The 57671-nt window shown below is 64.4% G+C and carries 44 protein-coding genes and 1 tRNA gene (2 of these 45 only partly in view); 31 read left to right on the top strand and 14 right to left on the bottom strand.

The features are described from left to right. The 8 genes from AB3X94_RS01590 to AB3X94_RS01625 all read left to right on the top strand — a co-directional run. On the top strand, positions 1-4 hold the final stretch of the coding sequence (locus AB3X94_RS01590) for an SH3 domain-containing protein (RefSeq protein WP_368610652.1). Its footprint begins 893 nt before the window's first position; 4 of the gene's 897 nt are visible here — the last part of the coding sequence; the start codon falls outside the window, past its left edge; its stop codon occupies positions 2-4. A gap of 283 nt (positions 5-287) precedes the next feature. Beyond that, the gene (locus tag AB3X94_RS01595) at positions 288-2603 is read left to right on the top strand and encodes a putative bifunctional diguanylate cyclase/phosphodiesterase (RefSeq protein ID WP_368610653.1); all 2316 of its coding nucleotides are present in this window, start codon (positions 288-290) and stop codon (positions 2601-2603) included. 135 nt (positions 2604-2738) lie between these two features. Beyond that, positions 2739-2927, top strand: a complete 189-nt coding sequence (locus tag AB3X94_RS01600) for a hypothetical protein (protein WP_008922008.1) — start codon at positions 2739-2741, stop codon at positions 2925-2927. Between the two features lie 162 nt (positions 2928-3089). Continuing rightward, positions 3090-4487, top strand: a complete 1398-nt coding sequence (locus tag AB3X94_RS01605) for an FAD-containing oxidoreductase (protein ID WP_368610654.1) — start codon at positions 3090-3092, stop codon at positions 4485-4487. 28 nt (positions 4488-4515) lie between these two features. Continuing rightward, entirely contained in the window at positions 4516-4869 is a 354-nt protein-coding gene (locus AB3X94_RS01610) for a cupin domain-containing protein (protein ID WP_368610655.1), read from the top strand. Between the two features lie 147 nt (positions 4870-5016). Then, entirely contained in the window at positions 5017-5592 is a 576-nt protein-coding gene (locus AB3X94_RS01615; protein ID WP_176108148.1) for a TMEM175 family protein, read from the top strand. A 2-nt stretch (positions 5593-5594) separates the two neighbouring features. After that, the gene (locus AB3X94_RS01620) at positions 5595-6413 is read left to right on the top strand and encodes a hypothetical protein (RefSeq protein WP_368610656.1); all 819 of its coding nucleotides are present in this window, start codon (positions 5595-5597) and stop codon (positions 6411-6413) included. After that, complete coding sequence (locus AB3X94_RS01625; RefSeq protein ID WP_184226637.1) at positions 6410-6898, top strand: metallophosphoesterase family protein; 489 nt, start codon at positions 6410-6412, stop codon at positions 6896-6898. Before AB3X94_RS01620 ends, AB3X94_RS01625 begins: the two co-directional genes overlap by 4 nt. 66 nt (positions 6899-6964) lie before the next feature. On the opposite strand, the gene proP is transcribed toward AB3X94_RS01625, so the two are convergent. The 3 genes from proP to argA form a co-directional block, all read right to left on the bottom strand. Then, on the bottom strand, positions 6965-8434 hold the full coding sequence (gene proP, locus AB3X94_RS01630; RefSeq protein WP_176108151.1) for a glycine betaine/L-proline transporter ProP: 1470 nt from the start codon (positions 8432-8434) through the stop codon (positions 6965-6967). Between the two features lie 738 nt (positions 8435-9172). Further along, on the bottom strand, positions 9173-9445 hold the full coding sequence (locus tag AB3X94_RS01635) for an oxidative damage protection protein (RefSeq protein WP_026228676.1): 273 nt from the start codon (positions 9443-9445) through the stop codon (positions 9173-9175). Between the two features lie 131 nt (positions 9446-9576). Next, entirely contained in the window at positions 9577-10965 is a 1389-nt protein-coding gene (argA, locus tag AB3X94_RS01640) for an amino-acid N-acetyltransferase (RefSeq protein ID WP_176108152.1), read from the bottom strand. A 210-nt stretch (positions 10966-11175) separates the two neighbouring features. Here argA and AB3X94_RS01645 point away from each other — a divergent pair, with 210 nt between their 5' ends. Together AB3X94_RS01645 and hrpA are read left to right on the top strand one after the other, a co-directional pair. After that, positions 11176-11316, top strand: a complete 141-nt coding sequence (locus tag AB3X94_RS01645; protein ID WP_368610657.1) for a hypothetical protein — start codon at positions 11176-11178, stop codon at positions 11314-11316. After that, positions 11313-15647, top strand: a complete 4335-nt coding sequence (hrpA, locus tag AB3X94_RS01650; protein WP_368610658.1) for an ATP-dependent RNA helicase HrpA — start codon at positions 11313-11315, stop codon at positions 15645-15647. Before AB3X94_RS01645 ends, hrpA begins: the two co-directional genes overlap by 4 nt. An 83-nt stretch (positions 15648-15730) precedes the next feature. Here hrpA and AB3X94_RS01655 read toward each other — a convergent pair whose 3' ends face one another. Then, the gene (locus AB3X94_RS01655; protein ID WP_368610659.1) at positions 15731-18154 is read right to left on the bottom strand and encodes a YadA family autotransporter adhesin; all 2424 of its coding nucleotides are present in this window, start codon (positions 18152-18154) and stop codon (positions 15731-15733) included. 580 nt (positions 18155-18734) lie between these two features. Here AB3X94_RS01655 and AB3X94_RS01660 point away from each other — a divergent pair. From AB3X94_RS01660 to AB3X94_RS01675, 4 genes are all read left to right on the top strand, one after another. Further along, entirely contained in the window at positions 18735-19754 is a 1020-nt protein-coding gene (locus AB3X94_RS01660; RefSeq protein ID WP_176108156.1) for a beta-propeller fold lactonase family protein, read from the top strand. 82 nt (positions 19755-19836) lie between these two features. Continuing rightward, positions 19837-20835 carry a sterol desaturase family protein gene (locus tag AB3X94_RS01665; RefSeq protein ID WP_176108157.1) on the top strand — a complete coding sequence of 333 codons (999 nt, stop codon included), beginning with the start codon at positions 19837-19839 and terminating at the stop codon, positions 20833-20835. 210 nt (positions 20836-21045) lie between these two features. Further along, the gene (locus AB3X94_RS01670) at positions 21046-21879 is read left to right on the top strand and encodes an EI24 domain-containing protein (protein ID WP_176108158.1); all 834 of its coding nucleotides are present in this window, start codon (positions 21046-21048) and stop codon (positions 21877-21879) included. Between the two features lie 19 nt (positions 21880-21898). Continuing rightward, complete coding sequence (locus AB3X94_RS01675; protein ID WP_368610660.1) at positions 21899-22747, top strand: competence/damage-inducible protein A; 849 nt, start codon at positions 21899-21901, stop codon at positions 22745-22747. A 177-nt stretch (positions 22748-22924) separates the two neighbouring features. On the opposite strand, the gene AB3X94_RS01680 is transcribed toward AB3X94_RS01675, so the two are convergent. Next, positions 22925-23389 carry a rhodanese-like domain-containing protein gene (locus AB3X94_RS01680; RefSeq protein WP_013089841.1) on the bottom strand — a complete coding sequence of 155 codons (465 nt, stop codon included), beginning with the start codon at positions 23387-23389 and terminating at the stop codon, positions 22925-22927. A 455-nt stretch (positions 23390-23844) separates the two neighbouring features. Between AB3X94_RS01680 and glnA the strand changes: the two genes are divergently transcribed. The 4 genes from glnA (at position 23845) to AB3X94_RS01700 (ending at position 30435) form a co-directional block, all read left to right on the top strand. Beyond that, complete coding sequence (gene glnA, locus AB3X94_RS01685) at positions 23845-25260, top strand: type I glutamate--ammonia ligase (protein WP_176108159.1); 1416 nt, start codon at positions 23845-23847, stop codon at positions 25258-25260. 199 nt (positions 25261-25459) lie between these two features. Further along, positions 25460-26602 (top strand): nitrogen regulation protein NR(II), encoded by a 1143-nt coding sequence (gene glnL / locus AB3X94_RS01690; protein ID WP_176108160.1) that lies wholly within the window; start codon positions 25460-25462, stop codon positions 26600-26602. 36 nt (positions 26603-26638) lie between these two features. Further along, on the top strand, positions 26639-28177 hold the full coding sequence (gene ntrC / locus AB3X94_RS01695; RefSeq protein WP_176108161.1) for a nitrogen regulation protein NR(I): 1539 nt from the start codon (positions 26639-26641) through the stop codon (positions 28175-28177). Between the two features lie 140 nt (positions 28178-28317). Continuing rightward, complete coding sequence (locus AB3X94_RS01700; RefSeq protein ID WP_368610661.1) at positions 28318-30435, top strand: prolyl oligopeptidase family protein; 2118 nt, start codon at positions 28318-28320, stop codon at positions 30433-30435. A 51-nt stretch (positions 30436-30486) separates the two neighbouring features. Here the strand turns inward: AB3X94_RS01700 and xth are convergent, their stop codons facing one another. After that, positions 30487-31263: an exodeoxyribonuclease III gene (xth, locus tag AB3X94_RS01705; RefSeq protein ID WP_176108163.1), complete on the bottom strand. Its 777-nt coding sequence runs from the start codon at positions 31261-31263 to the stop codon at positions 30487-30489. Positions 31264-31523: 260 nt separating this feature from the next. On the opposite strand from xth, the gene AB3X94_RS01710 reads away from it, so the two are divergent. Then, positions 31524-31600: transfer RNA gene (locus AB3X94_RS01710), tRNA-Met, on the top strand. Between the two features lie 150 nt (positions 31601-31750). On the opposite strand, the gene AB3X94_RS01715 is transcribed toward AB3X94_RS01710, so the two are convergent. Beyond that, the gene (locus AB3X94_RS01715; RefSeq protein WP_176108180.1) at positions 31751-32449 is read right to left on the bottom strand and encodes an aspartate/glutamate racemase family protein; all 699 of its coding nucleotides are present in this window, start codon (positions 32447-32449) and stop codon (positions 31751-31753) included. 163 nt (positions 32450-32612) lie between these two features. On the opposite strand from AB3X94_RS01715, the gene AB3X94_RS01720 reads away from it, so the two are divergent. Continuing rightward, entirely contained in the window at positions 32613-33914 is a 1302-nt protein-coding gene (locus AB3X94_RS01720; RefSeq protein WP_176108181.1) for an amidohydrolase family protein, read from the top strand. Between the two features lie 74 nt (positions 33915-33988). Here AB3X94_RS01720 and AB3X94_RS01725 read toward each other — a convergent pair whose 3' ends face one another. The 4 genes from AB3X94_RS01725 to fixL all read right to left on the bottom strand — a co-directional run bounded on the left by AB3X94_RS01725 (position 33989) and on the right by fixL (position 40879). Continuing rightward, on the bottom strand, positions 33989-36094 hold the full coding sequence (locus tag AB3X94_RS01725; protein ID WP_368610662.1) for a M3 family metallopeptidase: 2106 nt from the start codon (positions 36092-36094) through the stop codon (positions 33989-33991). Positions 36095-36419: 325 nt separating this feature from the next. Continuing rightward, a complete protein-coding gene (gene folD, locus AB3X94_RS01730) occupies positions 36420-37283 on the bottom strand; it encodes a bifunctional methylenetetrahydrofolate dehydrogenase/methenyltetrahydrofolate cyclohydrolase FolD (protein WP_368610663.1) in 864 nt (287 codons plus the stop codon). A gap of 438 nt (positions 37284-37721) precedes the next feature. Beyond that, positions 37722-38366, bottom strand: a complete 645-nt coding sequence (gene fixJ / locus AB3X94_RS01735; protein WP_008922736.1) for an oxygen response regulator transcription factor FixJ — start codon at positions 38364-38366, stop codon at positions 37722-37724. Further along, positions 38363-40879: a PAS domain-containing sensor histidine kinase gene (gene fixL, locus AB3X94_RS01740; protein WP_217710116.1), complete on the bottom strand. Its 2517-nt coding sequence runs from the start codon at positions 40877-40879 to the stop codon at positions 38363-38365. Before fixL ends, fixJ begins: the two co-directional genes overlap by 4 nt. 275 nt (positions 40880-41154) lie before the next feature. Here fixL and aceE point away from each other — a divergent pair, with 275 nt between their 5' ends. From aceE to lpdA, 3 genes are all read left to right on the top strand, one after another. Then, positions 41155-43860: a pyruvate dehydrogenase (acetyl-transferring), homodimeric type gene (gene aceE, locus AB3X94_RS01745; RefSeq protein WP_176108185.1), complete on the top strand. Its 2706-nt coding sequence runs from the start codon at positions 41155-41157 to the stop codon at positions 43858-43860. Positions 43861-43943: 83 nt separating this feature from the next. Continuing rightward, a complete protein-coding gene (gene aceF / locus AB3X94_RS01750) occupies positions 43944-45596 on the top strand; it encodes a dihydrolipoyllysine-residue acetyltransferase (protein ID WP_368610664.1) in 1653 nt (550 codons plus the stop codon). A 131-nt stretch (positions 45597-45727) separates the two neighbouring features. Continuing rightward, positions 45728-47500 (top strand): dihydrolipoyl dehydrogenase, encoded by a 1773-nt coding sequence (lpdA, locus tag AB3X94_RS01755; RefSeq protein ID WP_176108187.1) that lies wholly within the window; start codon positions 45728-45730, stop codon positions 47498-47500. Between the two features lie 320 nt (positions 47501-47820). Here the strand turns inward: lpdA and AB3X94_RS01760 are convergent, their stop codons facing one another. Continuing rightward, positions 47821-48396 (bottom strand): phasin family protein, encoded by a 576-nt coding sequence (locus AB3X94_RS01760; RefSeq protein WP_013089827.1) that lies wholly within the window; start codon positions 48394-48396, stop codon positions 47821-47823. A 781-nt stretch (positions 48397-49177) separates the two neighbouring features. On the opposite strand from AB3X94_RS01760, the gene pbpG reads away from it, so the two are divergent. Further along, positions 49178-50392: a D-alanyl-D-alanine endopeptidase gene (gene pbpG / locus AB3X94_RS01765; RefSeq protein ID WP_176108188.1), complete on the top strand. Its 1215-nt coding sequence runs from the start codon at positions 49178-49180 to the stop codon at positions 50390-50392. A 151-nt stretch (positions 50393-50543) separates the two neighbouring features. Here pbpG and AB3X94_RS01770 read toward each other — a convergent pair whose 3' ends face one another. Continuing rightward, positions 50544-51368: an IclR family transcriptional regulator gene (locus AB3X94_RS01770; RefSeq protein WP_176126472.1), complete on the bottom strand. Its 825-nt coding sequence runs from the start codon at positions 51366-51368 to the stop codon at positions 50544-50546. Between the two features lie 179 nt (positions 51369-51547). On the opposite strand from AB3X94_RS01770, the gene AB3X94_RS01775 reads away from it, so the two are divergent. Both AB3X94_RS01775 and AB3X94_RS01780 read left to right on the top strand, forming a co-directional pair. Further along, on the top strand, positions 51548-52270 hold the full coding sequence (locus tag AB3X94_RS01775) for a (Fe-S)-binding protein (RefSeq protein WP_176108189.1): 723 nt from the start codon (positions 51548-51550) through the stop codon (positions 52268-52270). 130 nt (positions 52271-52400) lie between these two features. Next, entirely contained in the window at positions 52401-53816 is a 1416-nt protein-coding gene (locus AB3X94_RS01780; protein WP_176108190.1) for a lactate utilization protein B, read from the top strand. Between the two features lie 90 nt (positions 53817-53906). Here the strand turns inward: AB3X94_RS01780 and AB3X94_RS01785 are convergent, their stop codons facing one another. Continuing rightward, positions 53907-54401, bottom strand: coding sequence for a hypothetical protein (locus AB3X94_RS01785; protein WP_368610665.1), 495 nt, complete (start codon positions 54399-54401; stop codon positions 53907-53909). A 276-nt stretch (positions 54402-54677) separates the two neighbouring features. On the opposite strand from AB3X94_RS01785, the gene AB3X94_RS01790 reads away from it, so the two are divergent. The 5 genes from AB3X94_RS01790 to iscU all read left to right on the top strand — a co-directional run. After that, positions 54678-54917 carry a hypothetical protein gene (locus AB3X94_RS01790; RefSeq protein WP_368610666.1) on the top strand — a complete coding sequence of 80 codons (240 nt, stop codon included), beginning with the start codon at positions 54678-54680 and terminating at the stop codon, positions 54915-54917. 120 nt (positions 54918-55037) lie between these two features. Next, positions 55038-55535, top strand: a complete 498-nt coding sequence (locus AB3X94_RS01795; RefSeq protein WP_176108192.1) for a low molecular weight protein-tyrosine-phosphatase — start codon at positions 55038-55040, stop codon at positions 55533-55535. A 198-nt stretch (positions 55536-55733) separates the two neighbouring features. Continuing rightward, entirely contained in the window at positions 55734-56264 is a 531-nt protein-coding gene (gene iscR, locus AB3X94_RS01800) for a Fe-S cluster assembly transcriptional regulator IscR (RefSeq protein WP_013089819.1), read from the top strand. 83 nt (positions 56265-56347) lie between these two features. After that, complete coding sequence (locus AB3X94_RS01805) at positions 56348-57571, top strand: IscS subfamily cysteine desulfurase (protein ID WP_176108193.1); 1224 nt, start codon at positions 56348-56350, stop codon at positions 57569-57571. Positions 57572-57643: 72 nt separating this feature from the next. Further along, a protein-coding gene (gene iscU / locus AB3X94_RS01810; RefSeq protein ID WP_013089817.1) for a Fe-S cluster assembly scaffold IscU crosses the window boundary here: on the top strand, positions 57644-57671 show its start. It continues 386 nt past the right edge of the window; 28 of the gene's 414 nt are visible here — the first part of the coding sequence; the start codon lies at positions 57644-57646; its stop codon lies beyond the right edge, outside the window.

Below are 57671 nucleotides of genomic sequence, written 5' to 3' on the forward strand. Positions count from 1 at the left end.
TTGACAATTGAGACATTGACGCCGCCACAGCACTGAAGACAGTGGTGCCGATCGGGTCGCCGCAACGTGCCGCAGCGGCCGGGCATCGAGCCGCTGCGGCGCCTGCGGGCCACGAACCGACGGCCTCAGACCTGCCGTCGCCCGTCGTACCCGCGTCAACCGATGCTTGCACACCACACCCGTAGCCGTCCGCACGCGATGCGTGGCAGATTTTCACGCCGTGCTTAGCGTAAACCCCGGTGTGCCGCGTACACTAACTTGCCGTTGTTGGGTTGGGGGGCGCAACTATGATTTGCGAAGCGACATCACGTGGCACGACGACAGCCGCGCCGGAGGGCGCCCGCTATCGCCCGGAACGGGCCGAGGAAGTACTCGCATCCGAGCGCAGCGTGTTGCGGCTGATCACGCGCAACACGCCGCTGCCCGAGCTGCTCGACGAAGTCTGCCGTCGCGCCGAGGCGCTGCTCGGCGACGGCGCGTGCTGCTCGATCCTGCTGCTCGACCCGGACGGCTTGCACGTGCGCGTCGGCGGCGCGCCGTCGCTGCCGGCCCCGTTCAGCGCCGCGATCGAGGGCGCCGCGATCGGACCGCGCGCCGGCTCGTGCGGCACGGCGATGTTCGAGCGCCGTCTGGTGATCGTCGACGACATCGAATCCGATCCGCTGTGGGAAAACTTCCGCGCTTTCGCATTGCCGCACGGCTTGCGCGCCTGCTGGTCCGTGCCCTTCGAAAACGATGCGGGCAACGTGCTCGGCGCGTTCGCGGTCTACTACCGCACCACGCGCCGTCCGACCCCCGAGGAAGAGGCGATGCTGCGCGACATCGGCAGCAGCGTCGGCCTCGCCGTCCATCAGGACGCGATGGCGCAGCGCCTCGCGCATAGCGAGGAGCGTCACCGGCTGGTCGTCGATCATCTGAGCGAAGGCATTGTCGTGCAGTCGCGCACCGGCATCGTGCTCGCCTGCAATCCGAGTGCGCAGCGCATGCTGCACGTGACGCCGCAGGTCGTCGGCCGCAGCATGCAGACCGTGATGACACGCGCGTTCGGCGAGGACGGCTCGGTGATCGGCGACGCCAACCGTCCGGTCACCCAGGTCTTCGCGACCGGCAAGCCGATGCTCGGCGTGACGATCGGCCTCGAGCTGATGAGCGGCGAAGTCGTGTGGATCACGGAAAACGTCGTGCCGATCCTGCGCCCGGGCGACACCGAACCGGACTCCGTGCTGATTTCGTTTTCGGACATCGGGCCGGTGCGCGAGGCGCAGCGCCAGCTGAAGTACCTCGCCACGCGCGATTCGCTGACGGGCCTCTACAACCGCGCCTACCTGACCGAGCGGATGCGCGACCTGTTCGCGCCGCGCGCCGGCGGCGAGCATGGCGGCGAACTCGCCAGCGTCGCCGTGCTGTTCGTCGATCTCGACGGCTTCAAGAAGGTCAACGACACCGCCGGTCACGAAGCCGGCGATGCCCTGCTGTGCAGCGTCGCCGAGCGGTTGTCGGCCTGCGTCGGGCGCAGCGACACGCTGGCGCGGGTGGGCGGCGACGAGTTCGTGATCGTCTCCAGTGCGTGCGGTAATACCAGCGAGCTGATCGGCCTCGCGCATCGTGTTCTCGACATGATCGCGGTGCCGTTCGCAGTGGCGGGCAACGAGTACTACCTGGGCGCGTCGATCGGCATTAGCCTCTTTCCCGAAGACGGCCGGGACGTCGCGACGCTGATGCGCAACGCCGACTCGGCGATGTATCACGCGAAGCAGCGCGGCCGCAACAACTTCCAGTTCTTTACCGCGGAGCTGAACCAGCATCTGCAGCGGCGTTTCACGATCGAGCAGTCGCTGCGGCGCGCGCTCGCGGGCAACGAGCTGAGCCTCGTGTACCAGCCGATCGTCGATAGCCAGAGCGGCCGCACGATCGGCGCGGAAGCGCTGCTGCGCTGGTACAACAGCGAACTGGGCAACGTGTCGCCGGGCGAATTCATTCCGGTCGCCGAGGACGCCGGGCTGATCGTCGAGATCGGCGACTGGGTGCTCGAACACGCCTGCCAGCAGGTCGCGCAGTGGCGGCGCACGTTGGCGCCGCATCTGGTCGTCGCGGTGAATCTGTCGCCGCGGCAGTTCAACGACGGGCTGCTCGAGCGCATCGAGCGCTGTCTCGCGCAGTCCGCGCTCGAACCGGCCGCGCTCGAACTCGAAATCACCGAGCGGCTGCTGATGAGCGACAGCGACACCGTGCTGCCGATGCTGAGCGCGCTGAGCGCAATGGGCGTGCGCGTGTCGGTCGACGATTTCGGCACCGGCTATTCGTCGCTGTCGTACCTGAAGCGCTTTCCGCTGCACAACCTGAAGATCGACCGGTCGTTCGTCGCGGGGCTGCCGGATCATCGCGATTCGATCGCGATCACGCAGGCGGTCGTCGCGATGGCGCACTCGCTCGGCATGAACGTGACCGCCGAGGGCGTCGAGACCGCCGAGCAGGCGGCGTTTCTGCGCGCGATCGATTGCGACAAGCAGCAGGGCTACCTGTACAGCCGGCCGGTCGGGGCCAGCGCCTATGCGCGCACGCTGTACGACGCGCAATTGATCGGCATGGCGAAGGCGTCCTGATGCGATTGTTCAGTTTGCCGAACAAGTGACTTCGCGTTGCCGCTATTTATCGGCGGCGACGCGCTCCCTAGAATTCCCCCATCGAAACGTTATTGGTGCGCAGTGCCGAAGCGGCGCTCCGCAATGGGGGTCGTGATGTCAGAGTTGATCAGAAACCAGCTTTACCGACCATCGGTCGTGTTGCCGATGGTCGCCTTGATGCAGGTGATGGTGTCGCAAGACTTCAATCTCGGCCAGGTCGGCTGGGTGTTCGCGGCGCGCGGCGCGCAGGCCGCATTGCAGCGTTCGCGCGAGTTGATTTGCGCGGTTCATTGCCACGCCTGAGAAGTCCCGCGAAGTACCACCCAGTAATCCAGACTGATTGGCGCCGCCTCGCGCGGCGAAACGGGCCGTCGCCAAAGCGCCCGCGCAATCCGACATCGCATGGCAGCCCGGGGCACTAAGCGTAAGATGCTACGACCTGCACCCAGACCCGGGAGAGTTGCCATGCCACAGCACTTCGACGCAGTCGTGATCGGTACGGGGCAAGGCGGCTCGCCGCTCGCCGTGCGGCTCGCTCAAAGCGGGCGCCGTACCGCGGTGATCGAACGCGCGGACTTCGGCGGCACCTGCGTAAACGTTGGCTGCACGCCGACCAAATCTTATGTGGCGAGCGCCCGCGCGGCGCACGTGGCGCGCCATGCGGCGGACCTCGGTGTGCAGGTGGGTTCGGTCAGCGTCGATATGGCGGCCGTCAAGGCACGCAAGGACCGGATCATCGGACAGTCGCGCAGCGGCGTCGAAAAATGGCTGCGCGGCACGGAAAACATCACGGTGTTCAATGGCCACGCGCGCTTCACCGGCGCGCGCACGCTGTCGATCATCGGGCGCGACGGCCAACTGCTGGACGAGCTCAGCGCGTTCGAAATCTTCATCAACACCGGCACGCGCGCGGTCGTGCCGCCGCTCGAAGGCATCCAGCGGATTCCGTACTACACGAATTCGACGCTGCTCGAACTGACCACGTTGCCGAATCATCTGGTGATCGTCGGCGGCAGTTATATCGCGCTCGAATTCGCGCAGGTGTTTCGCCGCTTCGGCAGCCGCGTCAGCGTGCTGGTGCGTGGCGAGCGCGTGCTCAACCGCGAGGATGCCGATTTCGCGGAATCGGTGCAGAAGGTGCTCGCGCGCGAGGGCGTCGAGTTTCATTTCGGCGTGCAGCCGACGCGCGTCGAGCCGCATCCGCATCGCGCAAACGACCTGTGCATCGGCTTCGAGCAGAACATTCCGGCGATGGAGGCATCGCATCTGCTGATCGCGACCGGCCGCACGCCGAATACCGATGACCTCGGTCTCGATGTCGCGGGCATCGAGACCGACCGGCACGGCACGATCGTCGTCGACGGCCAGCTGCGCACCAGCGTGCCGGGCGTGTGGGCGATCGGCGACGTGAACGGCCGCGGCGCGTTCACGCATACGTCTTACGACGACTACCAGATCGTCGCGGCGACCCTGCTCGACGGCGGCGCGCGCAGCGTCGACACGCGGATCATGACGTACGCGGTGTTCGTCGATCCGCCCCTCGCGCGTGTCGGCATGTCGGAAGAGGAGGTGCGCAAGAGCGGCCGCAAAGCGCTGATCGCGACGATGCCGATGTCGCGCGTGGGCCGTGCGCGCGAGCGTGGCGAAACCGACGGCTTCATGAAGGCGCTCGTCGATGCCAACAGCAAACAGATACTCGGCGCGGCGATTCACGGCGTCGAGGGCGACGAGGCGATCCATACGTTCGTCGACATCATGACGGCGGGCGCGCCATATCCCACTTTGCAATACGCGATGCACGTGCATCCGACCATCAGCGAACTCGTGCCGACGCTGCTCGATGGACTCAAGCCGATGCAATGAACTGCGTTGACACCGGCGCGACACGCCCATGAGAAGCTCGCTCAAACCCGCACGTAGCAGCGGCAACCTGTTCGACGCCGTCGCGCGGTCGAGGACGACGGCCGATGAGCAGGTCGACGCGCTCGTCGAACGGGGCGGCGTGACGATCGAGCGGATCGTCTCGACAGGGCAGGCGAGTCCGCCGGGCTTCTGGTACGACAGCCCGCGCGCCGAATGGGTCGTGCTGCTCAGCGGCGCGGCGGTGCTCGAATTCGACGGCGACCCCGAGCCGCACCCGCTGAAGCCAGGCGATCATGTGCTGATCGAAGCGCATTGCCGGCACCGCGTCGCATATACGAGCGACACCGAGCCAAGCGTGTGGCTCGCCGTCTACTACCCGTGAGCCCCGGCGCATAGAGCCATTCGCGCGGCCGGCTCCGCGCATCGACAAATCCTCGCGCCATCGCGGATAATCGGCAGCGGCGCGGCCCGGGCGCAACCCGCGGGCGGGCTGTGCGCCCCACCGCATTCATCTTCGGGACAACGCAGCATGGGCAAGGGACGCGTCGAAGCCTTCAGCGATGGCGTAATCGCCATCATCATCACGATCATGGTGCTCGAGCTGAAGGTGCCCGAGGGCTACGATCTCGCGGCGCTGCGCCCGGTCGTACCGGTGTTCTGCGCTTACGTGCTGAGCTTCATCTACGTCGGCATCTACTGGAACAATCACCATCACGTGTTCCATGCGGTGCAGACGGTCAACGGCAAGGTGCTGTGGGCGAACCTGCATCTGCTGTTCTGGCTGTCGCTGCTGCCGGTCGTCACGCACTGGGTCGGCCGAAACCATCTGGCCGCGTGGCCGACCGCGATGTACGGCATCGTGCTGTTCATGTCGGCGATCGCGTATTTCATCCTGACGCGTGCGCTGATTTCTCAGCATGGACGCGATTCGGCACTGGCCAAAGCGCTCGGCAACGACTTCAAGGGTAAGGTCTCGGCCGTCATTTACCTGACCGGCATCGGGCTCGCGTTCGTCGTGCCGTGGGCGTCGGCGGCGCTGTACGCGCTCGCGGCCGCGTGGTGGTTCGTGCCGGACCGGCGCATCGAACACGTGCTGGAGGTCTGAGCATGCTGCTCGCGCTGAAGCTCGTGCTGGTGCCGGCCTTTCTCGCCGCGCTGACGGTGGCCGCGCGCGTCTGGGGACCATCGGTCGCGGGATGGCTCGCGGGGCTGCCGGTCGTCGCGGGACCGATCATGCTGCTGCTCGCGCTCGAGCGAGGGCCGGCGTTCGCGGCGCAGGCGTCGGCGGCGTCGATTGCGGCGATCGCCGCGTTGGAGGCGTTCAATCTTGCTTATGGTTGGACCTGCCGGCGTTTCGACTGGCCGCTTGCACTGGTCGTGGGGGTGGCCGGCTGGCTCGGCGCGGCGCTGCTGATCGTGCCGCTGCCCGGTTCGGCCGGGTGGGCGCTGGCGGCGGCGTGCGTGGGCGTCGCGGTGTCGCAGAGCAGCTTGCCGCGCGCGACCGGTCATGTACCGGCGGCGCGCGTCGGGCGCGCGGATCTGGCGGTACGCATGCTCGCGGGCGCGCTGCTGACGCTCGCGGTGACGACGGCCTCGGCATCGATGGGCGCGGCGTGGAGTGGCGTGCTGTCGGTGTTTCCGCTGCTCGGTATCGTGCTCGCGGTATCGGCGCAGCGTGCGCATGGCGCGGACTTCGTCGCGCTGCTGATGCGCGGCATGGTGGTCGGGCGCGGCTCGTTCGCGGCGTTCTTCGCGGTGACGGCGTTGCTGTTGCCACAGTACGGTGTGGCGACGGGCTTTGCGTGCGCGGCGGTGGTGTCGGTCGTCGTGCAGGGGTTGACGCGGCGCATGCTGGCCGGGCAGCGGCGCGCCCCAGCGGCGGCGCGTGAGTTTGCGCAGCCGCAGACTGAGCAGGACTGCGCATGACTTCACGTCGCCCACCATCGACTGCTGCCCGCATCGGGCTCGTCTCCGATACGCACAACCTCGTGCGTCCCGAAGCGTTGCACTATCTCGACGGCTGCGACGCGATCATTCACGCGGGCGATATCTGCAAGCCGGACGTGCTCGACGCGCTCGCGCGGATCGCGCCGCTGACCGCGGTGCGCGGCAACAACGATACCGGTGAATGGGCGGCGTCTTTACCGACGCATGCTCGGCTGACCGTCCAGCAGGTGACGATTCTGGTCGTGCACGATATCGCCGAGCTGGGCTGCGTACCGCACGACGAAGGCATTCGCGTCGTGGTGAGCGGCCACTCGCACAAGCCGTCGATCGCCGAGCGCGACGGCGTGCTGTACGTCAATCCGGGCAGCGCGGGGCCACGGCGCTTCAAGCTGCCGGTGTGCGCGGGCAGACTGATCGTCGAAGGCGCGCAGGTCAGCGCGACGTTCGATGCGCTGCTGACGTAAAGAAAGCGGGCCGGCGAATCTCGCCGGCCCGCTTCGAGACTACTCTAGCGGGGATGACTGCGCCGATCAGGCACGCGCGGTCGCAGCCGCCGCGAACCGTTCATCCATCTCCTCGGCCTCGCGTTCGCCGCGCAGCACCGCGTGCGCTTCGGCGCGCGTCGCGACGCACGGGCCCGAGCCGAGCAGCGGCTTGCGCGCGGTTTCGCGCAGCGCAAGCACCGATACGATGCCGATCAGCGATGCGCCCATCAGGTAGTACGCGGGCATCATCAGATTGCCGGTGCGGTCGACCAGCCATGCGGTCACGAGCGGCGTCGTACCGCCGAACAGCGACACCGAGACATTGAAGCCGATCGCGAGCGCGCCGTAGCGGATCCGGGTCGGGAACAGCGCCGGCAGTGCCGACGGCATCACGCCGGTGAAACACGACAGCAGCACGCCGAGAATCATCAGACCGGCGAACACCGGCAGCACCGTGCCCATGCGAATCAGCAGCAGCGCGGGAATCGACAGCGCGAACAGACCGACGCAGCCGAGCAGCATCACCGGCTTGCGGCCGATCGCATCGGACAGACGGCCGGCGGCGAGCGTCATCGGCATCATCAGGATCATCACGAGCAGCACGAGGAACAGGCCGTGCGTTTCGTTGAAGTGCAGCGTCGCCGACAGATAGCTCGGCAGATACGACAGCGCCATGTAGTCGGTCACGTTGAAGATCAGCACGAGGCCGACGCACAGCAGCAGTGGCTTCCATTGCTGCGCGAGCAGCTGGCCGAACGACTGTTTAGGCAGCGCGCGGTCCTCGGCTTCACGCTGTTCGGCCTGCTTCTTGAACGCGGGCGTTTCCTCGAGCTTCATACGGATGTAGAGACCCATGAGGCCGAGCGGACCGGCGATCAGGAACGGCACGCGCCAGCCCCAGGACAGCAGTGCGTCGGTCGACAGCGTCGCCGTCAACAGCGCGACCGTGCCCGCGCCGAGCACATAGCCGATCAGCGTGCCGAACTCGAGGAAGCTGCCCATGAAGCCGCGGCGCTTGTCGGTCGAGAATTCGGCAATGAAGGTCGCGGCGCCGCCGTACTCGCCGCCGGTCGAGAAGCCCTGCACGAGGCGCGCGAGCAGCAACAGCGCCGGCGCGAGAATGCCGATCGTCGCGTAGTTGGGGATCAGGCCGATCGCGAAGGTGCCCGCGGCCATCATGATCATCGTCATCGCCAGCACGCGCTGACGGCCGATACGGTCACCGAGCGGCCCGAACACCATGCCGCCGATCGGCCGCACGAGAAACGCCGCGGCAAACGTGCCGAAGGTCGCGATGAGCTGCGCCGACGGGCTCGACGAGGGGAAGAACACCTTGCCGAGCGTCACCGCGATATAGCTGTACACGCCGAAATCGAACCATTCCATCGCGTTGCCGAGCGCCATTGCGCCGACGGCCCGTTTCAGGAGGGAGTGATCGACGACGGTGATGTCGTCGAGGGTAAGGCGTTGTTCTTGTTTGTGATGTCGCCAGAAGCCGTTGCTGGAAGCGGTCAAGGTTAAAAACTCCAATGACTGCGACGAAACTCGTGATGCGTTCCGCCTCGGTTGCTGGAAGTGCAATTTCGTGAGCGTGGCGAGGGTATCCGCGGTGCCGGTTATCCGGCGGCGGAACAGTTGGCGAAATGAAGCAAACGCCAGTGCCTCGCGATAAGTTCGCGAAAAAACACTCGTCTAGATTGTGCTGACAGTTGCACCTGCGTGGCCGTGGAAGGGGGGCAGGTGCATGAAGGACGCGGGGCTGCGGAAGCCGACCCATGCGCCACTGAAGGCTTGAAACGAAAAAGGCCGGTCTTGAATTTATCCGCGTTAGGCGGGGAAACGACCGACGAGCCTTCTTGTTTAAAAACAGCTCGATTCAGGATGACGCACGCGCGGAAAAGGCACGACAAGCCAATCTGAAAAGAACACGAATGAAGGTGAATTACAGCTGAAACGGGGCACATATTAGCACGATGACAGAGGATCGTGCAAACCGGGGGTGCGGGCGAAGGCCGCTGGTGTGGCTCAATCCATTGCGGGGCGGGGATTCTGGCGGGGTCGAAACGGGTTTGAAAACGGACCGCTTAGAACATTCGCGGGGGGCGATTTTTTGACGTGCAGACGAGATGAATGCCGACACGATGCGCGGCCGATGTCGGGGCGAAAAAAATCCGCACTCGCGGCGCGGATTTTTAGGCGTGTGTTCGCCCGGTTCGGGCGACGCGTGCCGGTGTCGCTCTCGACGTGGCAAGCTCAAGCCGACGGCGGCACGTAGCCCGATGCGGTATCCGCGCCTTCGCCGAAGAAGAACTTTTCGGTCTGCTTCATCAGATACTGACGCGCGCGCGGATCGGCCATGTTCAGGCGGTTTTCGTTGATCAGCATGGTCTGCTGCTTCAACCAGGCCTGCCAGGCTTCCTTCGAGATACTTTCGTAGATCCGCTTGCCGAGTTCGCCCGGCAGCGGCGGGAAATCGAGGCCTTCGGCTTCCTTGCCGAGCTTCGCGCATTGAACCATACGAGTCATGCTGTGCTTCTCCTGTGTCGACCGGAGTCAGTGCTTTAGCACTGACTCCGGTCCCATGAAAAATAATTACTGTATCAACGTGGGGCGGACAAACGCCAGTTCGGATCAAATGGGGACGATCACGCAGATACTCAAAGCTGTTTCATCAGCACGAGCGACTTACGCTGCCAGTTATAGAGTCGGCGGCGGTCTTCAGGCAGGTCGTCGACCGTAGCCTTGACGAAGCCGCGTTTCAGGAACCAGTGTTCGGTGCGCGTGGTGAGCACGAAAATGCGCGTGAGGCCGCGTGCCCGGGCACGCTGCTCGATCCGCTTGAGCAGACGCTCGCCGTCGCCGGTGCCTTGCGCTTCGGGCGCGACCGTCAGGCACGCCATCTCGCCGATGCGCTCCTGCGAATACGGATACAGCGCCGCGCAGCCGAACAGCACACCGTCGTGCTCGATCACCGAGAAATGGTCGATGTCGCGCTCGATCTGGTGACGGCCGCGCCGTACCAGCGTGCCGTCGGCTTCGAGCGGCTCGATCAGCGCGAGAATGCCGCCGACGTCGTCCGGCGTCGCTTCGCGCAGGCTTTCGAGGTTCTCGTACGAGATCATCGTGCCGACGCCATCGTGCAGGAAGAGTTCGAGCAGCAGGCTGCCGTCGAGCGCATACGGGATGATGTGCGCGCGCGGCACGCCGCCGCGGCAGGCGCGGATCGAATGCTTCAGGTAGAAGCCCGCGTCGCCGGTGACTTCGCCGCTTTCGTGCAGCTTGTAGGCGTCGTCGAGCGACAGTTCGCGGATCAGCTCCGTACCGCTTTCGCTGGTCTCCATCAGACCCGCGGTTTCGGTCAGGAACACGATCTTGTCGGCGCGCAGCGCGATGGCCGCGGCCGACGCCACGTCTTCCATCGACAGATTGAACGCTTCGCCGGTGGGCGAGAAGCCGAGCGGCGACAGCAGCACGAGCTTGCGGCTCGCGAGCGAATGTCGGATCGAATCCGCGTCGATCTTGCGCACGAGACCCGTGTGCTGGAAGTCGACGCCGTCCAGAATGCCGACTGGGCGCGCCGTTACGAAGTTGCCCGACACGACGCTGATGTGCGCGTGCGCCATCGGCGTGTTCGGCAGACCCTGGCTGATTGCGGCTTCGATGTCGAGACGCACTTCGCCGGCCGCTTCCTTCGCGGACTCGAGCGCGCGCGCGTCGGTAATGCGCATGCCGTGCGAAAACTCCGATTCGACGCCGTGGAGACTCATCTGCTCCTCGACCTGCGGGCGCGAGCCATGCACCAAAACGATTTGGATGCCCATTGCCTGTAGCAGCGCGATGTCGGACACGAGCGCATTCAGCAGCCCCTGATGCACCACTTCGCCGCCGAAACCGACGACGAATGTCTTGTTTCGGAACGCGTGGATATACGGAGCGACTGAACGCATCCAGTCGACGAATTGCGCGTGCTGGGCGAGGGTTTCCGGCGAGTCGGCCGGGGCCGGAACGCTCGCGGGCGCGGGGACGAGGTCGGTTTGGGAATTCATGCCGGGGATTATAATGCGCCCCCATGTCGAATGTACCCAAAAGTCCCGCTGGGGCGAACGAGAAACCGGCGCCGGCCGGTGAGCCGGCCAGGCCCGGCGACACGATGCGCCGCCCAGCGCAGGATGCGAGACCAGAGCAGGCGCGTGACGCGCGTCGGGAGGCGGGCGCGTCTGCGCAAACAGTGTCGCCGGAAGGTGGCGGCGCGGGTCGTGAAGATCGCGAAGAGCACGCTCGTGCGCGAGGCGCGGCGCGTGATGAACGGCGCGGTGAATCTCGCGCTGAATCGGGTGAAGCGTCCGGTGCCAAGCGGGGCGGTGGGGCTCGTGGCGAGCCGCGTGGCGCTTCGTTGAGCGAGCAGCTTGGCCAATTCCGTTCCGCGCTTCAAAACGCGGCCCGTGAGCAGCAGAGCGGTGGGCCGCAAAGCGAGCAACAGGACGGACCGCAAAGCGAGCACCGCAGTACGCCTTCGACCGCGCCTCGCGGTGCGCATGGCCGCCAGGCTCGCGATGAGCGAGGTGGTGCGCGGCAAAGCGGGCAGCGTGGCGAAGTCCGCGACGCGCGCTCGGACACGCCGCGCGTTGAACGGCATCGTGCGCCTCGCAACGAACAGGACGAGCGCGGACCACGTGACGAGCAACGTCACGGTCCGCGCGCCACGCACTCGCACGACAAACAATCGGGCGAGCCGCGCAAGGAGCCTCGCGCGCCGCGCGAACCGCGGCCGCCGCGGATCGTCGAGCCGAATCCGATTCCACCGATCACGTTCCCCGAAGCACTTCCCGTTTCCGGTCGTCGCGACGAGATCGCGCGGGCGATCGCGGAGAATCAGGTCGTGATCGTGTCGGGCGAAACCGGTTCGGGCAAGACCACGCAGTTGCCGAAAATCTGCCTCACGCTCGGCCGTGGTCTGGGCGCAGGCGGCAATGGTCTGATCGGCCATACGCAGCCGCGCCGGATCGCCGCGTCGGCGACCGGGCGCCGTATCGCCGAGGAACTCGGCACGCCGTTCGGTGAAGTGGTCGGCTACAAGGTGCGCTTCAACGACAACCTCGCACCGGGCGCATCGGTCAAGCTGATGACCGACGGCATTCTGCTTGCCGAAACGCAGACCGATCCGCTGCTGAAAGCCTACGACACGCTGATCATCGACGAAGCGCACGAGCGCAGCCTGAACATCGATTTTCTGCTCGGCTACCTGAAGGAGATTCTTCCGAAGCGTCCCGACCTGAAGCTGATCGTGACCTCGGCGACGATCGACGCCGACCGTTTCGCGCGCCACTTCGGCAGCGACGATAAGCCCGCACCGGTGATCGAAGTGAGCGGGCGACTTTATCCGGTCGAGGTGCGTTACCGACCGGTGGTCGAGGACAGCCCGGCGGTCAAGGCGGCGCAAGGGACCTCGGGTGTGGCGTCGTCTGGCCGCGAGCGCCTGAAGACGCAGCGCGAAACCGATCGCGATCTGATGGAGGCGATCGTCGAGGCCGTCGACGAACTGTGCCGCGAGGGTCACGGCGATGTGCTGGTGTTCCTGCCCGGCGAGCGTGAGATTCGGGACGCCGCCGAGGCGCTGCGCAAACATCACCCGCCCCATACGGAGATTCTGCCGCTGTTCGCGCGGCTCTCGGCGGCCGAGCAGGAGCGCGTGTTCCGCGCGTCGAACGCGCGCCGCATCGTGCTCGCGACCAACGTCGCCGAAACTTCGCTGACGGTACCCGGCATCCGCTACGTGGTCGACACGGGCCTCGCCCGCGTGAAGCGCTACTCGTATCGCAACAAGGTCGAGCAGCTGCAGGTCGAGTCGATTTCTCAAGCCGCCGCGAATCAACGGGCGGGGCGTTGCGGACGGGTTGCCGATGGCATCTGCATTCGTCTGTACGAGGAAAGCGACTTCCAGGGCCGCGCGCGCTTCACCGATCCGGAAATTCTGCGCTCTTCGCTCGCTTCGGTGATTCTGCGCATGAAGTCGCTGCACCTGACGGCGATCGAAACGTTCCCGTTTATCGAGCCGCCGCCGGGCCGTGCGATTTCCGACGGCTACCAGTTGCTCAACGAGCTCGGCGCCGTCGACGACGACAATCACCTGACACCGCTCGGCCGTGAACTCGCGCGACTGCCGCTCGATCCGCGCGTCGGCCGCATGATCCTCGCCGCGCGCGACCAGCAGGCGCTGAAGGAAGTGCTGATCATCGCGAGCGCGCTGTCCGTGCAGGACCCGCGCGATCGGCCGATCGACGCCCAGGAGCAGGCCGACCAGGCGCATCGCCGGTTCGCCGACGAGCGCTCCGAATTCCTGCAGTGGCTGAAGATCTGGAACTGGTTCGACGAAGCGATCGCGCACAAGAAATCGAACCGGCAGTTGCAGGACGAGTGCCGCAAGAACTTCCTGTCGCAGTTGCGGCTGCGCGAGTGGCGCGATGTCCATTCGCAACTGCTGACGGTCGTGCGGGAGCACGGCTGGCGCCTGAACGAGGCGGAGGCTACTTTCGAGCAGATCCATCTTGCGCTGCTGACCGGCCTTCTCGGCAACATCGGCCTGAAAGCCGACGATGAGCCGTACTATCTCGGCGCGCGCGGCATCAAGTTCTATTTGTGGCCGGGCTCTGCGCTCGTGAAAAAAGCGGGCAAGTGGGTGATGGCTGCCGAGCTGGTCGAAACGAGCCGGCTTTACGCGCGCTGTATCGCGAAAATCGAGCCGGAGTGGGTCGAGGAGGTCGGCGCGCATCTGCTGAAAAAGTCGCTGTCGGAGCCACATTGGGAAAAGCGCGCGGCGCAGGTGTCCGCGTTCGAGCGCGCGATGCTGTACGGCCTGCCGATTTATCACCGGCGGCGCGTCGCATTCGGCAAGCAGGACCCGGCACGGGCGCGCGAGCTGTTTATTCGCGGTGCGCTTGTTGAAGGGGAGTTCGACACGAAGCTTGCGTTCTTCGCGCACAACCGCAAGCTGCTTGCCGACATCGAACAGCTCGAGCACAAGTCGCGCCGCCAGGACGTGCTGGTCGACGACGAATTGATCTACGCGTTCTACGATCAGGCGCTGCCGGATGGCGTCTATACCGGCGCGTCGTTCGAGCGCTGGTATCGCGACGAAGTCAAAAAGAGCGGCCAGGCGGAGGACAAGCTGCGGCTGTTGTATTTGTCCCGCGACGATCTGATGCGGCACGAAGCGGCGGGTGTCACGACGGATCTGTTCCCGAAGCGGCTGACGATGGCGGGCATCGAGATGGCGCTGACCTATCACTTCGAGCCGGGCACGCCTCGCGACGGCGTAACGCTCGCGGTACCGCTGTATGCGCTGAACCAGGTCGACGCGCGCCGTTGTGAGTGGCTCGTGCCCGGCATGCTGAAAGAGAAGGCGCAGTTGCTGCTGAAGTCGCTGCCGCAGAAGCTGCGTCGGCATTGCGTGCCGCTCCCTGAATACGCGGCAGGTTTCGCCGAACGGCACAGCGCCCAGCGCTTCGGAGCAGGCGGCTTGCTCGAAGCGCTGATCGCCGACGTGCGCGAGCAGACCCAGGTCGCGATGAAGCAGTCCGACTTCAAGCTCGAGACGCTGCCCGCGCATCTGTTCATGAACTTCAAGGTCATCGACGAACATGGCCGGCAGCTCGCGATGGGACGCAATCTGTCGCAACTGCGCGCAGAACTCGGCGGTCAGGCGCAGCAGCATTTCCAGAAGCTCGTTTCGGGCGCGGCAGGCGCCGCCCTGGCCGATGCAGGCGGCGGTGTCGCGACACCTGCGCGGTCTCCGGATCCGGCTGCGAGCGGCCCGGCGCGCGGCAAGGGCGCGGCCGCGCCACAACCCGCGACGCCGGATGGCGCGCCAGCCACCGCGCTGTACGAAAACCTGACCACGTGGAATTTCGGCAAGCTGCCCGAATTGCTCGAAATTCGCCGTGGTGGCCAGACGTTGCTTGGCTACCCGGCGCTCGTGGACCGTGGCACGCACTGCGACGTCGAAGTATTCGATTCGCCCGAAGAAGCCGCGCGGATTCATCGGGCGGGCCTGCGTCGGCTTTTCGCGCTGCAGTTGAAGGAGCCGATCAAGTATCTGGAGAAGAATCTGCCGGGCCTGCGCGAAATGGCCATGCAGTTCATGCCGCGCGGCACGCAGGAAGAACTGCGCGATCAGCTGATCGACACCGCACTCGACCGCGCGTGTCTGCAGGACCCGCTGCCCGACGACGATGCGAGCTTCCATACCCGACGTGACGAAGGGCGTAGCCGCCTCACGTTGCTCGCGCAGGAAATCTCGCGGCTGGTCGGCCAGATCCTCGGCGAGTACGCGAGCCTGACGAAGAAGCTTCTGCAGGCGAAGCCATTCGCGGCCGCGTACACCGATCTGCAGAATCAACTCGATGCGCTGATCGGCAAGCGTTTTGTCGTCGATACGCCGTATGCCCAACTCGCACATTTCCCGCGTTATCTGAAGGGGATGGCGCTGCGTATCGACAAGCTGCGCGCGGACGCCACCCGCGACGCGCGGCAGTTCGCCGAATTCCAGCCGCTGTTGCAGCACTATCTGCGGGCGGTGTCGCAGCGCGGCGGCGTCACGGATCCGCGGCTTGCGGAATTCCGCTGGCTGCTCGAGGAGTTGCGCATCTCGCTGTTTGCGCAGGAGCTGCGCACCCCAATGCCGGTCTCGGTGAAGCGCTTGTACAAGGTGTGGGAGTCGATGCAGCGGTAAAGTCAGGCCGCTCGCACGCGGACGCTGGACACTGGGTGTGCACGGCGGCCGGGCTTTGCCCGACACGATCGCCCGAGCTGATTTCACCAATGCATCCCCGCGCCGATCGATGCGCCGAACTGCCCGCGTGAGTCGGCGCTGCCTTGGGCCTTGTAGATCCATTTGCCGGTGTCCGACAACTGCGACACGCTAATTGCGAGCGCGGATTGACCGCCGTACGTGCCGGCCGCCATCGCGACCATGCCGTGTCCGGGCAGGACCGCTTGCGGCAAGCCTGCCATCGCGAGCGCCGATGCCGTGCCCCCGTAGCTGTCCCGGCGGGCGGAACGGATCTGATCGTCCGTATAGCGATTCGCCGCGCTGATCGCGCCGCTCACGCTCTGCTGCAACTGATTGACGTTGACCGCGTCGCTGCCTCGCACGCCGGCTGCGACGTTGGTGATCTGGCGCTCCTGGCCCACCGAGCCAACCGATACTGAGTTCGCTCGGTCTGCGATGGAGCCCTGGCCCAAGGCCACCGAGTTGTCGGCGCTCGCGCTGGCCGCGGCGCCGACCGCCGTCGCGTTGTTGCCGCTGGCGATGGCGTTCGCTCCGATGCTTGTCGCGTTGGCGCCGCTTGCCCGCGCATTCGCCCCGGCCGCAATCGCGTGTGCACCGGATGCTTGCGCGGTTTCAGTCGCGCTTTCACCCGCAGCACTGAATAACGCGCCGACCGAACCGATCGCCGCGTTATTGATCGCCCCTTCGAGCGCCGCGTTGAGCTGACCGAGGTTGACCGCGTCGGACGCCAGCACGCCGTTCGCGACGTTGTGGATGGCGGTGCCCTCCGTGGTATCGCCGCCGAGCGTAATGCTGTTCCGATTGATGCTGCCGTCGGCGTTCGTGTCGTACATGACCGCGCCGTCGAGTTTCGCCGCGCTCGCGCTGCTCTGATCGCTCACCGCTTTCAGCTGGGCGACGTTGACCGCATCGGTGTCCGCGGTGCCGGCCGCGACATTGGTGATCTGACGCTCGTTGCCCGCCGACCCGACCGATACGGTCCCCGCGCGATCGGCGATCGAGCCCTGACCAAGCGCGACGGCGTTTGCGGCCAGCGCGCTCGACTGATAGCCGAGCGAAAGGGCGTTGTCGGCGGCTGCGCTGGCACCGGAGCCGATCGCGAGCGTGCCGTCGCCGTTCGCCGTCGCGCTGGCCCCGAGCGCCGTGGCCCCTGAGCCGTCGGCCGACGCTGACGCGCCCAGCGAGGTCGCGCCGGCCGTGCCGGCGACGGCGCCCGCGCCTATCGCGGTCGAATCCGTTGCGCTCGCGCTGGCGCTCGTGCCGAATGCGCTCGCGTTGGCGCCGACGGCGCTGGCGTTGCTGCCCACGGCGAGCGCGTGCGTGCCTTCTGCGAGCGCGTTGTTGGAGCCGTCGGCCGGGTCGGCAGCGCTGAGGTAGTGCAGCGCGCTGCTTTCAGCGAGTGCATCGACCTTGTTGTCGACCGCGTTCAACTGGCTCACGTTGACCGCGTCAGTGGGCGTAGCGCCCGCGGCGACGTTGGTCAGGCGACGCTCATTATTCGCCGAGCCAAGTGAGACTTCGCCTGTCGCGATGGGGGCCACGACCGGGGTAGCGCCCGCTCCCCCGGGCACAAATGCGCTTTGCGACAGATCCGTCGTGGTGCTGGCATTGGCGCCCAGCGCGACGCTATTGTCGGCGCTCGCGTTTGCGTTGCTGCCGAGGGCGATCGCGCCGGCTCCCGCCGCCGTTGCGCCGAAGCCGATTGCGCTGGCATAGGCGCCGCTCGCCTGCGCAGCGACGCCGAGGGCGATGGCGCCGACACCGCTGACGAGGGTGTTACTACCAAGCGCGACGCTCGAGTCCGCCAGTGCCGAGGCCCATGCTCCGGCGGCGAGCGAGTTGGTGCCTCCGGCCTGCGCGACATAGCCGAGCGCGGTCGAACCGACGCTGGTTGCCGTGGATTGGGAGCCAAACGCGGAGGCGGCCGAATTCGCCGCCATTGAACCGGAGCCCGTTGCGACCGAGTCGACACCGAGCGCCGACGCGTCCAGACCGACCGCGGTCGCGCGTTCCGCCTGCGCATTCGCATAGGGCCCAAAGGCGCCTGCGCCTTCGCCTTTTGCGGAAGAGGAGAGACCCACGGCGACTGCGCTGTCGCCCTGCGCCGTGGCGCCTGCCCCTACCGCGAGCGCGCCGTCGTTTTGCGCGTTCGCTTGCGAGCCGATCGCCAGCGATGAGTTGCCGCTTGCGATGGCCTGTGCGCCTATCGCGACCGCGGCGTCGCCGGGCGCGCTGGCCGTGCCTACCTCGACCGAATCGACGCCGGCGCCGTTCGCTTCCGTGACGCACAGGGCCGCCGCTATGGCAACACCCGCAGTACGTCGAACTGCTCGGGCGATGCTTTTCTGGCGCGCGGAAGCACGGTGTATTTGCAGGCAGGCAGTTTGCGCCGCTGCGACTTTTCTTTGAGATGTGGTACGGCCAATTATCGAAATATTCTTGTTCATCAATTTAAAATCCTCCGCATTATTTTAGTTCGTGGCGTGTAGTGCGTACTTCGAGATTGGTGTGACGTTATTGCTCAGCTAAGTTTGAAAATCTCGAAAATAAAAACGCTGGCCATTGGTGAAGCTTGCGCTATTTGGTCGAGCGCGCGTCGTCCCCGCGTTATACGCGTGGTTCCCACGGATGAGGCGCTGGCGGGACGACGCGCACGAAGAATTCTCCGGTGCCCGCGCGCAATTCAGATATCAGCGAACTCCGAAATTCAATTGGGCTAAAAAATATATTAATACAGGTAGATTTATTGGCGCGAAAAAAAGAATATTCCTATTGTTTTAGTTATTGCTTTGGGCGATATTGGCGTGTGGCTGATGCATGATTGATTCTGGCAAGGAGAGCACATTGATTCCTCACTCGAAAACCCGCGGCCCGAGCATCAAAAACGGGACGTGGCAGACGAACTTTCCCGCGCGCGGCCGCACTTCATCGCATCCGTCATTTTTCGCTCGTCGCCCGGTGACTTACGTCAACCGCTCGGACCGGCAAACGTTCTACAATGACCGTTGTTCTCCGAAGCGAGTTTTCATGCGTAAATTTCTTCTTCCCGGCTTGACTGCCACGTTCGCCGCAACTGCGGTGCTGGTCGCCGCCGCAGGCTTTTTTTCTCCGGCGGCGCACGCCAATAACGTGATCGTGCTCAATTCCGGTGAGGCCACGCTGAGCCTGATCGACGAGAACAGCCGCCAGGTCATCGGCACCGTGCCCACGGGCAAGGAACCGCATCACCTGATGGCCACGCCGGACAATTCCTCGCTGATCGTCGCCAATTCGGTGTCGAACAGCCTGATGTTCGTCGATCCGAAAACGGGGCAGTTGCAGCGCTGGGTCGAGAACATCGAAGATCCCTATCAAATCGGTTTTTCGCCGGATCGCAAGTGGCTCGTCACTACGGGCTTGCGGCTCGACCGCCTCGACATCTACCACTACGACAACCAGAAAAACCAGATGACGCTGGCTTCACGGCTGCCGCTCGCGGTGATGCCCAGCCATATGGCGTTCACGAATGACAGCAGGACGGTGTTCGTTTCGCTGCAGATCTCGGGCGAACTCGCCGCCATCGACCTGCCCACGCAAACCGTCAAATGGAAGATGAAGGTCGGCAAGGTGCCCGCAGGCCTGTGGATGACGCCGGGCGAAAAGTACCTGCTCGTCGGCATGACCGGCGAGGACTACGTCGCCGTCGTGGATTGGCGCAACCAGAAAGTCGTCAAGACGATTCATACGGGCAAGGGCGCTCACAACTTCCGCTCGCTCGCCGACGGCAAGCATGTCGCGGTGTCGAACCGCGTCGCTAGCACGATCAGCATCATCGACGAAGACACGCTCACCAACGTCGGCGATATCACCGGCCTGATGCCGGGACCGGACGACATGGAGCTTTCCGCCGACAAGCGCTATCTGTGGGTGACCTTCCGCTTCGCGAAGCACATTGGCATCATCGATCTCAACACGCGCAAGCTGATCCAGACGATTGCGGTCGGCCGCTCGCCGCATGGTATCTATTTCTTCAACCGCGCGCCGGTCACGGCGCCGAACGGTGCTTGAGGGGTCTCAGGGGGTGCCTGGGAGCAACGCAGCAGAGCCCCGGCGCCACGAGCCACCAAGGATGAAGTAACAGGCCAGCATCATGTTCCATCTGATTTTCTCCACACTCGACAGCTTCGTTTCAGCCACGCAGACGTGGCTGTACGTCGACGTGGTACAGCCGCTGCTGTTCCGGTTCAATCTGATGGACTACGACGAGGACACCTACGACAGCCTGTACTGGGTCATCGTCGGTGTGCTCGAGGTGCTCGCGATGTACGCGATCCTGCGTCCGCTCGAGGCGCTGCGTCCGGTCGAGCAATGGGAGAACCGCAAGGCAGTGCGGGTCGACGTGCTGTACACGTGGATCGCCAAGCTCGGCATTTTGAATCTTTTCTTTTTCTTCGCACTGCAGCCATTCTTCGACAACGTGCAAGGCTGGCTCAGGCTTCACGGCATCGCGAACCTGAACTTCGACAACCTGTGGCCCGGCGTGACCACGCAGCCGCTCGTCACGTTCGTCATGTATCTGCTCGTGCTCGATTTCGCCGGCTACTGGTATCACCGCGGGCAGCACCGCTTCGGCGTGTGGTGGGAACTGCATGCGGTACACCATAGTCAGCGGCAGATGTCGCTTTGGTCCGACGATCGTAACCATCTGCTCGATGATTTGCTGCAGGCGTCGTTCTTCGCGGTGATCTCGCTCGCGATCGGTGTGCCGCCGTCGCAGTTCGTCGTGCTGGTCGCGATCACGAACCTCGCGCAGAGCGTGCAGCACGCGAACATCCGGCTGTATTACGGCTGGCTCGGCGAGCGGCTGCTCGTCAGTCCGGCATTCCATCGCCGTCACCACGCAATCGGCTTAGGTCATGAAGGGCTCAAGTACGGCTGCAATTTCGGCGTGCTGTTCCCATGGTGGGACATGCTGTTCCGCAGCGCGTCGTGGAGCCGCGACGTGGAGCCGACCGGTATCAGCGATCAGCTCGAAGGCCGCCGCTATGGCGATGGCTTCTGGGCGCAGCACTGGTTCGCCTTCGTGCGCATCGCGCATCGCCTGGTATCGAAGCGCCGCGCAACCGGCAACGACACCGCTGCCGTTTGAGTCCTTTCAGAGTCCATTCAGAGTTCATTCTGAGTCCATTGCGGATCCTCTCGAGCACGCGCTCCGCCGCGCCGCCCACTTCCGCCGGCGGCGTGTCCCTTGGTTTATGCTGTGCACGTTCGTGCGCACCTCCAGTGCCCCACCAGCATGCCAGGCCGGCGCGCGGCGCGTTTTTCCTGTCCATCGTTTCGTTCGCAGGCATTGGCTCGCATGAATGATCTGTTGCGCTCGTTTGGGCGTGCACTCGCAAGCGCGTTGCATCCGCGCATGCTCTGGCTGACCTTCAAACCGTTTATCGTCGCGACGGTCGGCTGGGGCTTGCTCCTGTGGTTCTTCTGGCAAACGGTGACCGGCGCGACCCGCACCTGGCTCGACGACTGGTCTTTCACCGCCACGCTTTATCATCTGTTCGACGTGCTCGGTTTCTCGACGCTGCACGCGGTCATCGCACCGTTCATCGTAATTGCAATGGCGATCCCGTTGATCGTCGTCACGGTGCTGCTGCTGATCGCCATGCTGTCGATGCCGGCCGTGATCCGCTTTCTCGCGGCGCGCCAATTCGCCGGGCTGGAGATACGCCGCGGCGGAACATGGTACGGTAGCCTCGGTCAGGCGCTCTGGACCACGCTGCTGTGTCTCGTGCTGCTGATCGTCACCTTGCCGCTGTGGCTCGTACCGCCGTTCTTCGCGCTGATTCCTCCGCTGCTGTGGGGCTGGCTCACGTATCGGGTGATGACCTACGACGCGCTCGCGTTGCATGCGACGCGCGACGAGCGGCGCGAACTCGTGCGGCGCCACCGCTTGCCGCTACTGCTGATCGGGGTCGTGAGCGGCCTCCTAGGCTCGCTGCCGACGCTGCTGTGGGCGTCGTCGGTCTGGCTGGTCGTGCTGTTCCCGGTGATTACCACGGTGACGATCTGGATTTACGCGTTCATCCTGGTGTTCTCGGCGCTATGGTTCGGCAACTACTGCCTGCGCGCGCTGCAGCGTATGCGGGCGGAAGCGTCTGGCGGCGCGCGCGAGGTCGCGCCGGTTCCCTATTGATCAAACGAAAGAGGCGGCAATGGCATTTGGCGTCATCATCATCGGCGATGAAATCCTGTCGGGCAGGCGCGTCGACAAGCATCTACCGAAGGTCATCGAGTTGCTCCGGGCGCGCGGGCTGTCGCTCGGCTGGGCGGAGTACATCGGCGACGATCCGGAGCGCATCACGGCGACGCTGCGTCGGACGTTCGCGTCGGGCGACATCGTTTTCTCGACGGGCGGCATCGGCGCGACACCTGACGACCACACGCGCCAATGCGCGGCGGCCGCGCTCGGCGTGCCGCTCGAGCTGCATCCGGAGGCCGCGAAGCTGATCCAGGAGCGCATCCGCGACATGTATCCGGCGACTTCGACGACGCCGCTCGATCTGAACTCGCCCGAGAACCGGCATCGCCTGAACATGGGCACGTATCCGCAGGGCGCCGACATCATTCCGAACGGCTACAACAAGATTCCGGGTTTTTCGATCCGCCAGCACCATTTCGTGCCGGGTTTCCCGGTGATGGCCTGGCCGATGATCGAGTGGGTGCTGGACACGCAGTACGCGCATCTGCACCACACCACGCCGCACGCCGAAAAGTCGCTGCTGGTGTTCGAGCTGCCGGAGTCGCGCGTGACGCCGCTGATGGAGAAAATCGAGCGGGATTTTCCGGGCGTGCGGGTGTTCAGCCTGCCGAGCGTCGGGGATGCGAAGCGCGGCGGCGTGTATGCGCGGCATCACATCGATCTCGGGGTGAAGGGTGAGCCGGAAGCCGTCGCCGCGGCGTTCGTGAAGCTGCGCGAAGGGGTGCATCTGCTCGGTGGCGACATCGTCGAGCCTGAAGTCGCGGCAGCGGCGGCGGCCGCCACGGGTAAGCCGCGAAGCTGAGAAGGCGACAGCGGTTCGCGCAGGACGGTTGGGTTGGCGCGAGCCGCGACATCGCAGTGTCACAACCCGCGCCGACTGATGCAATCAGTGCGTGGTCGGCGCGTCCTGTTTCGATTAGCCTGCCTCAGCCCCGCTAGACAGGACTTGCGCATGTGAGGGCAGTGCGCCAGTCCGCCATCAGGCGCCGATCCACGGCAAGCCGCGAAAACACCATCCCGACACCGTCTTGCGATGCCCTTGGCCGTCCTTGTCGCCTTCGAAGCCTTCCAGCAGGTCGTACGCCTTCGTGAAGCCGGCCTGGGTCGCGGCGATCGCGGCGAGCTTCGAGCGCGCGGCGCTGCGGCACAGGAACAGCACCGGCGTGTCGGGCGAGGCGACCTGCGCGAGTTGCTGCATGAACTCCTGATTGGGCACCGCGCCCGGATAGCGCGTCCATTCGACATGCGCGTATTGGCCATCACCGATCACCGGCCGGCCGACCCAGTCGAGTTCGGCGCGGGTACGCACGTCGACGAGACGCGTGCGCGGATCGAGTTCCAGCAGTTCGAACGCCTCGGCCGGCGATACCGCGCCCGCGTAGGGCAGTTGGTTCTCGGCGCGACGGGCGTCCGCCTTCGCGTAAAGCTGTTCGAGCGTGCTCATGAGCGTCAATCTCCTTCGGACCAAATGATCATTCTAGCGCGCGCCAGGCACCGCGCAGACCTGGGTAGACTGGGCGTGGGGGGGCGATCGGCGGGCGCTGCCCCAAACTCGATGCGCAAATATGGTGCACTTTCGTCGGAATGCACCAAAATGGAAGATAACCCGATTTCCAAAGCGGTGAATGCACGAAACTGGTGCGTGAGGATGTTAAGGCGTTTCTTCGTGACGCTGCTGGCGCTCCACGCGTAGCCCGCAAACGCAAGCGCAGTAACGATGTGGGCCGAATTGGCTCATACTGGGCTGAAAGGTGGCACGCTATCTGCTTTATTGGTGCCGATCGATTTGTCCCGCAGAATTTTCGGACCGCGACGCCGTATAAGTGGACGTTCCGGGACGGGTCAGCTAGATTGGGCGGCGGCTGAAATCCGCCGAAATTGTTAATCAGGAGATAGGTTATGAGTAAATCCGTGGCCGACGTCGTTCAACTCGTCAAAGACGAAGACGTCAAGTTTGTCGACTTCCGCTTCACCGACACGCGCGGCAAAGAGCAACACGTTTCGGTGCCGGTGTCGGCATTCGATGAAGACAAGTTCGAAAGCGGCCATGCGTTTGACGGTTCGTCGATTGCCGGCTGGAAGGGCATCGAAGCATCGGACATGTTGCTGGTCCCGGACGCGAACACGGCCTTCATCGACCCGTTCTTCGAAGAATCGACCCTCGTGCTGACCTGCGACGTCGTCGAACCGGCTGACGGCAAGGGCTACGAGCGCGATCCGCGCTCGCTCGCGAAGCGCGCCGAAGCGTACCTGAAGAGCTCCGGCCTCGGCGACACCGCTTACTTCGGTCCGGAACCGGAATTCTTCATTTTCGACTCGGTCCAGTGGAACACGGACCAGTCGGGCTGCTTCATCAAGATCGGCTCGGAAGAAGCACCGTGGTCGTCGGCGAAGGAATTCGAAGGCGGCAACACCGGCCATCGTCCGGGCACCAAGGGCGGCTACTTCCCGGTCGCGCCGGTCGACACGTTCCAGGACATCCGCTCGGAAATGTGTCTGCTGCTCGAACAGATCGGCATTCCGGTCGAAGTGCACCACCACGAAGTGGCGGGCCAGGGCCAGAACGAAATCGGCACCAAGTTCTCGACGCTCGTGCAGCGCGCCGACTGGCTGCAGCAGATGAAGTACATCGTCCACAACGTCGCGCACACGTACGGCAAGACGGCGACGTTCATGCCGAAGCCGGTCGTCGGCGATAACGGTTCGGGCATGCACGTTCACCAGTCGATCTGGAAGGACGGCCAGAACCTGTTCGCGGGCAATGGTTACGCAGGTCTGTCGGAATTCGCGCTGTTCTACATCGGCGGCATCATCAAGCACGCTCGCGCGCTGAACGCGATCACCAACCCGGGTACGAACTCGTACAAGCGTCTCGTGCCGCACTTCGAAGCGCCGGTCAAGCTGGCTTACTCGGCTCGCAACCGTTCGGCATCGATCCGTATTCCGCACGTGTCGAACCCGAAGGGCCGCCGTATCGAAACGCGCTTCCCGGATCCGCTGGCGAATCCGTACCTGTGCTTCTCCGCGCTGATGATGGCGGGTCTGGACGGCGTACAGAACAAGATTCACCCGGGCGAAGCTGCCGACAAGAACCTGTACGACCTGCCGCCGGAAGAGGATGCAAAGATCCCGACCGTGTGCGCCGGCCTCGACCAGGCTCTCGACGCACTCGACGCGGACCGCGAGTTCCTGACGCGCGGTGGCGTGTTCACGGATTCGATGCTCGACGCGTACATCGAACTGAAGACGGGCGAGCTGCAACGCTATCGTCAGTCGGTGCACCCGATCGAATTCGAAATGTACTACTCGCTGTAAGCGGCGATGGCGCTTCGCCCTTCACGCGGCGAAGCGCTTTGCCCGACGCTCGCGATCGGTCACGAAGGGACGGCGGCGCCGTCCCTTTTTCGTTAGGCCGTACGCACGGCCGGCCGCGCGCGGGCGACATGCATTGCGACGAATCACCAATAGGCCGCACTCCTGATTTATCACCATCTCCTACCGGCCACACTGCAAGATGGTTCTCAAGAATCTGATCAAGGCAAGGAAAGGACACGAACAGACGCTGTCGGATGACGCGCAGCTCGTGAGCTCTGGCTTGCTGCCAGGCTTCGAGGCGTTGCCCACCGTCGTGCTGGTGCTCGAGAAGCGCACGCTGCGCGTCGCGTTCGCGAATCCGTCGGCGGAGTCGATGCTGGAGATGTCGCGCAAGCAACTGACGCAGATGGCGTGGCCGGACATCTTCTCGAATGCGGACGAACTGGTCGCGACGATCACCGCGATCGCCGCGCACCGCTTTCACGCGACGCATCTTGACGCCGTGCTCGAGCGTCCCGGCCACGAGCCACTGCACGCGCATGCGATCGTCGGCTTTCTGGAAAGCGCGCAGGACTACGTGTTGCTCGAACTATTCGAGAACGAGCGGCATCTGCGCACCGACCGCGAAGAGCGCATCAACGACCTGACGGCCGTCAACAAGCATCTGATCCGCAATCTCGCACACGAGATCAAGAATCCGCTCGGCGGCATTCGCGGCGCCGCGCAACTGCTCGAATTCGAACTCGGCGAGCGTCAGCGCGACGAGTTGCGCGAGTACACCCAGGTCATCATCAAGGAATCGGACCGGCTGCAGACGCTGGTCGACCGCCTGCTCGAACCGCACCGGCATCCGCATATCGTCGGCGACGTGAATATTCACGAGGTGTGCGAGCGTGTGCGTCAGGTGATTCTCGCGGAATTTCCGCGCGGCCTGACGATCGAGCGCGACTACGACGTCAGCGTGCCGGATCTGCGCGGCGACAAGGAGCAGCTGATCCAGGCGCTGCTGAACATCGTGCGCAATGCGGCCGAGGCGTTGCGCGAGCGGATCTCGCAGGGCGATGCGCGCATCGAGTTGCGTACGCGCATCGCGCGCAAGGTCACGATTTCAAAACGCCTGTGCAAGCTGGCATTGGACTTGCATATCGTCGACAACGGCCCAGGCATTCCGGAAGAGATTCGCGACCGCATTTTCTATCCGCTCGTATCGGGGCGCGAGGACGGCAGCGGTCTCGGTCTAACGCTTGCGCAGACCTTCGTGCAGCAGCACGAAGGTCTGATCGAGGTGGACAGCCGGCCGGGCCATACCGAGTTTCAGATTCTGCTGCCGCTCGACCTCTAGATACCACAAGCACCTCAAGACTTCTGACCGAACCATATGAAGCCGATCTGGATAGTAGACGACGATCAATCAATTCGCTGGGTGCTCGAGAAAGCGCTGGCGCGCGAGAACTTCGCGACGCGCAGCTTCGCCAACGTGCGCGAAGCGTCGGCCGCGCTCGATCACGACAGCCCGCAGGTGCTGGTCTCCGATATCCGCATGCCCGGTGGCTCCGGGCTGGAGTTGCTGCAAACCGTCCGCGACAAGGTGCCAGGCTTGCCGGTCATCATCATGACCGCGTTCTCGGATCTCGATAGCGCGGTGGCCGCATTCCAGGGCGGTGCGTTCGAGTATCTGGCGAAGCCGTTCGATGTCGACAAGGCCGTCGAGCTGATTCGCCGCGCGGTCGACGAAAGCATGCGTGGCGAGCAGACGTGGGACGAGCGCGTCGCCGAAGCGCCCGAGATGCTCGGCCAGGCACCCGCGATGCAGGACATGTTTCGCGCGATCGGTCGCCTGTCGCATTCGGCGGCCACCGTGCTCATTACCGGCGAATCAGGCACCGGGAAGGAACTGGTCGCGCGTGCGCTGCACCGACATAGCCCACGCGCGAACGGCCCCTTCATCGCGTTGAACACGGCCGCGATTCCGAAGGATCTGCTGGAGTCCGAACTGTTCGGTCATGAGCGTGGAGCGTTCACCGGCGCGCAGGCGATGCGCCAGGGACGCTTCGAACAGGCCGAGAACGGCACGCTGTTTCTCGACGAAATCGGCGACATGCCGTTCGATCTGCAGACGCGCCTGTTGCGCGTGCTGTCGGACGGACAGTTCTATCGCGTGGGCGGCCACAATCCGCTGCGCGCGAATGTGCGCGTGATCGCGGCGACACACCAGAATCTCGAAGCGCGCGTGCGGCAGGGGCTGTTTCGCGAGGACCTGTATCACCGTCTGAACGTGATCCGCTTGCGCTTGCCCGCGTTGCGCGAGCGTAGCGAGGACATTCCTCTGCTGACGCGACATTTCCTGCAGAAGAGCGCGCGTGATCTCGGCGTCGAACCGAAGCGCGTGTCCGACGAGGCGCTCGCGTATCTGGCGTCGCTGCCGTTTCCGGGCAACGTGCGGCAACTCGAGAATCTCGCAAACTGGCTCACGGTGATGGCGCCCGCGCAGACGATCGAAATCAAGGATCTGCCGCCCGATCTCGGGCCCGCGCACAGCGGCGGGAGCGAGCCCGGTGCGGGCGCCGCCGCGGGCGCGACGACGGATGGCGCCGTGACGATCAATACGGGATTCACGGTCGGTGCGCCGCTCGCTGGAGCGAACGCCAGCACGCTCGTGCATCCGGTCGGTGCGGGCGGTGCGTCGGTCGCCACCGCGCTGAGCGCATGGGAAGGCGGCCTGCGCACCGAAGTCGCGCGCATGCTGCGCGAGAACGCGGCCGACGTGATGGACGAACTCGCGCGCCGCTTCGAAGCGGCCGTGATCCGCGAGGCGCTCGACTTCACGCGCGGCCGCAAGGTCGAGGCGGCCGAGCGGCTCGGTATCGGGCGCAATACGATTACGCGCAAGATTCAGGAGCTCAATCTCGAGCCTTGATGCGGTCGTATTGAGCGATCCTGCATCGCAGGCGAGGGCGGCTCAGGCCGCCTTCGTCGTTTTTGCATCGCGCGTTGCGGCAAACCGGCAACTGTCGTGCACGAGGCATAATCAACGCTGTTCCGATCCGACAGCCGACGATGCCAGCTTCTCCCGCTTCTCCCGCCCCGTTCGAGTGGCCGCTTTCCCCCGATCCTTTCCTGTCGCTCGAAGAGCTGTACGACACCGACGCACTCGCATGGGTCGACGCGCAGAATGCGCGCACCCGTGCGGCGTGGTGCAGCGGCGCGTCGTTCGACGCGCTCAGACACCGGCTCGCCGATGCCTATCTGCCGCGCGAGCGCCCGGTGATTCCGGATCGCTGGAAGGACTGGGCCTACGATCTGTGGCAGGACGCGAGCAATCCGCGCGGCATCTGGCGACGCACCGCGTGGGCCGCATGGCGCGCCGGCGCGCCGGTGTGGCAGAACCTGCTCGACTTCGACGCGCTCGGCGCGGCCGAAGGCACACCGTGGGTGTGCGTCGATCTCGACATCCTCTATCCGGACGGCGACCGCGCGCTGATCACGATGTCGCCGGGCGGCTCGGACGCGCTCGTCGTGCGCGAGTTCGATCTCGACGCGCGGCGTTTCATTGACGATGGTTTCGCGATAGCGAAGGCGGGCAAGCACACGGTGTCGTGGATCGATCGCGATACGCTGTACGTTGGCTGGGACAGCGGGCGCAAGACGCTGACGCGTTCCGGTTATCCACGCGACGTGCGGCGCTGGACCCGTGGCACCGCGCTCGCCGACGCGCCCGTCGTGTTTCGCGGCGAGTTTGACGACATCGGCGTGGAGGCGAATTACGATCCGCTCGATCGCCGGCATACGGTGACGAGCAGCGTCGACTTTTTCGATTCGCACACCTATTACCTCGACCACGTCAGCGATGCCTGGCATCGTTACGAGGTGCCGTCGCATGTCGCGGTGGGGGCGTGGCAGGGCTGGCTGCTGCTAGAGCCACGGCTCGACTGGGACTGCGAGTGGGACGGCAATCGCGCGCGCTATCCTGGCGGCGCGCTGCTCGCGATTCGCGAGGACGCGTTTTTGCGCGGCGAGCGCGACGTGACGCCGCTTTTCACGCCGACACCGCTGACCTCGGCCTGCGACTGGTCGCACACGCGCCATCATCTGATCGTGTCGTATCTCGACGACGTACGCGCCAAGACGCTGATCTGGACGCCTTCGCAGCGCGAGGACGGCACGTGGCACTGGCGCGAGCGCGTGTTTGCGGCGCGCGGCGATGCGCAGGTCGATGTGTCGCCGGTCGAGTCGACGCTGAACGACGAAGTGTTCGTCGACACCGACGATTATCTGCAACCGCCTGCCTACTGGCTCTCCGATCTCGCGCGCGACGAGCCCGGCGAATGGGAGTTGCTCGACCGTTGGCCGACGCAGTTCGACGCGACGAGCGTTGCCGTGACGCGCGGCCATGCGGTATCGGCCGATGGCACGCGCATACCGTACACGGTGATTGGGCCGAAGGAAGCACTGTCATCGCCGGGCGATCGACAACCGACGCGTCCGTGTCTGCTGAGCGGCTACGGCGGCTTCGCGATTCCGCTGTTGCCGAGCTATCTGACGGGGCACGGCATCGGCTGGCTCGAACGCGGCGGCGTGTACGTGGTCGCACATATTCGCGGCGGCGGGGAGTTCGGCACGCGCTGGCACACGGCGGCGCAGGGAGAAAATCGCCAGCGCGCGTTCGATGATTTCATCGCGGTCGCCGAAGCGCTGATCGCGAGAGGCGTGACGAGCGCCGCGCAGCTCGGCATTCAGGGCGGCAGCAACGGCGGTCTGCTGGTGGCCGCTTGCATGGTGCAGCGGCCGGAGCTATTCGGCGCGGTCGTGTGCGAGGTGCCGTTGCTCGATATGAGCCGATATCACCTGCTGCACGCGGGCGCATCGTGGATCGACGAGTACGGCGACCCGGACGAACCCGATGAAGCGCGCACGCTCGCCGCGTATTCGCCGTATCACAACCTCGCGGCGGGCGTCGCGTATCCGCCGGTGCTATTCATGACGTCGACCGCCGACGATCGCGTGCATCCCGGCCACGCGCGCAAGATGGCCGCGCGCATGCAGGCGCTGGGCGCGCAGAACGTGTGGTACCGGGAGAATACGGAAGGCGGACACGGCGGCTCCGATGAGCTGGAGCAGGCCGAGCATGATGCGATGGTGTTCGAGTTCTTGTGGGGTGTGCTGGGCGACGCTTGAAGCAATAGGGGAGCGAGGCCGCACTGCCTCGCTTCGTGGCTGTGTTCCGGATCAACCGAGCTGCGCGAACACCGGCGCGTGATCCGACGGCTGCTCCCATTTGCGCGGCACCTTGTCGATGTCGCACGCCTTGCAGATGTCGGACAGCGCCTTCGACAGCAGGATGTGATCGATGCGCAACCCCGCATTGCGACGGAAGGCCATCATCCGGTAGTCCCACCACGAATAGATCTTTTCCTGCTGCTCGAACTGGCGGAAGGCGTCGAGCAGACCGAGGCCGATCAGCCGCACGAACGCGGCGCGCTCTTCGGGCGACACCAGATTCTGACCTTCCCATGCCTTCGGGTCGTGCACATCGCGATCTTCGGGCGCGATGTTGTAGTCGCCGAGCAGCGCGAGCTTCGGATGCAGTGTCATCTCGGTTGCGAGCCAGTCGTGCAGCGCGTCGAGCCAGCGTAGCTTGTACGCGAACTTGTCGGTGCCGGGCGCCTGACCGTTGGGGAAATACGCGGAGATCATGCGCACGCCGTCGACGGTCGCCGCGATCACGCGCTGCTGCGGGTCCTCGAAACCGGGGATGTTGCGCACGATGCTGGTTTCGTCGACGTTCAAACCTTCGCGCACCAGAATGCCGACACCGTTATACGTTTTCTGACCCGCGTACCAGCTTCGATAGCCGACCGCCTCGAGTTCGGCGCGCGGAAACTTTTCGTCGGGGAGCTTCAGTTCCTGCAGGCACAGCACGTCGGTGCCGCTGCTCGCGAGCCAGTCGACGACGTGCTGCTGGCGGACTTTGAGGGAGTTGACGTTCCAGGTGGCGATTTTCACGAAAATATCCGGTGCGTGCGTGATGAGAGCGAGGCCGATTATAGCGGGGGCCTCGCCGGTCAAAGTCGGCGACATTCTACTTGCTGTGTGCGTCGCGCCATGCGTGGAATACGAGGCTGCGCCGCATGTCTTGCGCTCACGGCGCATGCTCATGCGTGTTCATCGGGGCTCGAATCTCATCGCGACGACGTCGTTCGATAAATGTTCCGCTCATAGGTTTGACGTTTTGCTAGCAAGCTTATATAATCTTCTTTCTCTGACGCGGGGTGGAGCAGTCTGGCAGCTCGTCGGGCTCATAACCCGAAGGTCGTAGGTTCAAATCCTACCCCCGCAACCAAAGCATTGTTGAAAGCCCGCATCGCGCAAGCCATGCGGGCTTTTTGACTTTCAGCGCTTCGTTTCGCTTGTGGTGCTCGCTGCGTATGGCGCACGCGCGCGTGAACAGACGCAACAGGATTCGCGCGCGATCGAAGCCTCTAACCCATCATCACTCAGCTCCAATCGCCCACTCCACCGCGGCCTGCGCATGCAACGCAGTCGTATCGAACACAGGCAGCACCGAATCTTCCGGCTTGATCAGCAGCGTGATCTCCGTGCACCCGAGTATGACCGCCTGGGCGCCACGCGCGGCCAGATGTTCGATCACGCGTTGATAGACCTTGCGCGACGCGTCGTCCACGTTACCGTGGCATAGCTCATCGTAAATGATGCGGTGCACGTCCGCGCGTTCATCGTCATCAGGCACGAGCGTGTCGAGTCCATAGCGTTCGCGCAGCCGGCCCGTATAGAACGTCTGCTCCATCGTGTAGCGCGTGCCGAGCAGGCCCACGCGCTCGATGCCCGCCGCGCGCAACGCGGCGCCGGTCGGATCGGCGATGTGCAGGAATGGCACCGTGATCGCCCGCTCGATCGATTCGTACACGCGATGCATCGTGTTCGTCGCAAGAATCACGAGATCGGCCCCACCGCGTTCGAGCTGGCGCGCGGCGTCGGCCATCTGTTCGCCGAGCGCGTGCCAGTCGCCGGCGCGCTGATTCGCCTCGATCGACGCGAAATCGACGGTCAGCAGCAGACTGCGTGCGTTGTGATGACCGCCGAGCCGCACCTTCGCGTGGCGATTCAGCAGCCGGTAATACTCGCTGGACGACTCCCAGCTCATTCCGCCGATCACGCCGATCGTTTTCATCTGGACGCTCCGTCAATGCATGGCCGAAACGGCGAGTATAGGCGCGTCGCATCGCACACAGCCGATACGGATTGCCGCGCGTGCGCCGGTACGCATCGGCGCACGCATTATTCTGGCGCCGATAGAATCGTAGCGAGTCCAAACGCGATCAACCGGAGCGAACATGGATCTGATCATCCGCCGCGCGGCGCTGCCGCGCAGTGCCGCACAGATGTCCCCGCATCACCCGTCCCCAGTCGACATCGGCATCGCCGCGGGTCGCATCGTCGCGGTTGAGCCGGACCTGGCCGCGAGCGCGCGCGACGAAATCGACGCGGCCGGTTCGCTCGTCACGCCGCCTTTCGTCGATCCGCATTTCCATATGGATGCGACGCTGTCTTACGGTTTGCCGCGCGTGAACGAGTCGGGCACGCTGCTCGAAGGCATCGCGCTATGGGGCGAGTTGAAGCCCGAACTCACGCAGCAAGCGTTGATCGAACGCGCGATGCAGTATTGCGACTGGGCCGTCGCGCGCGGCCTGCTCGCGATCCGCAGCCACGTCGACGTGTGCGATCCGCGTCTGCTCGCGGTCGAAGCACTCCTCGAAGTGAAGCGCCGCGTCGCGCCGTATCTCGATCTGCAACTGGTCGCTTTCCCGCAGGACGGTCTGCTGCGCAGCGCCGGCGCGTTCGACAACCTGAAGCGCGCGATCGGCATGGGCGTCGACGTGGTCGGCGGCATTCCGCATTTCGAGCGCACGATGGCCGACGGCGCGCAGTCGGTGCGCATGCTGTGCGAGTACGCGGCCGGGCAGGGTCTGCGCGTCGACATGCATTGCGACGAATCGGACGATCCGCTGTCACGCCACATCGAAACGCTCGCGGCCGAAACCCATCGGCTCGGCTTGCACGGACGCGTCACCGGTTCGCACCTTACGTCGATGCATTCGATGGACAACTACTACGTGAGCAAGCTGTTGCCGCTGATGCGCGAGTCGGGCGTCGCGGCGATCGCCAATCCGCTCATCAACATCACGCTGCAAGGCCGCAGCGACACGTACCCGAAACGGCGCGGCATGATGCGGGTGCCGGAAATGTTGGCAGCGGGCATCACGGTCGCATTCGGCCACGACTGCGTGATGGACCCGTGGTACAGCCTCGGCTCGGCCGACATGCTCGAAGTCGCGCAGATGGGCCTGCATGTTGCGCAGATGACCAGCGTCGACGGCATGCACGCCTGTTTCGACGCGGTGACCGTGAACGCCGCGCGCATTCTCGGTCTGGAAGACTACGGCATCGCGCCCGGATGCGCGGCCAATCTCGTCGTGCTCGATGCGCGCGACGAGATCGAGGCGATCCGCCTGCGCGCCGCGCGGCTCGCGGTGGTGAGCCGGGGCAGGGTGGTGAGCCGCGCGCCGGCCGCGCGCGCGTCGTTATCGCTCGAAGGGCGGCCTGAACAGGTCGATTTCAAGCTGCATCGCGCGTAGCGCGGTGTTTCGCGGATGAATGAAAAAACCGGCGGCCTGCTCGCGCAGACCGCCGGTTTTTCTATTGGCATCGCTCAGTGTGCGGCACCCGGCGCCATGCCGTTATGCCGCAGCAGCGCATCGATATTCGGTTCGCGGCCGCGGAACGCCTTGAACGATTCCATCGCCGGACGGCTGCCGCCCACTTCGAGAATCTCGCGGCGATAGCGCATGCCGGTCGACTGATCGAGCACGCTGCCCGCGGCTTGCGCGGCTTCTTCGAATGCCGCGTACGCATCGGCCGACAGCACTTCCGCCCACTTGTAGCTGTAGTAGCCGGCCGCGTAACCGCCCGCGAAAATATGGCTGAACGTATTCGGCCAGCGCGAGAACGGCGCTTGCGGCACGACGTGGAAGCGTTCGTTGATTTCGCGCGCGAGGTCGTTGGCGCTCTTCGCACCGTTCGCATCGAAGCCGGTATGCAGTTGCATGTCGAACATCGAGAACACGATCTGCCGCATCGTGCCGAGACCGCTCTGGAAGTTCTTCGCGGCTAGCATCTTGTCGAACAGATCACGCGGCAGCGACTTTCCGGTATCGACGTGCGAGGTCATGTCGGACAGCACGTCCCATTCCCAGCAGAAGTTCTCCATGAACTGCGACGGCAGTTCGACCGCATCCCATTCGACACCGTTGATTCCCGACACGCCGAGCTCATCGACGCGCGTCAGCATGTGATGCAAGCCATGGCCGAACTCGTGGAACAGCGTGATCACTTCGTCGTGCGTGAAGCAGGCGGGCTTGCCGCCGACCGGCGCTGAAAAATTGCACGTCAGGTACGCGACTGGCGTTTGCACCGCGCCGTGCGCGAGCTTGTGACGGCCGCGCGCATCGTCCATCCAGGCGCCGCCGCGCTTGCCTTCGCGTGCATACAGGTCGAGATAGAACTGCGCGACGAGGCCGCCGTCCTGATTCTCGACGCGGAAAAAGCGCACGTCCGGATGCCAGACCGCTGCCTCGTCGCGGCGGATGCGCACGCCGAACAGCGTCTCGGTCACCTTGAACAGACCCTTGAACACCGCGTCTTCCGGGAAGTACTGCTTCACTTCGTTTTCCGAGAACGAATAGCGCTTCTGGCGCAGACGCTCGGCGGCGAACGTCATGTCCCACGGCTGCAGATCGGTCATGCCGAGTTCGCTCGCGGCGAATTCGCGCAGCTCCTTCCAGTCCTGCTCCGCATGCGGACGCGCGCGCGTCGCGAGGTCTTCGAGGAAGGCCATCACCTGAGCCGGCGATTCGGCCATCTTCGGCGCGAGCGACACTTCGGCGAAGTTGCCGTAGCCGAGCATCTGCGCTTCTTCGGCGCGCAGCTTCAGTTCGTCGGCGAGCACCTGGGTGTTGTCCCACTCGGTCTTGCCGTTGCCGTATTGCGCGCCGAGCTCGGACGCGCGGGTCACGTACGCGCGATACATCGCTTCGCGCATCGGACGGTTTTCCGAGTACTGCATGACCGGGAAATACGACGGGAAGTGCAGCGTGAACTTGTAGCCGGTCTTGCCGTCGCGCTCGGCGGCTTCCTTCGCGGCTTCGATCACGTCTTCCGGAAGGCCCGCCAGTTGCGCATCGTCGCCCGCATCGACGATGTACGCATACGCGTTGGTCGCATCGAGCACGTGATCCGAAAACGCCTTCGACAGCGCCGCCTGGCGCTCCTGCAATTCCGCGAAACGCGGCTTCTGGTCTTCCGGCAGCTCGGCGCCGGACAGGCGGAAGTCGCGCAGCGCGTTGCTGAGGATCTTCTTGCGTTCGCCGTTCAGCGATGCAAACTCGTCGCTCGCGTTCAATGCCTTGTACTTCTCGTAGAGCGCGAGATTCTGGCCGACGCTCGACCAGAACTCGGTCACGCGCGGCAGGTTGTCGCCGTACACGGCGCGCAGCTCGGGCGTATCGGCGACGGCATTCAGATGGCCGATCACGCTCCACGCGCGCGACAGCGGCTCGGTGGCGCGCTCGACCGGTTCGACGACGTCGGCCCACGACGCGGGCGTGACCGGCAGCGCGGCACGCTCGACGGCGGCCGCCGCGTCGGCGAGCAGCACGTCGAGGGCGCGCGTCACATGCTCGGGTCGGATGGAGCCAAAGCGCGGCAGATCGGAAAAATCGAGGAGCGGGTTGTCTTGAGGCGTGGCGGTAGTGGACATAGGGCTTCCTGTCTGACGCGGGTGAAGGGGGCGGTGCGGGGGCGCTCGCGCGAGCCGTCTCGTGGCGTGTCGCTCGACGATCGGCGCACGGCGCGCGGCGGCACCGGCAAAGGACAGTATTGGGGCGGGAGGCGCCGATTCCAATCCATCGGCTGACAAATTAACAGATGTTGCGGTGCGCTGGCGCGCGTTGGGGCGGGGTGTCGGCCGCGGGATCTGGCGGCGCCGTGATGAGGGCGGGCTGCGAGAGAGGGAGGGTGGGTGATGAGCCCGTGGACGAGACGGATGAGTCGCCTCACTCCGCCTCGCACTTATCGCCCGGCGCTTACGCCTTGGCCGCGTCCGCCTCGCGCTCGGCCGCTTCGATCGTGTTGACGAGCAGCATCGTGATCGTCATCGGGCCGACGCCGCCCGGCACCGGCGTGATATGGCCGGCCACTTCCTTGACCCCCGCGAAGTCGACGTCGCCGCACAGCTTGCCGGCGTCGTCGCGATTCATGCCGACGTCGATCACGGTCGCGCCCGGCTTCACCATGTCGGCGGTCAGGATGTTGCGCAGACCGGTCGCGGCGACCACGACATCGGCGTTGCGCGTGTGCGCGGCCAGATCGCGCGTCTTGCTGTGGCAGATCGTGACGGTCGCGCCCGCTTCGAGCAGCAGCAGCGCCATCGGCTTGCCGACGATGTTCGAGCGGCCGATCACCACCGCGTTGGCGCCCTTCAGCTCGATGCCGTAGGCCTGGAACATTTTCATCACGCCGTACGGCGTGCACGGACGGAACAGCGGCTGGCCGGTCAGGAGCGCGCCCGCGTTGGCGACGTGGAAACCGTCGACGTCCTTCTCGGGCGCGATCGCCTCGATCACCTTGTGGCTGTCGATGTGCTTCGGCAGCGGCAACTGCACGAGGATGCCGTGGATGGCCGGGTCGCGGTTCAGCTCGTCGATGCGCGCGAGCAGGTCGGCTTCGGGCAGGTCGGCCGGATAGCGGTCGAACGACGAGCCGAGGCCGTTGTCGTGGCAGGCTTTCACCTTGTTGCGCACATACACTTCGCTGGCCGGATTGTCGCCGACCAGAATCACGGCGAGGCCCGGCTGATGGCCGCGGGCGGTCAGGGCTGCGGCGCGCGCCGCGACGTCGGCGCGCAGGGTCTTGGAGAGGGCGAGGCCGTCGATCAGTTTGGCAGTCATGGTCGGTCGAACGTTGAGTCGAGGTTGGGATCGGGAATCGATTCGGGGCAGGCGGTTTTGGCTGGCGGGGCGAAGCGCTCGCGCGGAGGGGGCGCGCGACGGCGTGCTTCGGCTGCTTGACGAAGTCGGGTCGCCCTGCGACAGGCGCGTTACCGGTTCGGGCAAGGCGCCGCTGCAAAGTCCGACATTATACCGGCGCGTAAGGCGCGCTTCCGCAGTGGATTCGGGGCCCGTGTCGCGCGTGGAAGCGTACGGGAGGGGAGGGGGCGGGACGTGTGACGGCCAGAAAGCGCAACGCGGGCGGCGGGGCAGGCCGCTCGCACGCCACGCCACGCCGGACCCAGCGACGCTCACGCCGTCACGAACGGGCGACGCAACTGCCACTCATGGCGGTCACGCAGAAACGGCCCTCCGGGCGAAGGGCCGCCCATACCGACGTTACTGCGCCGTTTGCGGCTTGTTCGACAGCGCGAGTCGCAGCAGATCGGCGACCGTGTTGACGTTCAGCTTTTCCATGATGTTCGCGCGATGCGCTTCGACCGTCTTGATGCTGATGCCGAGGTCGTCGGCAATCTGCTTGTTCAGGCGGCCCGCGATGATCCGCTCGAGCACCTGATGCTCACGCGCGGTCAGCTTGCCGAGGCGCTCGGCCGCGGCACGCTGCTGCTGGACGCTGGTGCTTTCGCTGCGCGCCTTGTCGAGCATGCGCTCGACGAGCTTGCGCAGTTCGGCTTCGTCGAACGGCTTTTCGATGAAGTCCATCGCGCCTTTTTTCATCGTCGACACCGCCATCGGCACGTCGCCGTGACCCGTCACGAAGATGATCGGCAGCGAAGCGTTGTCGGCGATCAGGCGTTCCTGCAACTCGAGCCCGCTCATGCCGGACATCCGCACGTCGAGGATCAGGCACGCGATCTGGCCCGGATGCTGATGCGGCTGCCATGCGTCGAGGAACTGTTCGGCGCTCAGGAAGCATTGAACGCGGTAGCCGTTCGCCTCCAGCAGCCAGCGCAGCGAATCTCGCACGGCCTCGTCGTCGTCGACGACAAAGACGGTTTCCTGGGTGGTGACTGGGCTGTTCATAGCTCTCCCGTAACGGTTTGTGGTGTCGGCGCCTCGGACCCGCCGTTGCTCGGGCCGTCAGGCTCCCCAATAGGCAGACTGCAATGGAACGTGGCGCCCGTGATGTGGCCGTCGGATTCGACATTATTGACCACCCACAGACGCCCGCGGTGCGATTCGATAATCGAACGGCAAATGTTCAGCCCCATGCCCATACCATCGGACTTGGTGCTGTAAAACGGTTCGAACAGACGCTCGGCGGTCGTTTCGTCGACGCCCGGCCCCTGATCGACGACGCTGATGCAAACGAAGCCGCTCTCCAGTCGCACGACCACCCGGATCACTGGGTCGACCGCATTCGGGCGCGCTTCGGCCATAGCCTCGACGCCGTTCTTCAGCAGGTTTACCAGCACCTGCTCGATCAGCACCGGATCAACGTAGATCACCGGCAGCCGCGAGCGCAGATCGGTGACGATGCGAATCCGCCGCTTCCTTGCCTCGATTTCGGCGAGACCCACCGCGTCGGCGACGATATCCGCGACCCGCGTGGCCTGACGCTTCGGCTCGCTGCGCTTCACGAACTCGCGGATGCGCTTGATGATCATGCCGGCGCGCACCGCCTGCTGTGCGGTCTTTTCGAGCACCGGCAGCAGATTGTCGGGCGTCGTTCGACCGGATTTAACCAGCGCGACGGTCCCGGAGCAATAGTTATTGATCGCGGCGAGCGGCTGATTCAGTTCATGCGCGAGCGACGAGGCCATTTCGCCCATTGTCATCAGGCGGCTCGTGAACTGCAGCTTCTCGTCCTGCTGGCGCGCCAGCTCCTGCGCGCGCTTGCGGGTCGTGATGTCGGTCGCGATCTGCATCTGCGCGAGATGGCCATCCACCCACTGGATGTACTGGCGCCGCACCTCGAACCATTTCTGGATGCCGGGGATGTAGATTTCCTGCGCGTCGGCGGTGCTTTCGGTCAGCGCGGCGGCGGGCAGGCCGACGAAGGTGTCGACCATGTCGATCGAATCGGACGACGCCTGCGAGCTGTCGAAGCCGCCGCCCGCGAGTTCGAGGTGGCCGTCCGGGCGGATGCCGAACAGATGCCGGTAGTAGCGGTTCGCGAACAGCAGCTCGGCTTCGTCGGCGGCCAGAACGGACACCGCGGCATCGAGGCTTTCGAGCACGGTCGTGAAGCGTTCGTGGGCAGCGGCGAGTTCTTCGCGCGCGCGCTTCGGCTCGGTGATGTCGGTCATCGACGACATCCAGCCGGTCTGGCGGCCCGAGCTGTCGATCAGCGGCGACACGTAGAGCCGTGCGTGGAACGTCGAGCCGTCCTTGCGCCGCACGCGCAGCTCGAAGCCGGACGAGGGCGCCTTGCCGCGCAGCGTCATGTCGAGCTGGCGCTGCATCTCGGGGTAAGCGTCGCGCGGCCAGTAGGCGAACGGCGCGCTCTTGCCGACGAGGTCGCTTTCGTCCCAGCCGGTCATGCGGCAGAACGCCGGGTTCACGTGCGTGATGCGGCCGTGCATGTCGAGCACGCGCATGCCGATCAGCACCGAGTTTTCCATCGCGCGGCGGAAAAACGCTTCCGCGTACAGCGCCTGCTGCGCCTCGAAGCGCTGCCGGGTGTGCTTCCACAAACTCCACAGGCTCCACAGCACGAAGCAGGACAGGCCGGCCACCAGCCACACCAGCGTGTTGTTCGTGAAGTTGGTGATCTGCGGGAACGCGTACACGCGCACCGAGATGCCCTGGCCCGGCGGGTCGAGCGGCAGGTCGTAGAACATGTCGCGCGGCAGGCGCGGGCGGGTCGACGTGGTCGTCAACTCGCGGTTGTTCACGTCGATGATCGAGATCTTGTATTTGGCCGACAGCTCGGGCGGGATGTCGCGCTTCAGAATGCCTTCCACCGAGAACACCGCGGCGATCGTGCCGAGGAAATCGCGGTCGCGGAAGATCGGCGTTTGCAGCGTGATGAAGCCGTTGCCGAGGTCGTCGTAGATGAGCGGCGAGTACACCTGGCGGCGCGTGTTGCGCGCTTCGGCGAAACCGGCTTTGACCGCTTCGTCCATTTGCGCGTCGTTGGGGCGCGCGAGCCGCTGGCCGAGCACCGGCGGCGCGGCATTGGGCCAGCGCGGCTGCTGCTGAGCGGTGTACCAGTTCATGTAGAGGATCTCGGGGTGCCCCTGCATGATGTCCGTGGTGTTCACCTGGAACGAATGCTCGTCGGCATGGCCGGCGGCGAGGTCGCGCGCGAGCGCCTGGATCTGTTCCTGCGCGCCTGTCATTGACAGCCGGATCTGCTGCTGCGCCCACGCGACGTTGCGGTACAGCGTGTCTTCCTGCTGCTGCTGTTCGCGCCGGTTCAGACTCCAGAGAATCAGGCTCATGACGACCAGGAATACCAGGATCGACAGCAGCGGCGTCAGCAAATAGGAATTCGACCACCAGGGTCCGTGGTGCCAGCGCGGGGACGGCGACGAATCCGCCGGCGAACCCGCGGTGCGCGCCGAGCGAGAGAAAAGCCGTTCGGTCAACATGCGTGGCATTGTAGCTCAGCACGTCCCCGACAAATGGCGCAAAAAAGCGCGGAAAGTGCAGTTAATCGGCGCAAACTAGCCGACGGATCAGTCTAACGGCAGTCAAACCAGGTTGCGTTGCAGCAATTTTCCGCATTGTGAGAATTGATCTCGTAATTTGAAAATTTGATTGCGTTGACGTCGGGACCCTTATTACAATCGGCCGGTGCTGCCGCGGCCTATCCTGCGTCCGCATGGTCTGTTCAAAGTGCGTTCCCCATATCCAGGAGACGAGCATGTCCGCTGTACCCGACGAAGTCATGAAATATGTCGCCGCCGAGAAAGACGACGATCCCCAGGAAACCGGCGAATGGCTGGAAGCGCTGGATGGCGTGATTTCTGCTGTAGGCCCTGACCGTGCCCACTACCTGATCGAAAAGCAGATCGAGTTTGCACGCGTGCACGGCGAACATCTGCCGTTCTCCGCCAATACGCCTTACATCAACACGATCCCGGTCGCGCGCCAGGCCAAGAACCCCGGCGACCAGGACATCGAACACCGCATCCGCTCGTACACCCGCTGGAACGCAATGGCGATGGTGCTGCGCGCCGGCAAGGAAACCAACGTCGGTGGTCACATCGCGTCGTTCGCGTCGGCCGCCACGCTGTACGACGTCGGCTACAACCACTTCTGGCACGCACCGTCGGCCGAGCACGGTGGTGACCTCGTGTTCGTGCAGGGCCACTCGTCGCCGGGCGTCTACTCGCGCGCGTTCCTGCTCGGCCGGCTGACCGACAAGCAGCTCGACAACTTCCGCCAGGAAGTCGGCGGCGAGGGCATCTCGTCGTATCCGCATCCGTGGCTGATGCCGGACTTCTGGCAATTCCCGACCGTGTCGATGGGCTTGGGCCCGATCATGGCGATCTACCAGGCGCGCTTCATGAAGTACCTGCAGGCGCGCGGCATCGCGAAGACCGACGGCCGCAAGGTCTGGGCCTTCCTCGGCGACGGCGAAACCGACGAGCCGGAATCGCTCGGCGCGATCGGCATGGCCGGCCGCGAGCGGCTGGACAACCTCGTGTTCGTGATCAACTGCAACCTGCAGCGTCTCGACGGTCCGGTGCGCGGCAACGGCAAGATCATCCAGGAACTCGAAAGCGAATTCCGCGGCGCCGGCTGGAACGTGATCAAGGTCATCTGGGGCAGCCGCTGGGATGCCCTCTTCGCGCGCGACAAGTCGGGCGCGCTGATGCGCCGCATGATGGAAGTGGTCGACGGCGAGTACCAGACGTACAAGTCTGAGTCGGGTGCGTTCGTGCGCGAGCACTTCTTCAACACGCCGGAACTGAAGGCGCTGGTCGCCGACTGGTCCGACGACGACATCTGGAATCTGAACCGCGGCGGCCATGATCCGCACAAGATCTACGCGGCGTTCACGGAAGCGACCAATTCGAAGGGCCAGCCGACCGTCATTCTCGCGAAGACGATCAAGGGCTACGGCATGGGCGAAGCCGGCCAGGCGATGAACATCACCCACCAGCAGAAGAAGATGCAGGTGGAGCAGCTGAAGAAGTTCCGCGACCAGTTCCGTCTGCCGATCACGGACGAGCAGATCGTCGACGTGCCGTACCTGACCTTCGAGGAAGGCTCGAAGGAACTCGAATACATGCGCCAGCGGCGCATGGACCTCGGCGGCTATCTGCCGGCGCGTCGTCAGAAGGCCGAGTCGCTGCCGGTGCCGGAGCTGTCGGCATTCGAGCCGCTGTTGAAGGGCACGGGCGAAGGCCGCGAGATCTCCACGACGATGGCGTTCGTGCGGATCCTGAACATCCTGCTGAAGGACAAGGCGCTCGGCAAGCGCGTCGTGCCGATCGTGCCGGACGAGTCGCGTACGTTCGGTATGGAAGGTCTGTTCCGGCAGATCGGCATCTGGAATCAGGACGGCCAGAAGTACGTGCCGGAAGATTCCGACCAGCTGATGTTCTACCGTGAGTCGGAAACCGGTCAGATCCTGCAGGAAGGCATCAACGAAGCCGGCGGCATGGCCGACTGGATCGCGGCCGCGACGTCGTACTCGACGCACGGCGAGATCATGATCCCGTTCTACATCTTCTACTCGATGTTCGGCTTCCAGCGCATCGGCGACCTCGCATGGGCCGCTGGCGACATGCGCTCGCGCGGCTTCCTGCTGGGCGGCACGGCCGGCCGCACGACGCTGAACGGCGAAGGTCTGCAACACGAAGACGGCCACTCGCTGCTGTGGGCGGCTTCGGTGCCGAACTGCATCAGCTACGACCCGACCTTCGGCTACGAACTCGCGGTCATCGTGCAGGACGGTCTGCGCCGCATGGTCGCCGACCAGGAAGATGTGTATTACTACATCACGGTGATGAACGAGAACTACGAGCACCCGGCGATCCCGCAGGGCGCGGGGCTGGAAAGCGTGGCGGCCGACATCATCAAGGGCATGTACTCGTTCAGCAAGACCGCTGCCGATAAGAAGGCGCCGCATGTGCAGCTGATGGGCGCGGGCACGATCTTCAACGAAGTGATCGCCGCGGCCGACCTGCTGAAGAACGACTGGGGCGTGAACGCCGACCTGTGGAGCGTGCCGAGCTTCACCGAGCTCGCGCGCGAAGGTCACGAAGTGCAGCGCTGGAACCTGCTGCACCCGACCGAAGAGAAGAAGCTGTCGCACGTCGAGAAGCTGCTGAAGGATGCGCCGGGTCCGGTCATCGCATCGACCGACTACGTGCGTGCGCTGACCGAGCAGATCCGCGCGTTCGTGCCGCAGAAGTTCGTGGTGCTGGGCACCGACGGCTACGGTCGTTCGGACACGCGCGAGAAGCTGCGTCACTTCTTCGAAGTCGATCGCTACTGGGTCACGGTCGCCGCGCTCAACGCGCTGGCGGACGAAGGCACGATCGAACGCAAGGTGGTCGCCGAGGCGCTCAAGAAGTACAACCTTGATCCCGCCAAACCCAACCCGATGACCGTCTAAGGCATCACCCGTGTGCCACGATGCACGCGCCTGCTCCTCGTCGCGAGGGGCAGGCGGCGTGCGCGGCCCAGGAGACACTAACAATGAGTCAAGCGATCGAAGTCAAGGTGCCGGACATCGGCGATTACAAGGACGTCCCTGTGATCGAGGTGCTGGTAAAGGCGGGTGACACCGTCGAAAAAGAGCAATCGCTCGTTACGCTGGAGTCCGACAAGGCGACGATGGACGTGCCGAGCTCGGCTGACGGCGTCGTCAAGGAAGTGAAGGTCAAGGTCGGCGATGCGGTGTCCGAAGGCACGCTGATCGTCGTGCTGGAAGGCGCCAACGCGGCTGCCGCGGCGCCCGCGCCGGCGGCAGCTCCTGCGCCCGCACCGGCACCGGCGCCGGCGGCAGCTCCCGCCGCGGCGCCTGCGGCGGCAGGCGGCGGCGTGCAGGAAATCAAGGTGCCGGATATCGGCGACTACAAAGACGTTCCCGTGATCGAGATCACGGTGAAGGTCGGCGATCGCGTCGAGAAGGAACAGTCGCTCGTCACGCTCGAATCCGACAAGGCGACGATGGACGTGCCGAGCTCGGCCGCCGGCGTCGTCAAGGAAGTGAAGGTCAAGGTTGGCGATACCGTGTCGGAAGGCTCGGTCATCGTCGTGATCGAAGCGGAAGGCGGCGCTGCCCCGGCACCCGCGCCGGCGCCGGCCGCGAAGGCACCGGCCGAAAAGCCGTCCGACGCGCCGGCCACGCCGAGCCCGGCACCGGCCGCGCCGTCCGCGCTCGCGCAGGCGCCGCTGATCCCGGCCGGCGAAGGCGGCACGCGTCATCCGAGCCACGCTTCGCCGTCGGTGCGCAAGTTCGCGCGCGAACTCGGCGTCGACGTGAGCCAGGTGAAGGGCACGGGTCCGAAGGGCCGCATTACGCAGGCCGACGTGACCGCGTTCGTGAAGGGCGTGATGACCGGCCAGCGCGCGGCGCCGGCAGGAGCCGCCGCGCCGGCCGCCGGCGGTGGCGAACTGAATCTGCTGCCGTGGCCGAAGGTCGACTTCACGAAGTTCGGTCCGATCGATCCGAAGCCGCTGTCGCGCATCAAGAAGATCTCGGGCGCGAACCTGCATCGCAACTGGGTCATGATCCCGCACGTCACGAACAACGACGAAGCGGACATCACCGAGCTCGAAGCGCTGCGCGTAAAGCTGAACAAGGAACACGAAAAGGCGGGCGTCAAGTTCACGATGCTCGCGTTCGTGATCAAGGCCTGCGTGGCGGCCCTGAAGAAATTCCCGACTTTCAACGCGAGCCTCGACGGCGACAACCTGGTGTTCAAGCAGTACTACCACATCGGTTTTGCCGCGGACACGCCGAACGGCCTCGTCGTTCCGGTGATTCGCGACGCGGACAAGAAGGGTCTCGTCGACATCGCGAAGGAAATGGCCGACCTGTCGAAGGCCGCGCGCGAAGGCAAGCTGAAGCCGGACCAGATGCAGGGTGGCTGCTTCTCGATCTCGTCGCTGGGCGGTATCGGCGGCACGCACTTCACGCCGATCATCAATGCGCCTGAAGTCGCGATTCTCGGCCTGTCGCGCAGCGCGATGAAGCCGGTGTGGGACGGCAAGCAGTTCGAGCCGCGCCTGACCATGCCGCTGTCGCTGTCGTACGACCATCGCGTGATCGACGGAGCGGAAGCCGCGCGCTTCAACGCATACCTCGGTTCGATTCTTGCCGATTTCCGGCGTGTGATTCTTTGACCGGCTGATGAGGTCCGCCGGCGCGGGCGCGGATAGTTCCGAACGATCCGCGTCGCGCCGTCCGCGCGTTCGCGTGCGCCATGCGCGCCGAACGCGCCGCTCATCATCGATCAATAAGAGAAGGGGACACCATGAGTCTCGTCGAAGTAAAAGTGCCGGACATCGGTGACTTCAAGGACGTCGACGTTATCGAAGTCAACATCAAGCCGGGCGACGTCATCGAGCAGGAGCAGTCGCTGCTGACGCTCGAATCCGACAAGGCGTCGATGGAAGTGCCGAGCGATACCGCCGGCACCGTCAAGGAAGTGCGCATCAAGCCGGGCGACAAGGTTTCGCAGGGCACGGTGATCGCGCTCGTCGAGGCAGCGGCGGGCGGCGCGGCCGCGGCCGCCCCGGCAGCGAAGGAACCTGAAAAGGCGGCGCCCGCGCCGGCGCCTGCCGCGCCGAAGGCCGCCGCACCGGCGCCGCAGGCCGGCAGCTATTCGGGCAGTGCGGACATCGAGTGCGACATGCTCGTGCTCGGTTCGGGCCCCGGTGGCTATTCGGCCGCGTTCCGCTCCGCCGACCTCGGCATGAAGACCGTGCTGGTCGAGCGTTATCCGACGCTCGGCGGCGTGTGTCTGAACGTCGGCTGTATCCCGTCGAAGGCGCTGCTGCACACCGCGCTCGTCATCGACGAAGCGGCTGATCTCGCGTCGCACGGCATCACGTTCGGCAAGCCGCAGATCGACCTCGACAAGCTGCGCGATTTCAAATCGGGCGTGGTCAAGAAGCTGACCGGCGGTCTCGCGGGCATGGCCAAGATGCGCAAAGTCGAAGTGGTGACGGGCACCGGCGCGTTCGTCGATCCGAACCACATGGAAGTGCAGACCGAGGGCGGCAAGAAGGTCGTCAAGTTCAAGCAGGCGATCATCGCCGCGGGCTCGGAAGCGGTGAAGCTGCCGTTCATTCCGGAAGATCCGCGGGTCGTCGATTCGACCGGCGCGCTCGAACTACGCCAGATTCCGCAGCGCATGCTGGTGATCGGCGGCGGCATCATCGGCCTCGAAATGGCGACCGTGTACTCGACGCTCGGCGCGCAGATCGACGTCGTCGAAATGCTCGAAGGCCTGATGACCGGCGCGGACCGCGATCTGGTCAAGGTCTGGGAGAAGTACAACAGCCAGCGGTTCGCGAACGTGATGCTGAAGACCAAGACCGTCGCGGCCGAAGCGAAGGACGACGGTATTTACGTGTCGTTCGAAGGCGAGAAGGCCCCGGCCGAGCCGCAACGCTATGACCTCGTGCTGGTGGCCGTGGGCCGCTCGCCGAACGGCAAGCGGATCGGCGCGGAAAAGGCCGGGGTCGCGGTGACGGATCGCGGCTTCATCGAAGTCGACAATCAGCAGCGCACGAACGTGCCGCACATCTTCGCGATCGGCGATATCGTCGGTCAGCCGATGCTCGCGCACAAGGCCGTGCACGAAGGCCACGTGGCGGCGGAAGCCGCGCATGGCGAGAAGGCGTACTTCGACGCGATGCAGATTCCGTCGGTGGCATACACCGATCCGGAAGTGGCATGGGCCGGCAAGACGGAAGACCAGCTGAAAGCCGAAGGCATCAAGTTCGGCAAGGCGGTATTCCCGTGGGCCGCGTCGGGCCGCGCGATCGCCAACGGCCGCGACGAAGGCTTCACTAAGCTGCTGTTCGATGAGGAGACGCATCGCGTGATCGGCGGCGGTATCGTCGGGCTGAACGCGGGCGACCTGATCAGCGAGGTCTGTCTCGCGATCGAGATGGGCGCGGACGCAACGGATATCGGCAAGACGATCCATCCGCATCCGACGCTCGGCGAATCGATCGGCATGGCGGCCGAGTTGTATGAAGGCGTCTGTACCGATCTGCCGCCCGTCAAGAAGAAGTAAAGCGGTGCGCCGGGAATGCATGGCGACATGCGGGCCCGGCGAAGTGCGTCAGGCTGTGGCGCAAAGAAAAACGGCGCGCTCCATGTCGGAGCGCGCCGTTTCTGTTTTCCTGGCGGCCGGTAGGCGGGCAAAAAAATCCCGGCTTGGCGGCCGGGCAAACGATACGTCCATTGCAACGTATCGGAGCGTTCGGCCAATCAAACCGTATAAGCGGCAACGGCACGACGCTGTTGCTTGCGATAACGCCGGCGCAGCGCGTAGGCTGGGCCGGCGTGAAACGACGCCAGGTGTTTAACGCCTGGCGTGTTGATGCGTGAAGCTTAGACTGCCTTCTTGGCGGCAGCGCGCGATGCTTGCGCAGCGGCTTGCGAAGCTGCCTTCGAAGCGGCCGTTGCAGCTGCATTGAAGTTGCTTTCGGCGATTTCGACAGCCTGACGGGTTGCCTTGTGGACCGTTTCGTACGTGGTGTTGGCGGCGGTGATAGCCGACTTCATCACGGCGACAGCGGTTTCCGAACCAGCCGGTGCGTTCTTGGCGACGTTTTCGACGAGCGCCTGAACCTTGCGGTTTTGCTCTTCGAATTGCGCTTCCGCGACGCGGGTGAATTCACCTTGCGTTGCCGAAACGATTTCGTACACGTGGCGGCCATACGACAGCGCCTTTTCAGCCACCGGCTGCGCGAGGCTTGCTTGCAGTGCCAGCAGTTCCTGCGCGTCCTTCACGGACAGCGCGCGTTGGGCATTTTCCTGGCTTTCGGCGAGCGTCGACTTCACAACTTGCAGGTTCAGCTCTACCAGCTTTTCGACGCCTTCAAATGCTTTGGTCGTCAGGCCGAACAGGGTTTCGAAGTTGGCTTTCTGGGCTGCGGCGAATTGCTCAGGGGTCAGCAGAGTCATGGTTTACGCTCCTGGATCGCGGCCGGTCTGTGCGGACCGCATTGGGTGGGTGGCAAGACGCCGATTGATCGTCCGCCTGGGCCGCGATGTATTGTGCATCGCAGCAATGGTTCCCATTTTAGGATGGCCACAAAGAATGTCAAGCGTTTTTTGTGCGTCGCACAATGTTAAGAAAGCGCCGATAAAACAAGAGGTTATGCAGTAGGCATGTCATTAATATGACGCGGAACGATTGAGCCGCTGCACCTAGCTGGTGCGAGATAAACGACCCCCGCAAGAGGCGGTCGGGAAATTATTTTTCGCCGTCAAAGCCTTTATGCGGGGCTGAGAGGGGTTGCATCGCAGCGATTCGCCCCTGAAAAACCCATCATCATCAATTCGATGTAAACCACCCGATGGCAAGGAACGTTAAAGAACGAAGGTAGTCGAACGCGCGTTGGCGACTTTCGTCAGACACTTAAAAGTCTCTCGCACGCTCGCAACGCCCTCATGGCGCAGCGCAGTAGTTTCCGCCGGCGCTCTGACAGTATTTCCCCGGATCAAGGTTGTCTCAAAATTGCCGTTATCCTGCAAGGATCTGCTCGGTTGGGCTGGGCGGCAGCAATGGCGAGGCTTGCTGGCGACGATCGTTTTTTTCGATCGAGGCGCGGCACTTATTCGTGTTTTCGCGATCGGAGCTGACAAGCCGGTTTAAGGACCGCGTATAAGTGCTTCAAATTGCTAATTTTTCGTTGCTTTACTACACTTGCGGAAACCTCTCGCCGCTCCCTATCGAACACCCATGAAAACCGACATGTTTTCGTCGCTAAAGGCGCTCCACGGCGCGGCGCGCAGCACCGCTCTGTCGGTGGCCGTCTCGCTGGCCGTCGCAGCGGCGTTCGCTACGCCTGTCAGCACTTTTGCAGCTACGTCTGCTGCATCCGCAAAAACTTCCACACACGCAAAAACCGCCAAAAAGCCGGCGCAAGCGGCCGCCACCGACAAAGTGTCGAGCCGTGCGGCGAAAGCCGGCAAAGCTGAGGCAGCGAAAGCCGGCAAGGGCGAGGCCGTGAAAGCCGCTGCCGCAGACGAAGATGCGCCGCGCGCCGGCGTCAAACGCAAGCGCGTGACGTTCGCGGCGAACGGCCGGCACCATTCGGTGATGCGACGCGTCGCGTACGAGCCGCGCCAGCCGAGCGTCGGCCAGGCGTTTGGTTTGCACGAGACGCCGGACGCGCTGATGCTGCGCTCGAGCGTCGCCTACGTAATCGACCAGAACAGCGGTGAGACGCTGTTCGACAAGAACTCGCGTGCTGTGGTACCGATCGCATCGATCAGCAAGCTGATGACCGCGATGGTGGTGCTCGATTCGAAAGAGCCGATGACCGACCAACTCGAAGTCACCGACGAAGACCGCGACTACGAGAAGAACACCGGTTCGCGTTTGGCGGTGGGCTCGGTGCTGTCGCGCGAAGACATGCTGCACATCGCGCTGATGGCGTCGGAAAACCGCGCGGCGGCGGCGTTGTCGCGCTACTACCCGGGCGGCCGCCCGGCGTTCCTTGCGGCCATGAACGCGAAGGCCAGGCAACTCGGCATGAACGACACGCACTTCGAGAACCCGACCGGTTTGACGAGCATGAACGTGTCCAGCGCGCGCGATCTGGTGAAGATGGTCAACGCGGCGTATCAGTACCCGCTGATCCGCAAGTTCTCGACCGATCACAGCTACGAGGTGTACACCGGCAAGCGCACGCTCGCGTATAACAGCACGAACGCGCTGGTGCGCAACCCGACGTGGGACATCGGTCTGCAGAAGACCGGCTTCATCAACGAAGCGGGTGAGTGTCTCGTGATGCAGGCGACCATCCACGGCCGGCCGATGATCCTGGTGCTGCTCGATTCGTCGGGCAAGTACTCGCGTTTCGCGGACGCGACGCGTCTGCGTACATGGCTCGACAACGGCGGCGACCAGACGCGTATCACGAGCGCCGATGCCGGCGGTCCCGGTACCTGAAGCCAGAACGATTAGTCAGCCGATCGTATTCCGGCCGGCTGCAGTTGTGGTGCCAAGAAAAAGCCTCGCGGATGCGAGGCTTTTTTCGTTGGCGTCGAAAACGGCGAGCGCAACGGTGCAACGGCGGTCAGGCGGCCCCTGTGCGTGCGGCCTACGAATGCTGGCCGTGCGAACTGTGCGAGCCGTGCGAATGATCCTGCTGCGCCTGCGGCCGGTAGCCTAGCGACTCCGAAATCATCAACGCGGTCTGGCTCAACTGCCCCAGCCACGAATCCTGCAAGCGATCGGCCGGCGCCGACAGCGACAGCCCCGCGACCAGCTTGCCCGTATCGTCGTAGATGCCGGCGGCGATGCAGCGCACGCCCAACTCCAGTTCCTCGTTGTCGCGCGCGCAGGCCTGCTGGCGCACATGCGACAGCTCGCGCTCGAGTTTCGCGAGATCGGTGATGCTGTTTTGCGTGTGGCCCGACAGACCGGTGCGGGTTGCGTAGGCACGCACGCGGGTGGCTTCGTCGGCGGCGAGGAACAGCTTGCCGACCGAAGTCAGATGGAGCGGCGCGCGCCCGCCGATCGCCCGCACCACCTGCATGCCCGAGCGCTCCGAATACGCGCGTTCGATATAGACGATTTCGTCGCCCTGACGTACCGACAGGTTCACGGTCTGCCCGGTCTGACGGTGCAGCTCGCGCATCGGCGTGAGCGCCGCGTCGCGCACGGACAGGCGCGCCTTGACGAGATTGCCGAGTTCAAGGAGGCGCATGCCGAGACGGTAGGTGCCGGGGTCCGAACGGTCGACCAGCCGGCACATCACCATATCGTTCAGGATCCGGTGCGCGGTGGATGGGTGCAGCTCCGTGCGGAGGGCCAATTCTTTCAGGCTGACCGGGTCGCTATGTGCCGCCAGTGCGTCGAGCAGGCGCATCATGCGTTCGATCACCTGGATCGAGGTTTTGGGATCCGGGTTCGTATCGCTCATATGAGAATCGGTGGATGCGTCAAACAGCGAAAACTGATTGTATCTCGTATTGTGAAAAAAGCGAACGCGCCTCGAGGCGCGCTTCCAATCCGACGGTGCTGCTTCCTATGCCTTCCGGCCGTTGGTATTGCACCAGCAAACAGCGGATAATCAGGGACGTTTCCCCGAAAGGAGGGCTCATGCGAGTCGGATTGTTCGTCACGTGCCTGATCGACCTGATGCGTCCCGAGATCGGTTTTTCGGTCATCAAGCTGATCGAAGGCGCCGGTTTCGAGGTCATGGTGCCGCCTGCGCAAACCTGTTGCGGGCAACCCGCGTACAACTCCGGAGACCGCCGGCTCGCGCGCGAACTCGCTGAGAAAACGCTGCGCGAGTTCGAACAGTTCGACTACGTGGTGGTGCCGTCGGGCTCGTGCGGCGGCATGATCCGCGCGCACTACGGCGACTTGTTCCGCGACGATCCCGAACTGATGAACCGTTTCGGCCGCCTGCGCGGCAAGGTGTTCGAACTGACGGACTTCCTCGTCAACGTCGCGAAGGTGCAGCTGCAACCGGGCGAGTTCGCAGGACAGGTGACTTATCACGACTCATGCTCGGGCCTGCGGGAACTGGGCGTGAAGGCGCAGCCGCGCGAACTGCTCGCGCAGGTCGGCGTCGCGGTCACCGAAATGAACGGCTGCGAGCATTGCTGCGGCTTCGGCGGCACGTTCGCGGTCAAGTACGGCGATATCTCGACCGCGATCGTCGACGAAAAGTGCGCCAACATCGCCGCGAGCGGTGCCGGTACGGTCGTGCTCGGCGACCTCGGCTGCATGTTGAATATCGAAGGGCGGCTGCGCCGCCAGGGCGACTCCACGACGCGCGTGCTGCATATCGCGCAGGTGCTGGCCGGCGACGTGTAAGCCCCGCGCGGCGAACACGGCGATTGTTCGCGTCGCGTCTCTCGCGTCTCTCGCGTCTCTCGCGTCTTTCACGCATTGCGTCGCGCGCGGATGCGCCGCGCGTTTTCAATCCGATCTCCTCAGGGCCGCCATGCAAGTCCAATCGATGCAGTTCAAGGCTCGCGCCGGTCAGAAACTCGCCGACCAGCGCCTGCAGCAGAACCTGACCAAACTGTCTACGAAGTTCGTGTCGGCGCGCGCCAGCGCGATCACCGCGATCGACTTTCCCACGACCCGCGCGGCGCTCAAGGAGCGTCGCAATCGCGCGCTCGAGAATCTCGACGTGTGGCTCGAAACCTTCGAGCGCGAGGCGACCCGGCGCGGCGTGACGATGCTATTCGCGGAGACCACGCAGGAGGCTGCGCGGCTCGTCGGCGACATCGCGCGCAAGCACGACGTAAAGAAGGTGATCAAGACCAAGTCGATGGTCACCGAGGAAATGCGCCTGAACGAAGTGCTCGGGCAGATGGGCGTGCAGTCGATCGAAACCGATCTCGGCGAATACATCCTGCAGATCAACGACAACGAGCCGCCGAGCCACATCATCGCGCCGGTCGTTCACAAGGATAAAGACGAGATCGCCGATCTGTTCGCGAAGACCCACGGCCGGCCGCGGCTCACCGAGATTCCCGAGATGACGCGCGAGGCGCGCGAGATGCTGCGGCCGCATTTTCTGAGCGCGGACATGGGCGTGACGGGCGGCAATTTCATCATCGCGGAAACGGGCTCGGTGGTGGTCGTGACCAACGAGGGCAACGAGGGCATGTGCACGGTGATGCCGCGCGTGCACGTCGCTGTCACCGGCATCGAGAAGGTGTTGCCGACGCTCGAGGATCTCGCGACAGCGATGCGCCTGCTGCCGCGTTCGGCAACCGGCCAGGCCACCTCGAACTATTTTTCGGTGCTGACCGGGCCGCGTGGCGCGGGTGATCAGGACGGGCCAGAGCATATGTACGTGGTGCTCGTCGACGGTGGCCGAACTGGACTGATCGGCGGAGACTTTCAGGAGATGCTTCGCTGCATCCGCTGCGGCGCGTGCATGAATCATTGCCCGGTGTATCAGAAGGTCGGCGGCCATGCGTACGGGTGGGTGTATCCGGGGCCGATGGGCTCGGTGCTGACGCCGAGCTATGTCGGCATCGACAAGGCGCTCGATTTGCCGCAAGCAGCAACGTTGTGCGGCGAATGCAACAGCGTGTGCCCGGTCGGTATCCCATTGTCCGACCTGTTGCGCAAGCTGCGCGAAAAGCAGATGGAGCGACACCTGCGGCCGTGGAAGGAGCGCGCCGGGTTGGCGGTGTGGGGTTGGCTCGCGCTGCATCCCGATGCCTATGCGCTCTTTACGAAACTCGCCGTGCGCGTGCTGGAGCGGATGGGTGGGCGCAACCGGTCGATTGCAAAGCTGCCGCTCGGCGGCGCGGGCTGGACCGATACGCGCGACATGCCGGCGCCGGTGGGTCGTACGTTCCGGGAGTTGTATGCCGCGCAGCGGAGCCATATTGGCTGAGCCGGCGGCAGTGGGAGTGGTTTGACGGCTGCGCGCTCACACAGCTGTCATCTTGGGCGCGGGCGGGACTAGCTCGACGTCGGACGGTCCTCAATGTTCCGTCGGTTGCCCCGGGCGACGGGCAGGCGCATTTCTCACCCAGTCGTTGCCCCGTCCGCCGTTGCCTGCTTGCGGCTGCGGCTGCGCCGGCGGCGGGCCCCCTGCGCCGGGGCGCGGGCCGCCATTCGTCCCGCTCGGGCCGTGCGGACCGCCCGCTGCGCCCTGCGGCGGTGGCCCGCCGTGCGGCTGTCCAGGACCGCCACCATTGTTGCCACGATCGTTGCCGTGATTGTCGTGGTCGTTGTCGCCCGGATGACCGCGGAAGCCACGGCCTGGCGGCGGGCCGTAGTAGCGTCCCGGACCGTAATCGCTGTAGCCGAGGTACACATTGGATTGCGGCACGACCGCTACGCCCGGCGCGTAATCGTCATAGCCGCTATAGGCGCCGTAGCCGTTGCCATACATCGGCGTGCCGTCGGGATAGACCGCGCAGCCGCCGAGCAGCGCGGCAGCCACGAGGCCAGCGAGAGGTGCAATGCGTTTCATTTTGTGGGACCAGTTGCAAGTGCAAAGAAATGTCGATGTAAGAATAAGACCATCATTATCGCTTTCCGTCGCAGCGGCTTTGTATGAGTTTGTAAGGTCTTCTTTTTCGTGCCAGCGATTGCGCAATCGCTCGTGGAAGACCTGTCAATTGACTGTTCCATTTCGAGCAACGATGTATCCCTTGTGCGCGGGTTTTTCCTGATTGTGAATTCCCATAGCATTTCGGCTGGGCATAGTGGGCCAAAAGCTCATGCGCCCCTAATTGGAAAACACATCATGAAAAAGACAATATCGGTGTACTGGCCTCTGGCCATCGTTGTGTCGCTCGCGGTGCTCGCCTATCTGCACGTCAGCGGCCAAACCTCTTCGCGCGCTTCGCAGATGCCGCTCGATGCCAACCATCTGACCGCCGAACTCGCACGCGCGGTGTCATACGGCATGATCGACACAGCGTCGGCATTGCCGGCTAAACCGATGCCTGCCGCCGCGGCGACCCCGCTGGCCGAGGCATCGTAGGCAGCCGCGGCGGCTGTACCACGCCCGGCGCGAATCCGTCGAGGTTTGTATAATCGCGGCGCAGTCTGCTGACTGTCTGATGACCTCACGCGCGGCGCCTGGAGCGCCGAAGAATCCCTGATGAAAACTGTGTCCATCTGTTTCGTTTGCCTCGGGAATATCTGCCGTTCACCGACGGCGGAGGGCGTGATGCGTCATCTGGTCGACGAGGCAAAGCTCGCGGATCGCATTCTGATCGATTCGGCCGGCACCGGCGATTGGCACATCGGCGCGCCGCCCGACGAACGCGCACAACACGCGGCGCGCCAGCGCGGCTATGCCCTCGACGCGCTGCGCGGCCGACAGATCACGGTCGCGGACTTCGAGCGCTTCGATCTGCTGATTGCAATGGACGACCGCAACGTCGCCGCGTTGCGGCAACTGTGTCCGCCTTCTCAGCGTGACAAGATCCGTCTGCTGATGGAGTTCGTGCCGGAGTCGGATGGCCGCTGGAGCGGCGCGCGAGAGGTCGTCGACCCGTATTTCGGCGGCGCGGAAGGCTTCGAGTTGGTGCTCGATCAGTGCGAAGCAGCCTGCCGCGGGCTGATCGCCGCGCTGCGCCCGCAGTTGCTCGCGTAGGTATCGGGCGAAGAGCGCGGGCGAATCCCTCGGGTGACCAATGCAGCCTCATGCTGCGTGTGCCGCGCATGTGAATCTGGCGTCGAAGTATGGTGATCAATTAAGCAGATGACACAAAATTTGCCGCCCATACTTGACTAAATCGGTCATGTATTTATACTTGACAAAACTTGTCGAGAATTGCGGTTCCCACATCATATGAGACTCACCACGAAAGGCCGTTTCGCCGTCACGGCGATGATCGACCTGGCGTTGCGCCAGGAGCAGGGCCCGGTGACGCTTGCGGGTATCAGCCAGCGCCAACACATCTCCCTGTCGTATCTCGAGCAGCTGTTTGGCAAGCTGCGCCGTCATGAAATCGTCGAGTCCGTGCGCGGACCGGGCGGTGGCTACAATCTCGCGCGCCGTGCCGAGGAGGTGACGGTGGCCGACATCATCATCGCGGTCGACGAGCCGCTCGACGCCACCCAGTGCGGCGGCAAGGGCACGTGCGAAGGCACCAAGCAGCACGATGGCCACTGCATGACGCATGAGCTGTGGTCGACGCTGAACCAGAAAATGGTCGAATACCTCGATTCGGTTTCGCTAAAGGATCTGGTCGACCAGCAGCGTTCGCGCGAAGGCGCGCCGGCGGTGCTGCGCGACAGGCGCAGCGACGCGCCGGCGGTCGAACCCGTCCGCGTGGCGCCCAAGGGTCCCAATTCCGTTTTCAACATGGCCGGTTCGTGAAGCGCGGCACGCGATAGAAATCCTTCGCCGCAGCCCCATATCGAATTCAGAAGCCAGAGCACATGACGTCCCCGGAGCAATTGATGAACAACGACTCTCTCCATCTGCCCATCTACATGGACTACAGCGCCACGACGCCGATCGATCCGCGTGTGGTGGACAAGATGATCCCGTATCTGCGTGAACAGTTCGGTAACCCCGCGTCGCGTAGCCACGCTTATGGCTGGAACGCCGAACGCGCGGTCGAGGAAGCGCGCGAGCAGGTCGCAGCGCTCGTGAACGCCGATCCGCGCGAAATCATCTGGACCTCGGGTGCGACGGAGTCGGACAACCTCGCTCTGAAAGGTGCCGCGCACTTCTACAAGAGCAAGGGCAAGCACATCGTCACGGTGAAGACCGAGCACAAGGCCGTGCTGGACACCACCCGCGAACTCGAGCGAGAAGGCTTCGAAGTCACCTATCTGGATGTCAAGGACGACGGTCTGATCGACCTCGACGCATTCAAGGCGGCGCTGCGCCCGGACACGATTCTGGTGTCGGTGATGTCGGTCAACAACGAGATCGGCGTGATCCAGGACATCGAGGCGATCGGCGAGATCACGCGTGAAAAGGGCATCATTTTCCACGTCGACGCGGCGCAGGCCACCGGCAAGATCCAGATCGATCTGCAGAAGCTGAAGGTCGACCTGATGTCGTTCTCGGCTCACAAGACCTACGGCCCGAAGGGCATCGGCGCGCTGTACGTGCGTCGCAAGCCGCGCATCCGGATCGAGGCGCAGATGCACGGCGGCGGCCACGAGCGCGGTATGCGTTCGGGCACGCTCGCGACGCACCAGATCGTCGGCATGGGCGAAGCGTTCCGTATCGCGCGTGAAGAGATGGCGACCGAAAACGAGCGCATCCGCATGCTGCGTGACCGTTTGCTCAAAGGCTTGTCGGAAATCGAGGAAGTGTATGTGAACGGCGACATGGAAAAGCGTGTGCCGCACAACCTGAACATCAGCTTCAATTTCGTCGAAGGCGAATCGCTGATCATGGCGGTGAAGGACGTCGCGGTGTCGTCGGGTTCGGCGTGCACGTCGGCGTCGCTGGAGCCGTCGTACGTGCTGCGCGCGCTCGGCCGCAACGACGAACTGGCGCACAGCTCGATCCGCTTCACGGTGGGACGCTTCACGACCGAGCAGGAAATCGACTACGTGATCAACCTGCTGAAGACGAAGATTTCCAAGCTGCGCGATTTGTCGCCGCTGTGGGAAATGCACAAGGACGGCATCGATCTGTCGACCATCCAGTGGGCCGCGCACTGACGCGCCCGCTGAACGAAACCGACATCGAACGTTCATCGGATTGCAGGTTGAAACGAATCAAGGAGTGTAATCATGGCTTATAGCGACAAGGTCCTCGACC

Source organism: Paraburkholderia sp. BR10923 (genome assembly GCF_040948765.1).
Lineage (GTDB): Bacteria > Pseudomonadota > Gammaproteobacteria > Burkholderiales > Burkholderiaceae > Paraburkholderia > Paraburkholderia youngii.

Coding starts and splice junctions, on each gene's coding strand:
- AB3X94_RS01595 (WP_368610653.1), top strand. CDS start 288: ATGATTTGCGAAGCGACATCACGTGGCACGACGACAGCCGCGCCGGAG.
- AB3X94_RS01600 (WP_008922008.1), top strand. CDS start 2,739: ATGTCAGAGTTGATCAGAAACCAGCTTTACCGACCATCGGTCGTGTTG.
- AB3X94_RS01605 (WP_368610654.1), top strand. CDS start 3,090: ATGCCACAGCACTTCGACGCAGTCGTGATCGGTACGGGGCAAGGCGGC.
- AB3X94_RS01610 (WP_368610655.1), top strand. CDS start 4,516: ATGAGAAGCTCGCTCAAACCCGCACGTAGCAGCGGCAACCTGTTCGAC.
- AB3X94_RS01615 (WP_176108148.1), top strand. CDS start 5,017: ATGGGCAAGGGACGCGTCGAAGCCTTCAGCGATGGCGTAATCGCCATC.
- AB3X94_RS01620 (WP_368610656.1), top strand. CDS start 5,595: ATGCTGCTCGCGCTGAAGCTCGTGCTGGTGCCGGCCTTTCTCGCCGCG.
- AB3X94_RS01625 (WP_184226637.1), top strand. CDS start 6,410: ATGACTTCACGTCGCCCACCATCGACTGCTGCCCGCATCGGGCTCGTC.
- AB3X94_RS01635 (WP_026228676.1), bottom strand. CDS start 9,445: ATGACTCGTATGGTTCAATGCGCGAAGCTCGGCAAGGAAGCCGAAGGC.
- argA (WP_176108152.1), bottom strand. CDS start 10,965: ATGAATTCCCAAACCGACCTCGTCCCCGCGCCCGCGAGCGTTCCGGCC.
- AB3X94_RS01655 (WP_368610659.1), bottom strand. CDS start 18,154: ATGAACAAGAATATTTCGATAATTGGCCGTACCACATCTCAAAGAAAA.
- AB3X94_RS01660 (WP_176108156.1), top strand. CDS start 18,735: ATGCGTAAATTTCTTCTTCCCGGCTTGACTGCCACGTTCGCCGCAACT.
- AB3X94_RS01665 (WP_176108157.1), top strand. CDS start 19,837: ATGTTCCATCTGATTTTCTCCACACTCGACAGCTTCGTTTCAGCCACG.
- AB3X94_RS01670 (WP_176108158.1), top strand. CDS start 21,046: ATGAATGATCTGTTGCGCTCGTTTGGGCGTGCACTCGCAAGCGCGTTG.
- AB3X94_RS01675 (WP_368610660.1), top strand. CDS start 21,899: ATGGCATTTGGCGTCATCATCATCGGCGATGAAATCCTGTCGGGCAGG.
- AB3X94_RS01680 (WP_013089841.1), bottom strand. CDS start 23,389: ATGAGCACGCTCGAACAGCTTTACGCGAAGGCGGACGCCCGTCGCGCC.
- glnA (WP_176108159.1), top strand. CDS start 23,845: ATGAGTAAATCCGTGGCCGACGTCGTTCAACTCGTCAAAGACGAAGAC.
- glnL (WP_176108160.1), top strand. CDS start 25,460: ATGGTTCTCAAGAATCTGATCAAGGCAAGGAAAGGACACGAACAGACG.
- ntrC (WP_176108161.1), top strand. CDS start 26,639: ATGAAGCCGATCTGGATAGTAGACGACGATCAATCAATTCGCTGGGTG.
- AB3X94_RS01700 (WP_368610661.1), top strand. CDS start 28,318: ATGCCAGCTTCTCCCGCTTCTCCCGCCCCGTTCGAGTGGCCGCTTTCC.
- AB3X94_RS01715 (WP_176108180.1), bottom strand. CDS start 32,449: ATGAAAACGATCGGCGTGATCGGCGGAATGAGCTGGGAGTCGTCCAGC.
- AB3X94_RS01720 (WP_176108181.1), top strand. CDS start 32,613: ATGGATCTGATCATCCGCCGCGCGGCGCTGCCGCGCAGTGCCGCACAG.
- AB3X94_RS01725 (WP_368610662.1), bottom strand. CDS start 36,094: ATGTCCACTACCGCCACGCCTCAAGACAACCCGCTCCTCGATTTTTCC.
- folD (WP_368610663.1), bottom strand. CDS start 37,283: ATGACTGCCAAACTGATCGACGGCCTCGCCCTCTCCAAGACCCTGCGC.
- fixJ (WP_008922736.1), bottom strand. CDS start 38,366: ATGAACAGCCCAGTCACCACCCAGGAAACCGTCTTTGTCGTCGACGAC.
- fixL (WP_217710116.1), bottom strand. CDS start 40,879: ATGTTGACCGAACGGCTTTTCTCTCGCTCGGCGCGCACCGCGGGTTCG.
- aceE (WP_176108185.1), top strand. CDS start 41,155: ATGTCCGCTGTACCCGACGAAGTCATGAAATATGTCGCCGCCGAGAAA.
- aceF (WP_368610664.1), top strand. CDS start 43,944: ATGAGTCAAGCGATCGAAGTCAAGGTGCCGGACATCGGCGATTACAAG.
- lpdA (WP_176108187.1), top strand. CDS start 45,728: ATGAGTCTCGTCGAAGTAAAAGTGCCGGACATCGGTGACTTCAAGGAC.
- AB3X94_RS01760 (WP_013089827.1), bottom strand. CDS start 48,396: ATGACTCTGCTGACCCCTGAGCAATTCGCCGCAGCCCAGAAAGCCAAC.
- pbpG (WP_176108188.1), top strand. CDS start 49,178: ATGAAAACCGACATGTTTTCGTCGCTAAAGGCGCTCCACGGCGCGGCG.
- AB3X94_RS01770 (WP_176126472.1), bottom strand. CDS start 51,368: ATGAGCGATACGAACCCGGATCCCAAAACCTCGATCCAGGTGATCGAA.
- AB3X94_RS01775 (WP_176108189.1), top strand. CDS start 51,548: ATGCGAGTCGGATTGTTCGTCACGTGCCTGATCGACCTGATGCGTCCC.
- AB3X94_RS01780 (WP_176108190.1), top strand. CDS start 52,401: ATGCAAGTCCAATCGATGCAGTTCAAGGCTCGCGCCGGTCAGAAACTC.
- AB3X94_RS01785 (WP_368610665.1), bottom strand. CDS start 54,401: ATGAAACGCATTGCACCTCTCGCTGGCCTCGTGGCTGCCGCGCTGCTC.
- AB3X94_RS01790 (WP_368610666.1), top strand. CDS start 54,678: ATGAAAAAGACAATATCGGTGTACTGGCCTCTGGCCATCGTTGTGTCG.
- AB3X94_RS01795 (WP_176108192.1), top strand. CDS start 55,038: ATGAAAACTGTGTCCATCTGTTTCGTTTGCCTCGGGAATATCTGCCGT.
- iscR (WP_013089819.1), top strand. CDS start 55,734: ATGAGACTCACCACGAAAGGCCGTTTCGCCGTCACGGCGATGATCGAC.
- AB3X94_RS01805 (WP_176108193.1), top strand. CDS start 56,348: ATGAACAACGACTCTCTCCATCTGCCCATCTACATGGACTACAGCGCC.